Source organism: Xanthomarina maritima (assembly GCF_008084905.1).
Lineage (GTDB): Bacteria > Bacteroidota > Bacteroidia > Flavobacteriales > Flavobacteriaceae > Xanthomarina > Xanthomarina maritima.
The window spans coordinates 243,583-301,253 of record NZ_VSFC01000012.1 but is presented as its reverse complement, the minus strand read 5'-3'; the positions used below and the strand labels follow the sequence as shown (position 1 = coordinate 301,253).

50 protein-coding genes (2 of these 50 only partly in view) are annotated in these 57,671 nt (G+C 29.9%); 22 read left to right on the top strand and 28 right to left on the bottom strand.

What is annotated here, in order from left to right:
• Positions 1 to 361 carry the 5' end (the start) of a class II fumarate hydratase gene (gene fumC, locus FVF61_RS02885; RefSeq protein ID WP_148453053.1) on the bottom strand. 1,037 nt of this gene lie to the left of the window's left edge, so the window shows 361 of its 1,398 coding nt (coding positions 1-361); the start codon lies at positions 359 to 361; its stop codon lies off the left edge, out of view.
• 246 nt (positions 362 to 607) lie between these two features.
• Between fumC and FVF61_RS14235 the strand changes: the two genes are divergently transcribed.
• A complete protein-coding gene (locus tag FVF61_RS14235) occupies positions 608 to 784 on the top strand; it encodes a hypothetical protein (RefSeq protein ID WP_199757253.1) in 177 nt (58 codons plus the stop codon).
• Positions 785 to 855: 71 nt separating this feature from the next.
• Here the strand turns inward: FVF61_RS14235 and FVF61_RS02880 are convergent, their stop codons facing one another.
• From FVF61_RS02880 to prfB, 3 genes are all read right to left on the bottom strand, one after another.
• On the bottom strand, positions 856 to 3,309 hold the full coding sequence (locus FVF61_RS02880) for a TonB-dependent receptor domain-containing protein (protein ID WP_148453051.1): 2,454 nt from the start codon (positions 3,307 to 3,309) through the stop codon (positions 856 to 858).
• A gap of 117 nt (positions 3,310 to 3,426) precedes the next feature.
• Positions 3,427 to 3,768, bottom strand: a complete 342-nt coding sequence (arsC, locus tag FVF61_RS02875) for an arsenate reductase (glutaredoxin) (protein ID WP_148453049.1) — start codon at positions 3,766 to 3,768, stop codon at positions 3,427 to 3,429.
• A 3-nt stretch (positions 3,769 to 3,771) separates the two neighbouring features.
• Positions 3,772 to 4,879 (bottom strand): peptide chain release factor 2 gene (gene prfB / locus FVF61_RS02870; protein ID WP_148453047.1). Its coding sequence is split into 2 segments (ribosomal slippage): positions 3,772 to 4,815 and positions 4,817 to 4,879, totalling 1,107 coding nucleotides; the frame shifts between segments, so codons are not numbered across the junction.
• A gap of 94 nt (positions 4,880 to 4,973) precedes the next feature.
• Between prfB and FVF61_RS02865 the strand changes: the two genes are divergently transcribed.
• Positions 4,974 to 5,999: a threonine aldolase family protein gene (locus FVF61_RS02865; RefSeq protein WP_148453045.1), complete on the top strand. Its 1,026-nt coding sequence runs from the start codon at positions 4,974 to 4,976 to the stop codon at positions 5,997 to 5,999.
• Positions 6,000 to 6,014: 15 nt separating this feature from the next.
• Here the strand turns inward: FVF61_RS02865 and FVF61_RS02860 are convergent, their stop codons facing one another.
• Entirely contained in the window at positions 6,015 to 6,338 is a 324-nt protein-coding gene (locus FVF61_RS02860; protein WP_148453043.1) for a YbaB/EbfC family nucleoid-associated protein, read from the bottom strand.
• An 87-nt stretch (positions 6,339 to 6,425) separates the two neighbouring features.
• Here FVF61_RS02860 and FVF61_RS02855 point away from each other — a divergent pair, with 87 nt between their 5' ends.
• From FVF61_RS02855 to FVF61_RS02845, 3 genes are all read left to right on the top strand, one after another.
• On the top strand, positions 6,426 to 8,486 hold the full coding sequence (locus FVF61_RS02855; RefSeq protein WP_148453041.1) for a S9 family peptidase: 2,061 nt from the start codon (positions 6,426 to 6,428) through the stop codon (positions 8,484 to 8,486).
• Positions 8,487 to 8,560: 74 nt separating this feature from the next.
• Positions 8,561 to 9,601 (top strand): PLP-dependent cysteine synthase family protein, encoded by a 1,041-nt coding sequence (locus FVF61_RS02850; protein ID WP_148453039.1) that lies wholly within the window; start codon positions 8,561 to 8,563, stop codon positions 9,599 to 9,601.
• Between the two features lie 127 nt (positions 9,602 to 9,728).
• Complete coding sequence (locus FVF61_RS02845) at positions 9,729 to 10,988, top strand: aminotransferase class I/II-fold pyridoxal phosphate-dependent enzyme (RefSeq protein WP_148453037.1); 1,260 nt, start codon at positions 9,729 to 9,731, stop codon at positions 10,986 to 10,988.
• A 57-nt stretch (positions 10,989 to 11,045) separates the two neighbouring features.
• On the opposite strand, the gene FVF61_RS02840 is transcribed toward FVF61_RS02845, so the two are convergent.
• Both FVF61_RS02840 and FVF61_RS02835 read right to left on the bottom strand, forming a co-directional pair.
• Positions 11,046 to 12,167, bottom strand: coding sequence for a GTP cyclohydrolase (locus FVF61_RS02840; RefSeq protein ID WP_148453035.1), 1,122 nt, complete (start codon positions 12,165 to 12,167; stop codon positions 11,046 to 11,048).
• An 18-nt stretch (positions 12,168 to 12,185) separates the two neighbouring features.
• Positions 12,186 to 13,172: a transporter gene (locus FVF61_RS02835; protein ID WP_148453033.1), complete on the bottom strand. Its 987-nt coding sequence runs from the start codon at positions 13,170 to 13,172 to the stop codon at positions 12,186 to 12,188.
• Positions 13,173 to 13,332: 160 nt separating this feature from the next.
• On the opposite strand from FVF61_RS02835, the gene FVF61_RS02830 reads away from it, so the two are divergent.
• Genes FVF61_RS02830 through FVF61_RS02815 form a run of 4 tightly spaced genes read left to right on the top strand, consistent with a single transcriptional unit; the run spans position 13,333 to position 18,870 of the window.
• Positions 13,333 to 13,644 (top strand): DUF4834 family protein, encoded by a 312-nt coding sequence (locus FVF61_RS02830; protein WP_394348917.1) that lies wholly within the window; start codon positions 13,333 to 13,335, stop codon positions 13,642 to 13,644.
• A gap of 29 nt (positions 13,645 to 13,673) precedes the next feature.
• Positions 13,674 to 16,103, top strand: coding sequence for a YfhO family protein (locus FVF61_RS02825; protein WP_148453031.1), 2,430 nt, complete (start codon positions 13,674 to 13,676; stop codon positions 16,101 to 16,103).
• A 26-nt stretch (positions 16,104 to 16,129) separates the two neighbouring features.
• A complete protein-coding gene (locus FVF61_RS02820) occupies positions 16,130 to 17,419 on the top strand; it encodes a glycosyltransferase family 4 protein (protein WP_148453030.1) in 1,290 nt (429 codons plus the stop codon).
• Positions 17,410 to 18,870 carry a lipopolysaccharide biosynthesis protein gene (locus FVF61_RS02815; RefSeq protein WP_148453028.1) on the top strand — a complete coding sequence of 487 codons (1,461 nt, stop codon included), beginning with the start codon at positions 17,410 to 17,412 and terminating at the stop codon, positions 18,868 to 18,870. Before FVF61_RS02820 ends, FVF61_RS02815 begins: the two co-directional genes overlap by 10 nt.
• Positions 18,871 to 18,954: 84 nt before the next feature.
• Here FVF61_RS02815 and FVF61_RS02810 read toward each other — a convergent pair whose 3' ends face one another.
• Positions 18,955 to 19,992: a hypothetical protein gene (locus tag FVF61_RS02810; protein ID WP_148453026.1), complete on the bottom strand. Its 1,038-nt coding sequence runs from the start codon at positions 19,990 to 19,992 to the stop codon at positions 18,955 to 18,957.
• Between the two features lie 218 nt (positions 19,993 to 20,210).
• On the opposite strand from FVF61_RS02810, the gene FVF61_RS02805 reads away from it, so the two are divergent.
• Genes FVF61_RS02805 through FVF61_RS02795 form a run of 3 tightly spaced genes read left to right on the top strand, consistent with a single transcriptional unit; the run spans position 20,211 to position 23,052 of the window.
• On the top strand, positions 20,211 to 21,296 hold the full coding sequence (locus tag FVF61_RS02805; protein ID WP_158635172.1) for a metallophosphoesterase: 1,086 nt from the start codon (positions 20,211 to 20,213) through the stop codon (positions 21,294 to 21,296).
• Between the two features lies 1 nt (position 21,297).
• Positions 21,298 to 21,930, top strand: a complete 633-nt coding sequence (gene def, locus FVF61_RS02800) for a peptide deformylase (protein ID WP_148453022.1) — start codon at positions 21,298 to 21,300, stop codon at positions 21,928 to 21,930.
• A gap of 54 nt (positions 21,931 to 21,984) precedes the next feature.
• A complete protein-coding gene (locus FVF61_RS02795; protein ID WP_148453020.1) occupies positions 21,985 to 23,052 on the top strand; it encodes a DUF3667 domain-containing protein in 1,068 nt (355 codons plus the stop codon).
• A gap of 13 nt (positions 23,053 to 23,065) precedes the next feature.
• On the opposite strand, the gene uvrA is transcribed toward FVF61_RS02795, so the two are convergent.
• Positions 23,066 to 25,849 (bottom strand): excinuclease ABC subunit UvrA, encoded by a 2,784-nt coding sequence (gene uvrA, locus FVF61_RS02790; protein WP_148453018.1) that lies wholly within the window; start codon positions 25,847 to 25,849, stop codon positions 23,066 to 23,068.
• A gap of 238 nt (positions 25,850 to 26,087) precedes the next feature.
• Here uvrA and FVF61_RS02785 point away from each other — a divergent pair, with 238 nt between their 5' ends.
• Positions 26,088 to 26,672, top strand: a complete 585-nt coding sequence (locus tag FVF61_RS02785) for an RNA polymerase sigma factor (RefSeq protein WP_148453016.1) — start codon at positions 26,088 to 26,090, stop codon at positions 26,670 to 26,672.
• A 228-nt stretch (positions 26,673 to 26,900) separates the two neighbouring features.
• On the opposite strand, the gene FVF61_RS02780 is transcribed toward FVF61_RS02785, so the two are convergent.
• Positions 26,901 to 27,560, bottom strand: coding sequence for an endonuclease III domain-containing protein (locus FVF61_RS02780; protein WP_148453015.1), 660 nt, complete (start codon positions 27,558 to 27,560; stop codon positions 26,901 to 26,903).
• Positions 27,561 to 27,601: 41 nt separating this feature from the next.
• Here FVF61_RS02780 and bcp point away from each other — a divergent pair, with 41 nt between their 5' ends.
• On the top strand, positions 27,602 to 28,054 hold the full coding sequence (bcp, locus tag FVF61_RS02775; protein WP_148453013.1) for a thioredoxin-dependent thiol peroxidase: 453 nt from the start codon (positions 27,602 to 27,604) through the stop codon (positions 28,052 to 28,054).
• 33 nt (positions 28,055 to 28,087) lie between these two features.
• Here bcp and FVF61_RS02770 read toward each other — a convergent pair whose 3' ends face one another.
• Positions 28,088 to 29,539 carry a TonB-dependent receptor gene (locus tag FVF61_RS02770; RefSeq protein ID WP_148453011.1) on the bottom strand — a complete coding sequence of 484 codons (1,452 nt, stop codon included), beginning with the start codon at positions 29,537 to 29,539 and terminating at the stop codon, positions 28,088 to 28,090.
• 91 nt (positions 29,540 to 29,630) lie between these two features.
• On the opposite strand from FVF61_RS02770, the gene FVF61_RS02765 reads away from it, so the two are divergent.
• Positions 29,631 to 30,392: an MBL fold metallo-hydrolase gene (locus tag FVF61_RS02765; RefSeq protein WP_148453009.1), complete on the top strand. Its 762-nt coding sequence runs from the start codon at positions 29,631 to 29,633 to the stop codon at positions 30,390 to 30,392.
• Positions 30,392 to 30,895 (top strand): hydrolase, encoded by a 504-nt coding sequence (locus FVF61_RS02760; RefSeq protein WP_233586661.1) that lies wholly within the window; start codon positions 30,392 to 30,394, stop codon positions 30,893 to 30,895. The genes FVF61_RS02765 and FVF61_RS02760 overlap by 1 nt, the downstream gene beginning before the upstream one ends.
• Before the next feature lie 2 nt (positions 30,896 to 30,897).
• Here the strand turns inward: FVF61_RS02760 and FVF61_RS02755 are convergent, their stop codons facing one another.
• From FVF61_RS02755 to FVF61_RS02735, 5 genes are all read right to left on the bottom strand, one after another.
• Entirely contained in the window at positions 30,898 to 31,539 is a 642-nt protein-coding gene (locus FVF61_RS02755) for an alpha/beta hydrolase (protein WP_148453007.1), read from the bottom strand.
• Between the two features lie 11 nt (positions 31,540 to 31,550).
• Positions 31,551 to 31,880 carry a DUF4870 domain-containing protein gene (locus FVF61_RS02750; protein WP_148453005.1) on the bottom strand — a complete coding sequence of 110 codons (330 nt, stop codon included), beginning with the start codon at positions 31,878 to 31,880 and terminating at the stop codon, positions 31,551 to 31,553.
• Positions 31,877 to 33,130, bottom strand: a complete 1,254-nt coding sequence (locus tag FVF61_RS02745; RefSeq protein ID WP_148453003.1) for a dihydroorotase — start codon at positions 33,128 to 33,130, stop codon at positions 31,877 to 31,879. The genes FVF61_RS02750 and FVF61_RS02745 overlap by 4 nt, the downstream gene beginning before the upstream one ends.
• Positions 33,127 to 35,049 carry a BatA domain-containing protein gene (locus FVF61_RS02740; RefSeq protein WP_148453001.1) on the bottom strand — a complete coding sequence of 641 codons (1,923 nt, stop codon included), beginning with the start codon at positions 35,047 to 35,049 and terminating at the stop codon, positions 33,127 to 33,129. The genes FVF61_RS02745 and FVF61_RS02740 overlap by 4 nt, the downstream gene beginning before the upstream one ends.
• Positions 35,050 to 35,119: 70 nt before the next feature.
• Positions 35,120 to 36,127 (bottom strand): glycosyltransferase family 2 protein, encoded by a 1,008-nt coding sequence (locus tag FVF61_RS02735; protein WP_148452999.1) that lies wholly within the window; start codon positions 36,125 to 36,127, stop codon positions 35,120 to 35,122.
• Between the two features lie 102 nt (positions 36,128 to 36,229).
• Between FVF61_RS02735 and FVF61_RS02730 the strand changes: the two genes are divergently transcribed.
• Positions 36,230 to 38,119, top strand: coding sequence for a M61 family metallopeptidase (locus tag FVF61_RS02730; protein WP_148452997.1), 1,890 nt, complete (start codon positions 36,230 to 36,232; stop codon positions 38,117 to 38,119).
• A 74-nt stretch (positions 38,120 to 38,193) separates the two neighbouring features.
• Here FVF61_RS02730 and FVF61_RS02725 read toward each other — a convergent pair whose 3' ends face one another.
• Both FVF61_RS02725 and FVF61_RS02720 read right to left on the bottom strand, forming a co-directional pair.
• On the bottom strand, positions 38,194 to 39,672 hold the full coding sequence (locus tag FVF61_RS02725; RefSeq protein WP_148452995.1) for a S10 family peptidase: 1,479 nt from the start codon (positions 39,670 to 39,672) through the stop codon (positions 38,194 to 38,196).
• A 59-nt stretch (positions 39,673 to 39,731) separates the two neighbouring features.
• Positions 39,732 to 40,496 carry a TIGR02757 family protein gene (locus tag FVF61_RS02720; RefSeq protein ID WP_148452993.1) on the bottom strand — a complete coding sequence of 255 codons (765 nt, stop codon included), beginning with the start codon at positions 40,494 to 40,496 and terminating at the stop codon, positions 39,732 to 39,734.
• A gap of 111 nt (positions 40,497 to 40,607) precedes the next feature.
• On the opposite strand from FVF61_RS02720, the gene FVF61_RS02715 reads away from it, so the two are divergent.
• Positions 40,608 to 43,634 (top strand): aminotransferase class III-fold pyridoxal phosphate-dependent enzyme, encoded by a 3,027-nt coding sequence (locus tag FVF61_RS02715; protein ID WP_148452991.1) that lies wholly within the window; start codon positions 40,608 to 40,610, stop codon positions 43,632 to 43,634.
• Here FVF61_RS02715 and FVF61_RS02710 read toward each other — a convergent pair.
• From FVF61_RS02710 to FVF61_RS02700, 3 genes are read right to left on the bottom strand one after another with little or no spacing between them, the layout of a single operon-like run.
• Complete coding sequence (locus FVF61_RS02710; RefSeq protein WP_148452989.1) at positions 43,631 to 45,298, bottom strand: LIC_10190 family membrane protein; 1,668 nt, start codon at positions 45,296 to 45,298, stop codon at positions 43,631 to 43,633. The two genes, FVF61_RS02715 and FVF61_RS02710, sit on opposite strands and share 4 nt — an antisense overlap.
• Before the next feature lie 44 nt (positions 45,299 to 45,342).
• Positions 45,343 to 46,005, bottom strand: coding sequence for an ABC transporter ATP-binding protein (locus FVF61_RS02705; RefSeq protein WP_148452987.1), 663 nt, complete (start codon positions 46,003 to 46,005; stop codon positions 45,343 to 45,345).
• 53 nt (positions 46,006 to 46,058) lie between these two features.
• The gene (locus tag FVF61_RS02700) at positions 46,059 to 48,491 is read right to left on the bottom strand and encodes a DUF5916 domain-containing protein (RefSeq protein ID WP_148452985.1); all 2,433 of its coding nucleotides are present in this window, start codon (positions 48,489 to 48,491) and stop codon (positions 46,059 to 46,061) included.
• A 247-nt stretch (positions 48,492 to 48,738) separates the two neighbouring features.
• Between FVF61_RS02700 and FVF61_RS02695 the strand changes: the two genes are divergently transcribed.
• Positions 48,739 to 49,053, top strand: coding sequence for a hypothetical protein (locus FVF61_RS02695; protein WP_148452983.1), 315 nt, complete (start codon positions 48,739 to 48,741; stop codon positions 49,051 to 49,053).
• 20 nt (positions 49,054 to 49,073) lie between these two features.
• Here FVF61_RS02695 and FVF61_RS02690 read toward each other — a convergent pair whose 3' ends face one another.
• From FVF61_RS02690 to FVF61_RS02660, 7 genes are all read right to left on the bottom strand, one after another.
• Positions 49,074 to 51,284: a TonB-dependent receptor gene (locus FVF61_RS02690; RefSeq protein ID WP_148452981.1), complete on the bottom strand. Its 2,211-nt coding sequence runs from the start codon at positions 51,282 to 51,284 to the stop codon at positions 49,074 to 49,076.
• A gap of 55 nt (positions 51,285 to 51,339) precedes the next feature.
• The gene (locus FVF61_RS02685; RefSeq protein WP_148452979.1) at positions 51,340 to 51,651 is read right to left on the bottom strand and encodes a hypothetical protein; all 312 of its coding nucleotides are present in this window, start codon (positions 51,649 to 51,651) and stop codon (positions 51,340 to 51,342) included.
• 20 nt (positions 51,652 to 51,671) lie between these two features.
• On the bottom strand, positions 51,672 to 52,166 hold the full coding sequence (locus tag FVF61_RS02680) for a DUF6787 family protein (protein ID WP_148452977.1): 495 nt from the start codon (positions 52,164 to 52,166) through the stop codon (positions 51,672 to 51,674).
• Between the two features lie 28 nt (positions 52,167 to 52,194).
• Entirely contained in the window at positions 52,195 to 52,632 is a 438-nt protein-coding gene (locus FVF61_RS02675; RefSeq protein ID WP_148452975.1) for a DUF6146 family protein, read from the bottom strand.
• Positions 52,633 to 52,869: 237 nt separating this feature from the next.
• Positions 52,870 to 53,832, bottom strand: a complete 963-nt coding sequence (locus FVF61_RS02670; protein WP_148452964.1) for a D-2-hydroxyacid dehydrogenase — start codon at positions 53,830 to 53,832, stop codon at positions 52,870 to 52,872.
• Between the two features lie 111 nt (positions 53,833 to 53,943).
• The gene (gene serC / locus FVF61_RS02665) at positions 53,944 to 55,008 is read right to left on the bottom strand and encodes a 3-phosphoserine/phosphohydroxythreonine transaminase (RefSeq protein WP_148452962.1); all 1,065 of its coding nucleotides are present in this window, start codon (positions 55,006 to 55,008) and stop codon (positions 53,944 to 53,946) included.
• A gap of 69 nt (positions 55,009 to 55,077) precedes the next feature.
• Entirely contained in the window at positions 55,078 to 56,139 is a 1,062-nt protein-coding gene (locus FVF61_RS02660) for an acyl-CoA reductase (protein WP_199757252.1), read from the bottom strand.
• Positions 56,140 to 56,206: 67 nt separating this feature from the next.
• On the opposite strand from FVF61_RS02660, the gene FVF61_RS02655 reads away from it, so the two are divergent.
• From FVF61_RS02655 to ychF, 3 genes are all read left to right on the top strand, one after another.
• Positions 56,207 to 56,560 carry a 4Fe-4S dicluster domain-containing protein gene (locus FVF61_RS02655; protein WP_148452959.1) on the top strand — a complete coding sequence of 118 codons (354 nt, stop codon included), beginning with the start codon at positions 56,207 to 56,209 and terminating at the stop codon, positions 56,558 to 56,560.
• 218 nt (positions 56,561 to 56,778) lie between these two features.
• Entirely contained in the window at positions 56,779 to 57,045 is a 267-nt protein-coding gene (locus FVF61_RS02650) for a hypothetical protein (RefSeq protein WP_148452957.1), read from the top strand.
• Between the two features lie 167 nt (positions 57,046 to 57,212).
• Positions 57,213 to 57,671, top strand: the 5' end (the start) of a protein-coding gene (gene ychF / locus FVF61_RS02645) for a redox-regulated ATPase YchF (RefSeq protein ID WP_148452955.1). It continues 636 nt past the right edge of the window; only the first 459 of its 1,095 coding nucleotides appear in the window; it begins with the start codon at positions 57,213 to 57,215; the stop codon falls past the right edge of the window.

Sequence of the window (57,671 nt, the reverse complement as noted above, 5' to 3'; positions counted from 1 at the left end):
TTTTTCCTGCAATTTGATGAGCTCTATTGGCAATTACTTCATTCACATTCATGTTACTTTGAGTACCAGAGCCAGTTTGCCAGATGACTAATGGAAACTGGTCATCATGTTTTCCATCTAATATTTCATCGCAAACTTGAGCAATTAAATCACGTTTATCTGTTGATAAGACACCTAGTTCATTATTTGTGTATGCAGCTGCTTTTTTTAAATAAGCAAAACCGTAAACAATTTCTAAGGGCATGGAAGCAGGTGCTCCAATTTTGAAATTATTTCTTGAACGTTCTGTTTGTGCTCCCCAAAGTTTATCTGCAGGCACTTGAACTTTGCCCATAGTATCTTTTTCTATTCTGTATTTCATGAGAATTTAAATGTAATTTTACTGTTACAAATTTAATGTTTTATAAGTTATTGTAAGAAGAATCTCGTTTAAGTTTATATGTTTTTTTTAACATTTTTAAAGATTTTATAAAACTTAAATAAGAAACTAGAATTAGTTTCTAAAAAGTATAAACATAGCTCTGTTAATAAATCTTAAATTTAATATTGTTTAAAAAAACCTTTTCACTTATATTTGCCATAGATTTAAAATTAAGAAAATTACATTATGTTCGAATTTGACCAATATTTAGGATTTTTAGCATTTTTAACCATATTAACAATTGGTTTTTGGTTAATGATATTTTTATTGACTTTTGTTATTCCTTATTGGATTGGTGGAGCTTTTATTGAGCGTATGAAAGAAATTAAAGAAGAGAGAAAAGCAAAACGTGCTTCAAACTAATCACGTTTAAATAGTTATAAATAAAAAGGAAGCCTATGGCTTCCTTTTTTTATGAGTTATGTTTTTATGAATTAACCTTCAAAATCCATATCGTCTCCACCATAACCATTACGTTGTTGACGTTTCTTTTGTTGATTGAATCTATAAGTAAAAGATAAGTTAATGCTACGTTCTCTCCATTGAAATTCAGATGAACCAGTAAATGTTGGAGTAGTTGTATATGTTTTACGTTTTCTACTATTTAGTAAATCACTTACGTTTAGTGCTATAGAAGCATTTTCATTGAAAACATCTTTACTAAAAGCCATATTTGCAGAAAAAATACCTTCTCTTTTGTTTTGAGCATCTTCTGAAGGGCCAAAATAATTTAAACTTGTTTGCCATTCTATTTGACCTGGTAAAGTGTATTTATTATTTAATCTTGCAAACCAGCTTGTGTTATCATTATCTAGAGAAAGACCATTAGGTGCTGTTCCAGTTGTAGATTGTTTGAAAATATTAAAATTTGCATTTATATTCCATTTACGAGATTGATTGTATGTAACAGTAAATTCAAAACCATATCTATCTTCTTCTGCTAGGTTTATAGGTGTTCTTTCTATAATAGTAAATTCTTGACCATTTACTATAACTGGTATTCCTGTATCAAAACTTATAAAACTAAATACATCTGTAGCATGTTGGTAATATGCTGAAGTATTTAAAGATACTTTACCGAATTTTTTATAATAACCAAGGTCAAATACTCCTGAATAACTCGGAGCTAATTCTGGATTCCCTCTAAATATACTAGTTATACTAGATCTTGATGGGAAAGGATTAATGAAATAAGAACGTGGTCTTTGAATACGTCTACTATATCCTAATGTAATATTTTCTTTTTCACTTAATTCATAACTTAAATTTACAGTAGGAAATAATCCTGTATAATCATTTTTACTATAATCTCCACTTGTAGGTTGATCTACTGTAATACTAGTACTTTCTAAACGTAGACCTAATAAATATGAAAACTTACTTCCAATTTTACTGCCAAATTGTGTGTATGCTGCATTTACATATTCTCTATAATTTAAAAAATTAGATAATGAGTCATTAACAACAAATTGACCAGTGTTTTCATCTAGAAACTCGATAGTATAATCTGTATCTTGATCATTAAAATTACCTCGATAACCTACTTCAAATTGACTTTTTTCTCCAATAGGTAGCACATAATCTGCTTGTAATAAGATACGACTTTGGTCTTCTAAAGTAGCAACTTTCTCAGTATTTATTCCTTCAAGTAAGACTTTTGAATATTCATCTTCTGTATTATCTTCATATTGAAAGTCCATGGTTAGTTTTTCACCACTTGTATTAAAATCTTTTGTGAAATTTACTGAATATTGGATTACTTTATCGGATTCCTCTTCAGGGTCAAAACGATTATTTTGAGATACAAAATCTTGGTTTTCGTCTAGCTGAATTAAAGTGTTGGTTGTATTACTTTCATTATCTCCATTTCTATAGGAAATGGAGCCTGTTAATGAAGCCGAATCTGTAATATACCATTCCAGACCAAAATTTGTACTGATACCTTTTCTAAGTCTGTCATAATCGTTTGTTTCATCTAAATAGGTGTCAGGGTTATCTATTATCAAGTTGCCATTATCATCAAATTCTTGATTAAAATATCTTGTAAATGATGATGAATTTCCAGGCACTTCTCTATAATTGTAACTTGTAGTATTAAAAATATTTAAATCTCCAGTTCTAAAGTTTATGTTTCCAGAAATTCCAGCAGATTTGGGGTAGCCAATACTTCCAGTTACTGCACCATTTAAACCTTGCAATTTACTTCTTCTAAGAATGATATTAATAATACCAGCAGTTCCTTCTGCATCATATCTTGCTGATGGTGATGTAATAACTTCAACTCTTTCAATTGATTCTGCAGGTAATTGTCTTAATGCATCAGTAGAATTGATACCTACTAATCCTGAAGGTTTACCGTTTATTAATATTCTAACATTTTCATTTCCCCTTAATGCTACATTACCTTCAACATCTACAGAAACTGAAGGAACATTGTCTAAAACATCACTAACAGTACCACCACGAACGGTTAAGTCTTTACCAACATTGTATATTTTTTTATCAAGCTTGATTTCAACAGTCGTTTTTTCAGCAATAATTTCAATTTCGTCTAATGCTTGCGTATCTGCTTCTAAATAAAAGTTACCAATATTTTTACTAGCTGTTAGAGTTTGATCTGGAATGATTTGTTTTTTAAATGAAATAAACTCTACAGAAACATCATAAGTACCACTTGGAACTGGAATGCTAAAATTACCAGTCATGTCTGTAATTCCACCTGTTACTATTCTATTTTCAACTTTACTGAAAAAAGCAACAGTTGCATATTCTAATGGTTGTCCAGTAGTTTTATCTATAACTTTACCAGTAATAGTGACATCTTTTTGCGCTTGAATTGTAACAATAGTAATAATTGTAAAAAGAAAGGATAATAAAATTTTGTTCATGATTGTATTTTTGCAATGTATGACTGCAAAAATAGAATTTGGTTTAGTGGTGTTTGGTTAAAAGTTTGTTAAATAAAAAAAGCTTAAAAAACCTAGGTATTTGAAGCTTTAAAGACTTTATATTATTTCTGAAATTTTTTCAGGAGGTCTGCCAATAACTGCTTTTTTTCCATTAGTTACTATAGGCCTTTCAATTAACTTTGGAAATTTTACCATAGCCTCTATAAGTTGCTCTTCGGTTAAATCCTTTCCTTTAAAATTTTCTTTCCAGACAGCTTCGTTTTTTCTTATTAAACTTTCGGCATTTATGTTTAAGAGATTTAAAAGTTGTTTTAACTCTTCTTTGGAAGGTGTATTTTCTAAATAAGATACAATTTCAAAGTTTTTTCCAGATTCTTTAATTATTTCTAATCCATTTCTAGATTTACTACATCTAGGATTGTGATAAATTTTAATCATAGTTTATAAGGTTTTTTCTTCTGTTTTTTGTCCCATCATCATTAAATAAGCTTTTAAGAAAGGTTCAATATATCCATCCATAACTGCATCTACATTTCCGGTTTCGTGTCCAGATCGAACATCTTTAACTAGTTTATAAGGATGCATCACATAATTTCTAATCTGACTTCCCCATTCAATCTTCATTTTCTCAGCTTCAATATCTTCTCGTTGTGCTAATTGTTTACTCAATTCAATTTCATATAATTGAGATTTTAACATTTGTAAAGCACGTGCTCTGTTGTCATGTTGCGAACGTGTCTCTGAACACGAAATTTGAATGCCAGTTGGTTTATGGGTTAACTGAACTTTTGTTTCTACTTTATTGACATTTTGTCCACCTGCTCCACTAGAACGAGCTGTTGTAATTTCTATGTCTGTAGGATTAATGTCAATTTCTATGGTATCATCAACCAATGGATATACATACACTGAAGCAAAACTAGTATGACGTTTGGCATTGCTATCAAAAGGAGAAATACGTACCAATCTATGTACGCCATTTTCACCTTTCAGCCAACCAAAGGCATAATCGCCTTCAATTTCTAAAGTCACTGTTTTTATACCAGCTACATCACCTTCTTGGTAATTAAGTTCTTTAACTTTAAAACCACTTTTTTCTGCAAACATCAAGTACATGCGCATAAGCATGTTTGCCCAATCGCAACTTTCGGTTCCACCTGCACCAGCAGTAATTTGTAACACAGCACTTAAACTGTCTCCTTCTTCAGAAAGCATGTTTTTAAACTCTAAATCTTCTATTAATTCGGTAGCTTTATCAAAACTGTTTTCTAAATCTTCCTGTGTGGATTCGCCTTCTTTAAAAAATTCGTAAATAATTTCTAGTTCTTCTACAAGTGATTTTGCTTTTTGGAAATCTTCAACCCATTTCTTTTTGGTTCGAAGGGATTTCATGACAATTTCTGCTGCAGTAGAATCGTCCCAAAACGTAGGAGAAAAGGTTTGTTCTTCTTCGTTTTGAATTTCAATGAGTTTGGCATCTATGTCAAAGATATTGTCTAAGCGCACTTAGACGTTTATTAAGATCTTTAATTTGATCTGAAGTAATCATAATTCAATTATTTTTCACAAAAGTAAAATTTATAATTGGCAGATAAAATTTAACTTGATTTAATTTTATAGTTTTATACTTTAAAATAATTTTAATGATAATAGATTTAAGAAGCGATACAGTTACTAAGCCTACAAAAGGTATGTTGGAAGCTATGATTCAAGCTAAAGTTGGTGACGATGTATATAAAGAAGACCCAACAGTTAATGTACTTGAAGAACGACTTGCCAAGATGTTTGGTAAACCAAAAGCCTTGTTTTTTCCTACAGGAACCATGGCTAACCAAACAGCCATAAAACTGCATACAAATCCAGGAGATCAGGTAATTTGTGATAAAGATGCTCATATTTATAATTATGAAGGTGGTGGAGCTTCTTTTAATAGTGGTGTTTCCTGCAAGCTTCTTCAAGGACATAGAGGCATGTTTACGGCAGAACAGGTTGTTGAAGCCATAAATCCACCAGACTTTTACCACAGTCCTTTAACTGCATTGGTTGAAGTTGAAAATACGGCAAACAGAGGAGGAGGTTCTTGTTGGGATTTTGAGGAGATGAAAAAGATAAAATCGGTTTGTAATACTCATAATTTAGGCTATCATTTAGATGGAGCAAGAATTTGGAATGCTTTAGTTGCAAAAAAGGAAACTGCAAAAGACTATGGTAATTTATTCGATACGATTTCTGTGTGTTTGAGTAAAGGTTTGGGTTGTCCAATAGGATCTGTGCTAATTGGAGATGAAACTATCATGCAACATGCTATTAGAATCAGGAAAATTCTTGGTGGTGGCATGAGACAGGTTGGATATTTAGCTGCTGCTGGAATATATGCTTTAGATAATCATGTTGAGAGATTGGCTGAAGATCATAAAAAAGCAAAAGAAATAGGTCAGGTTTTAAATGAATTACCTTTTATTAAAAAAGTTGAGCCAGTTGAGACTAACATTATTATTTTCGAATTGCAGAATAAAACAGATGAACCTAAATTCTTAAATAAACTACAAGAAAAAAATATTCGTTTAAGTGGGATGGGACAAGGAAAATTAAGAATAGTAACACATTTGGATTATACAGATTTGATGCATGATTCTTTTTTAAGTGTATTGAAAGCTATAAAATTATAGTTACATTACATTATTTTATTTAAACAAATCCATTCCTGGAATATTTGGCATGCCATCTTTTGCCACAGCAGCCAATTCAGCTTCATTTATTTGAGTAGCACGTTCAATAGCTTTGTTAAGTGTTAAAATTAGGTAGTCTTCTAATTCTTCTTTGTCTTGTAAAAGACTTTCATCAACAGAAATAGATTTAATGGTTCGATTAGCAGTTAGGGTTATTTTTAATTTATTATCACTGCTATTTTCGTCAATTAAAACAGTATCCAATCGTTTTTTAGTTTCTTCAACTTTTTTTTGGGTTTCTTTAAGTTTTCCCATCATTCCCATAAGATCTCCGAACATAATTTTTATATTTTTCAATTACAGTACAAAGCTATTTAATTTTCATATTTTTGACGTTAATAATTCAGTTAAAAAAATTTTTCTCTTTTGAAAAACAAAATTTTCCCTCCTAAGGCAAAAAAAGTACAAAAAGAACTTGTTGCACATAACGATGTACGTATTGATAATTACTATTGGTTAAATAATAGAGAAGATCAGGAAGTTTTAGATTATTTGAATGCCGAAAATAACTATACCAAACAAATGATGAAACATACAGAAGGGTTTCAGAAAGAATTGTTTGAAGAAATGAAAGCTAGAATAAAAGAAGACGATCAATCTGTTCCTTATAAATTAAATGGTTATTGGTATATAACACGTTTCGAAAAAGGTAAAGATTATCCTATTTATGCAAGAAAAAAAGACACTATAGAAGCTTCCGAAGAATTACTTTTTGATTGTAATGTTATGGCAAAAGAGCATTCCTATTTTAATTTAGGAAGTATTTCAATAAGTCCAGATAATAAACTTGCTGCATTTTCTACAGATACTGTTAGTAGAAGACAATATATAATTCAGATTAAGAATTTAGTTACAGGTGAAATATATCCTGAAGAAATACTAAACACTACTGGAAGTGTCACTTGGGCAAACGATAATGAAACTATTTTTTATTCTCGTAAAGATGAATTAACGCTTCGATCGCATAAAATTTTCAAACATAAACTACATGATAAAGTAGAAAAAGATACTGAAGTTTTTCATGAAACAGACGAAACATTTAATACGTTTGTTTATAAAACAAAGTCAAGAAAGTATATAGTAATAGGCTCTTCGAGTACATTAACTTCAGAATACCGTATTTTAGATGCAAATACGCCAAATGAAGAATTTAAATTATTCAGCAAAAGAAAAAGAGGAGAAGAGTATGCTATTGCACATTATAGTGATAGTTTTTATATTCTTACAAATAAAGAGGATGCATATAATTTTAAACTTCAAAAATCAAGTGAAACAAAAACAGAAAGTAGATATTGGCAAGATTTATTGCCACACAGAAAAGATGTTTTGTTAGAAGATATTGAAATATTTAAAGATTATTTAGTTGTAAGTGAAAGAGAACAAGGTTTGAATAAACTCCGAATTATGAGTTGGGATGGTAAAGAAGATTATTATTTACCATTTAATAGTGAAACTTACACAGCTTATACAGGAAATAATCCTGATTTTAATAGTGATTCTTTGCGTTATTCTTTTAATTCATTAACTACTCCAAGTTCTGTTATCGATTATAATTTTAAGACTAAAGCTCATGAAATTAAAAAAGAACAGGAAGTTTTAGATAAAAATTTTAATAAAGAGAACTATGCTTCAGAAAGAATATGGGTTGGAGCTCGTGATGGTGTTAAAGTGCCAGTTTCTCTAGTTTATAGAAAAGATTTAAAGAAAGATTCAGGAAACCCGTTATTACTTTACGCTTATGGCTCTTATGGATCTACTATCGATCCTTATTTTTCAAGTGTCAGATTAAGTTTATTAGATAGAGGTTTTATTTATGCAATTGCACATATTAGAGGAGGAGAATATTTAGGACGAGATTGGTACGAAAACGGAAAGCTATTATCAAAAATGAATACGTATTTCGATTTTATAGATTGTTCTAAACATTTAATTGAAAAAAAATATACCTCAGAAAAACATTTGTATGCCTATGGAGGTTCAGCTGGAGGACTTTTAATGGGAGTTGTTATTAATCTTAATCCAGAATTATATCATGGTATTTTAGCGGTAGTTCCATTTGTAGATGTTGTAACTACCATGCTTGATGACACCATTCCATTAACAACTGGTGAATATGACGAATGGGGAAATCCAAACGAAAAAGAATATTATGATTATATGAAATCTTATTCACCATATGATAACGTATCTAAACAAAACTACCCAAATATTCTAGTAACTACAGGATTGCACGATTCTCAAGTACAATACTGGGAACCAGCAAAATGGGTGGCAAAACTACGAGAATATAAAACAGATAATAATATTTTATTGCTTCATACAGACATGGATTCTGGTCATGGAGGTGCTTCCGGAAGATTTGAAAGTTTAAAAGAAGTTGCTTTAGAATATGCTTTTATATTGGATTTAGAAGGAATTACCTATTAATAAAATAATTTATGTATTTTTGCAAGGTTTTAAGAAACTATAAATTATATTGTAGTAGCTTTTAAATAACATGTATGGAAAATAATAAAAAAGTTTTTAATAATGTTTTAGAGTTAGTAGGTAACACACCTCTAATTAAGCTTAATAAAATAACTTCTTCTTTTAAAGGTAACTACTTTGCAAAAGTAGAGGCCTTTAATCCAGGACATTCTTCTAAAGATCGAATTGCTTTATATATTATTGAGCAAGCAGAAAAAAAAGGTATTTTAAAACCTGGCGACACTATTGTTGAAACGACTTCTGGTAACACTGGTTTCAGTATTGCAATGGTTAGTATCATTAAAGGTTACAAATGTATTCTTGCTGTAAGTTCTAAATCATCAGCAGATAAAATAGACATGCTTAAAACCATGGGAGCACAGGTTTATGTTTGCCCAGCACATGTTTCTGCAGACGATCCAAGATCTTATTATGAAGTAGCAAAAAGACTTCATGAAGAAACGGAAGGTTCTGTATATATCAATCAATATTTTAACGAATTGAATATTGATGCACATTACCATTCTACAGGTCCAGAAATTTGGAATCAAACGGATGGAAAAATTACTCATTTAGTAGCATGTAGTGGTACAGGTGGAACTATTTCTGGTATTGGTAAATACTTAAAAGAACAAAATCCAGACATTAAAGTCATAGGTGTTGATGCTTATGGTTCTGTGATTAAGAAATATCATGAAACTCGAGAGTTTGATGAAAAAGAAATTTATCCATATAGAATTGAAGGCTTAGGTAAAAATCTAATTCCTACAGCAACAAATTTTGAAGTTATAGATGAATTTGTAAAAGTTACAGATGAAGAAAGTGCTCATACTGCTAGAGAAATAGCTAATAAAGAAGGACTTTTTGTTGGTTATACTTCTGGAGCTGCTATGCAAGCCTTAAAGCAATTAAATGAAGAAGAAACTTTTACTAAAGATTCTAACGTAGTTGTCGTATTTCCTGATCATGGTTCTCGTTATATGAGTAAAATTTATAGCGACAAATGGATGAATGATCAAGGTTTCTTCGACAGTATTTATGAAGAAGCTTCAGAAAGTATTCAAATTATAAAATAAATTCATCACAATTAATTAGGTAATTTCTTTCAATTTCCTAATTTTTTAATAATAGTGCATAAAAAGATTATGTTGTAAACATATAAATATCTAATTTTGCACGAATCAACTACGATTAATAGCTTATATGAAAGACTTATTCGATAAAATTTATAGAGATAAAGGACCACTTGGGAAATGGGCTTCTCAAGCTGAAGGTTATTTTGTGTTTCCTAAATTAGAAGGTGAAATATCTAACAGAATGAAATTCCAAGGGAAAGATGTCATAACTTGGAGTATTAATGATTATTTAGGTTTAGCAAATCACCCAGAAGTTAGAAAAGTTGATGCTCAAGCTGGAGCAGATTACGGTTCTGCATATCCAATGGGAGCACGTATGATGTCTGGTCACACAGATTTACATGAAAAACTTCAAAACGAATTAGCAGCATTTGTTAACAAAGAAGCTGCCTATTTACTTAACTTTGGGTACCAAGGTATGGTTTCTACCATAGATGCCTTAGTAGCAAAAGATGATATTATTGTATATGATGTAGATGCACATGCTTGTATTATTGATGGTGTTCGTCTACACATGGGTAAACGTTTTACTTACAAGCACAACGACATTGATAGCTTAGAAAAGAATCTAGAAAGAGCTACTAAAATGGCAGAACAAACTGGAGGAGGTATTTTAGTTATTTCTGAAGGTGTTTTTGGTATGAGAGGTGAACAAGGTCGATTAAAAGAAATTGTGAAACTTAAAGAAAAATTTAATTTCCGATTTTTTGTTGATGATGCTCATGGTTTTGGAACTCTTGGTGAAACAGGAGCAGGAGCAGGAGAGGAACAAGGCGTTCAAGATGGTATAGATGTATATTTTGCAACGTTTGCAAAATCTTTAGCAAGTACAGGAGCATTTATTGCTGCTGATAAAGAAATTATAGATTACTTAAAGTATAACTTACGTTCACAGATGTTTGCAAAATCTTTGCAAATGCAATTGGTTGTTGGTGCTTTAAAGCGTTTAGACATGTTAAAAACCATGCCAGAGTTAAAAAACAAACTTTGGGAAAATACCAACGCTTTACAATCTGGATTAAAAGCTAGAGGTTTTGATATTGGAACCACACAAAGTTGTGTTACACCAGTTTATCTTGAAGGAAGTATTCCAGAAGCTATGGCTTTAGTAAGAGACTTAAGAGAAAATTATGGTATTTTCTGTTCTATAGTGGTATATCCTGTTATTCCAAAAGGATTAATTTTATTGCGTTTAATACCTACAGCTACACATACTTTAGAAGATGTTACCGAAACTCTGGATGCTTTTGATGCTATTAGAGAAAGATTGGTTAATGGAACTTATAAAAGATTATCAGCTGCTGTAACTGCAGCAATGGATAAATAAAAAAAGTATATATGAAATTTTTAAAAAAAACCGATTGAAAATATTCAATCGGCTTTTTTAGTTTAATTCTTTTCTAAATGTTTTTCTTCGTTTTATGGTTTCACAATCAAAATCTTTCCAGATTTGTTGTGAAGCTAAATTATTAGCTAATTCAGGTAGTCGAATACAAGTTTCGATGTCTTGTTTTTTAAACGTTTCATAAAACTCATTAAAAATAATAGCAGTAACACCTTTGTTCTGATATTGTGGTTCTACACCAATTAAATAGAATAAAACTGTTTTGCTATTTTTCTTAGCTTTAAGCAATTTTAAAAAACCAAAAGGGAATAATTTACCTTTTACTTCTTGTAATGCTTCTGAAAATGATGGTAAAACTATAGCAAATGCCACCATCTTGTCATTTTCATCAAATACAAATTTAATGTATTCTGGATTAATAAAATTGATAAATTTTTGTTTAAAATAATCTCTTTGGGCATCAGAAACAGGTACAAAAGTTGATAATTTTGAATACGATTTATTGAACAAATCGAACATACTATCTATATGTGGAATAATTTCTTTTGTTTTCGTGAATTTACTTGCTCTTAACTTAAAACGCTTAGTTATTATTGCATTAACTCTTGTAAATCGTTCTAATGGAATTGTTTTAAATAAAAATTTATTTTCTACATATTCTTTTTCTGGTAAAAATCCTAATTCTTCAAAATGAGTAATATAATAAGGATAGTTGTACCAAGTTGCCATGGTACCAATGTGATCGAAACCAAAGGTTAAAGCCCCATTTTTATCTAAATTTGAAAACCCAACAGGGCCTTCAACAAATTCTAAGTCATGTTTTTTGCCTATTTCAGTAATTTTATCTAGTAAAGTTTTAGAAACTTCAATGTCATCAATAGTGTCAAAAAAACCAAAACGCATTTTCTTGACATGTTGTTTATTAATTTCCGTCCAATTTATTATGGCTGCTACTCGTCCAACAATAGTTTCATCTTTATAAGCTAAGAAAAAATGCGCATCTGCATGAAGAAACGCTGGATTTTTATCTTTGCTAAGTGTAGCCATCTCATCTGAAATAATAGGAGGTACCCAATATTTTGAGTTTTTATATAATTGAAATGGAAATGTTACAAACGTTTTTAATTCTTTCTTATTTGTTACTTCTTTAAGTGTAATCATAGGTTAAAAAACATCAATTTAATTATCAGAATCAAAGTCTACGTCTTCTTTTTTACGTTTGTTTTTTTTCTCTCCTCTAGCTTTATTCTCTTGTCTTTCAAGTTCTTCTTCTGCAGAAGTACCATCCTTTTCTTCTTTGTCTTTATGGAAATCTAATCGATAAGATGCTCCTAAAGTAACAGCAAAAACAGATGGAGTATCTTTTGTATTGAATGTGAAAGCAGTGTCTAATTGTAAATTCTTGCTCCATAAATAAGCACCACCAAAACGAATTAAATTATCAGCATAAAAGTCGCTACTTATATTTTGAGATTCAGCAAAAACTGCCCATTGATCTGTAATAGATTTTGTTAGTGTTAATATAAAAGTAAAGTCAGATTGATCTGTTCCAATTCGATCTTTTATAAAATTCATTACAAAAACCCAACCACCAGAAAAGTTGTTTTGTGTTGCAATAGCTATTTTCGGACTAATTCCTTCAACACCAGAAGCTGTAAATGGGTTATCTGTTGTATCGTAGTTTGCTCCAGCATATACTGCTACTGCTGGAATTAAATATTTCCATTTAAAACTGTGGTTAGCTTTCCAGCTATATAAATTTGGTTTTTCTTCTTCAGCATTTTTAAAAGGATCGTAAACTAAATATTTAGCTCCAAGGGTTAATGTTTTGAAATTACTAAAAGAATCTTCATTTGGAACGGTATTCGTATAAGTTCTATTAGTTGATTGAAACGTAGTTTGTAAATTAAGCTCTAATTGAGGCCACAATAAACCATATCTTACAGTAAAATCAATCCCATAACTTTTATCTTCTCTATCCAATAAATTATGATTTTCGTTTAACATGTATGGACCACCTTCAAATTGAATAACATTTGTTCCAACAGAAAAAGCACTTTGTGAAACTCCAGGCCTATTAGAGTTAATTACTTCGGTGTATTGTGAATATCCTTGATATGAAAAGGTTAAAGCAATTAATAATACATAAGTTTTTAATGATTTCATATGTAAAATGTTTTTTTTGATTTGAAGCACATTTATCCAAAAGTCTTAATAAATAAATACTATATTAAAAAAATGAATCGTACTCTTTGATTGCTATTTTGTTCGAATCAAATATATTGATTTTATATTTTTTTTAAGTATTTATTACAGATTTTAAAAAATGAGATTTGTATTTTTGTTTAAAATTACATTTATGCTACAGTATGCATCTATAACAGGAGTTTTAAGAGTTATTTTAATCATTCTATTAATATATTATGGCATAAAAATACTTTCTAGAATTTTTGCTCCATATTTAATGAAATATGTTGCTAAAAAAGCTGAAGAACGTTTTGGAAGCCAATTTGGGCAATATCAAAGTCCTAAACAAGAACAAACTAAAGAAGGTGAAGTGACAATTGATAAGGCTCCAAAAACAAGATCTTCAAATAAAAAGGTTGGTGAATATGTAGATTACGAAGAAATTGATTAATTTTCGCTTTCAAAGTTTAATACAATTTCATGTTATTTTCAATTAAAAAATTCCTTCCTCATATCCTAGTTTTAGTAGGATTTATAATTATATCATTAGCTTATTTTAGTCCCGTTTTAAAAGGTAAAGCCATTTATCAAAGTGATATTGTTCACTATATTGGTATGTCTAAGCAGCAAACAGACTTTAAACAAGAAACTGGAGAAGAAACCTATTGGACAAATAGTGCTTTTGGAGGGATGCCTACTTATCAACTAGGTGCGCATTATCCAAATAACTATATTAAAAAATTAGATTTAACCTTAAGGTTCTTACCTAGACCAGCCGATTATCTTTTTTTATATTTTTTAGGATTTTACATTTTATTACTTGTTTTAAAAGTAGATTTTAAATTAGCAGCTCTAGGAGCGCTTGCCTTTGGGTTTTCAACCTATCTCATTATTATTCTTGGAGTAGGACACAATGCTAAAGCACATGCAATTGCTTATATGCCATTGGTTTTAAGTGGAATCTTAATAGCTTTTCAAAAGCGATATATTTTTGGGTTTTTGCTTACAACAATTGCAATGGCATTAGAATTAGTGGCTAACCACTTTCAAATGACCTATTATTTATTCTTTTTAGTTCTTGTTTTAGGTTTTGCATATTTATATGATGCTTATAAAAAGAAGGAATTAAGACATTATTTTAAAGCAGTTGGAGTTTTAATTTTAGCTGTTATATTGGCTATCGGACTTAATGCTACCAATATACTAGCAACTCAAGAATATGCAAAAGAAAGTAATCGTGGACCAAGTGAGTTAACTGTTAACCCAGATGGTTCTCTTAAAGAAATATCTTCCGGATTAGATAGAGATTATATAACAGAATATAGTTATGGCATTCTAGAAACATTTAATTTATATATACCAAGATTTCTAGGAGGAGGAAGTCATGAAGATGTTGGTAAAAAATCAGAATCGTATCAATTCTTTTTAAAACAAGGTGTTCCTCCTTTAGAAGCAAAAGAATATGCTAAACAAACACCTACATATTGGGGAGAACAGACTATTGTAGAAGCACCAGCTTATGTTGGAGCCGTTGTTATATTCTTATTTGTTTTTGCTTTATTCCTTGTAAAGGGTCGTTTAAAATGGTGGCTAGTTGGTGGCTCTTTGATGTCTTTAATCTTATCTTATGGAGACAGTCAACCTTTTAAATTTATCACAGACTTTTTTATAGATTATGTACCATTATATAATAAGTTTAGAGCAGTTAGCTCAATTCAAGTTATATTAGAATTGTGTATTCCTGTTTTAGCAGTTTTTGGTCTTGTAAGGTTGTTCAACAATTTTATAAAAGACGAAGAAAAGTTTAAAGCTTTAAAATATACAGTTTGTATTACTGCTGGTTTGGCAGTTGTTTTTCTATTATTTAAATCTTCATTGTTTAATTTTATTGGTGGTAATGATGGTTTTTATCGTCAGAATTATGGTCAACAATTTATGGATGCTCTTATTTCAGACAGGAAAACTTTTTTCACTGAAGATACCTTAAGAACACTTGTGTTAGTATTACTTTCTTCAGGAATTATTTATATGTTTATTAAAAAGAAACTTTCTGAAACAAAAGTTATAATAGCATTTACAGTTTTAATCCTGTTCGATTTAATTGGTGTGGATAGAAGATATGTTAATAATGATGATTTTGTTCCTTCAATTAAAATGAATAAGCCATATCAGGCAACAGAAGTTGATAAAGCTATAATGGAAGATCCTGAATATTTTAGAGTATTCGATTTATTTTCCAGAACTCCTGCAAAAGCCTCTTATTTTCATAATTCTTTAAGTGGATATCATGCAGCTAAGTTGAAAAGATTTGATGAATTATATGATTTTCATATATCTAAAAACAACATCAATGTGTTGAACATGTTAAACACAAAATATATTATAGCAGATGATGAAGAAGGAAATCCTTATCCTTATCAAAACACAGAAGCTAATGGAAATGCATGGTATATTGAAGATATAAAGTATGTAAATTCTTCAAACGAAGAAATACTTGCTTTAGATAGCTTAGATACAAAGCGAATTGCTGTTATGATATCTAATAACAAGTATGCTTCTTATTTAAAAGAAGACATTATGATTGATTCTTCTGCAACCATAACTGTTGAAACATATCAGCCAAATTATATAAAATATAAGTCTTCAAATGCAGTTGATGGTTTTGTTGTGTTTTCAGAAATTTATTATGAAAGTGGCTGGAATGCTTACATAGATGGACAATTAACTCCTCATACCAGAGTAAATTATGTTTTACGAGGTATGAATATTCCAGCTGGGCAACATGTTGTAGAATTTAAATTTGAACCCCAAGTAATTAAAACAGGTAGTACGATTGTATTAGCAAGTTCATTTTTATTTATCTTGTTACTTTTAGGAGGATTATTCTATAATTTTAAGAAAAAAGAATAGTAAATACTATCTCTTTTATATAAATAATGTCTAAAACTAAGGTTCTTATCATCACTTATTATTGGCCACCAGCTGGAGGTCCAGGTGTGCAGCGTTGGTTAAAATTTGTAAAATATCTGCCTGAGTTCGATATTGAACCAATTGTTTATATTCCTTCAAACCCAAATTATCCAATTGTAGACGAAAGTTTAATTCAAGATATTTCAGAAGATCTTACCATTTTAAAACAACCAATTAAAGAGCCTTATAAATTTGCAGGTTTTTTATCTAAAAAGAAATCGAAAACTATAAGTAAAGGTATTATTTCTGAAAAAAAGAAACAGACTATTGTAGAAAAATTGATGCTATTTGTAAGAGGCAATTTTTTTATTCCAGATGCCAGAAAAAAATGGATCAAACCATCGGTTCAATATTTGGATACATATATACAGGATTACGATATTAAGACTGTTATTACTACTGGACCACCTCATAGTTTACATTTAATAGGTTTAGCTTTACAAAAAAGTACTAGTGTTAAGTGGATTTCAGATTTTAGAGATCCTTGGACAACCATAGGATATCATAAACAATTAAAATTAACTTTATTAGCTAAGAATAAACACAAAGTATTAGAAAAGAAAGTATTGCAAGCTTCAGATATAATTATTGTTACAAGTGAAGTAACTAAAAATGAGTTTTCTAAAATTACAAATAAGCCAATTGAAGTTATAACAAATGGTTACGATGTTTCCTCAGATAAGATCCCTGAGTTAGATAGAAAATTTACATTGGCTCATATTGGATCTTTACTTTCAAGAAGAAATCCAGAAATTCTATGGCAAGTTTTAAAAGAATTGGTTGATGAGAATGAAAATTTTGCTCAAGATTTAGAGCTTCATTTTGTTGGATCTATAAGTGAAGATGTTCTAAAATCGATTAAATCTTATGGCTTAAGTAATTATACATATAATCATAGTTATGTAACACATAATGAAGCGATTAAATTTCAAAAAAAATCTCAAATATTATTGTTGATCGAAATAGATTCAGAAGAAACTAAATGTATTATTCCTGGAAAATTATTTGAATATATGGTTTCAAATAGGCCTATTATTGCAATTGGCCCAAAAGATTCAGATGTAGAATCTCTTATAAAAGAAACCAATACAGGAAACTATTTAAATTACCACAATCATGATGCTTTGAAAAATGTTATTTTAAATCATTATAAATCTTTTGTAAATGGTGATTTAAAATCAAATGCCATTGGATTACAAAAATATAGTAGGAAAGCACTAACCGAAAAATTATCTAAATTACTACAATGGGAGTAGTTGTTAATCAGTCCATAAAAAATACGGTTGTAACGTATATAGGTTTTGGTGTTGGAGCAATTAACGTCTTGTTTTTATATACTTCTTTTTTAAGTGATGAGTATTTTGGATTGGTAAGTTATTTACTTTCTACAGCAAACATCATGATGCCTTTAATGGCGTTTGGTGTGCATAACACCATCGTTAAATTTTACTCGTCATTTAAAACAAAACAGTCTCAAAATAGCTTTTTAACCTTAATGTTATTCTTGCCTTTATTGGTGATTATTCCTTTTGGATTAATAGGTCATTTCGCATTTAATTTTATTAGCACTTGGTTGGCTGGAGATAATATTATTATTGTCGACTATGTGTGGTTGATTTATATAGCAGCTATAACATTCGCATATTTCGAGATTTTCTATGCTTGGTCTAAAGTACAAATGCAAACAGTATTTGGAAACTTTATGAAAGAAGTGTTTCATAGACTAGCTACTACAATTTTGTTACTTATGTTAAACGCTGGGCACCTAACAGTTAATCAGTTTATATATAGTGTAGTTGGAGTTTACCTGATACGAATGATACTTATGAAACTCTATGCATTTAGCCTTCGTTTTCCAAAATTTAAATTTGATAGAATTCCAAATCTTGTCGGAATTTTAAAATATACTACGTTAATAATAATTGCAGGGTCTGTAGCAAATATCATTTTGGAAATTGATAAGTTTATGATTAATAGATATGTAGCTATTGAGAATGTGGCTTATTATGGAGTAGCAATATATATTGCTACAGTTATTGGTGTTCCATATCGTTCTATGTTTCAAATAGTAAATCCGTTGACAGCTAAGCTTTTAAATGAAAAAAATAAAACAGATTTAAAAATACTCTATCAAAAAAGCTCATTAACACTTTTTATAGTAAGTGGGTTCATTTTTCTTTTAATTATTTTAAATATTAATGAGCTTTATAAATTAATAAATGAAAGTTATATCGACGGATTAGTTGTAGTATTTGTTATTAGTTTAACCAAACTATTTGATAGTGTTCTTGGTAATAATAATGCCATTCTCTTTAATAGTGATTATTACAGAATGGTATTAATTTTAGGTGTTTTACTTGCTGTTTTAACTATTGTATTAAATATTATTTTTATTCCATTGTATGGTATAAATGGAGCTGCTTTTGCCACGTTTATAGCTATAACTTTATACAATTTTGCAAAAATAGGATTTGTATATATTAAATTTAAAATACTGCCATTTACAATTAATACAATAAAAGTAGTATTGTTAATATTAATATGTATAGGTGTGTTTTATTTCTGGGATTTTTCGTTTCATCCAGTTATTAATATTGCTTTAAAATCTATGCTTATAACGGTAAGTTTTGGTTTAGTTATTTATACTTTTCATCTATCAGAAGATATATCTAATTTGCTGAATAAAATTTTGTCTAGAAAAAAATAGAACCTTATAAAATGAGAAAATCCCACGATGTTGCTTTGAGGCAAACTACTCGTAGGACTTTCCAACTAACCAACCAAAATTTAATTATCTTTTGCTTCTAGTGTTTGAAGCTATTTCTTTGTTTCCTTTATTATATTTACGATATTCATTACTATTTGGTTTTTTAATATCATTATTTTTAACATTAGACCTAGTAGTTTTAACATTATTAGATTGCTTTCTAGTTTGAAAAGCTATCTGATTATTAGTTCTAGTCGAATTTTTATTAGAAACATTACGTGATTTAGAATCATTTGATACCTTTCTTGACTTAGATTCTAATTGATTATTAGATCTAGTAGATTTTACTTGAGAACGATCTCTGGTTTGAGACACATTATTTGATCTACTAGGTTGTTTATTCTCAATATTTCGTCTAGGAGAATTATTTGTATAACTAGGTCTTGTTGCTAATTCACTTTGTCTAGTAATGGTGTTTCCTCGTCTACTTGCAACAGCAGTTGTTCGTCTGTAATTATTAGCATAAGGTTTTGAGTATGCATATCTTTTAGGAGCATAATTCTGTCTGTAAGGAGTATGATAAACCACACAATGATTATAAGCTGGAATTCTATAATAAGCATGCCAAGGTCTGTAAACATAATATCTGTTATAAGCATTTATATATCCTGTGTAATGAGAATATTTATAAAACCTATTATAATGAATAAAAAGGCCTCCAACTTGAGTTACATAACCAAAACTGTTATAGTTTATAAAAACATTTCCAATTTTTGAAACTCGTCCATAATAATCATAATAGATTGGTACACGTTCTATTTGAATTACTGCTCCAAATTCATCATATTGTAAATATGGATTATAGTCATAACCTGAATTAAAGCTAATACTTATTCCTGGAACATACACATTAACATTAGATATGTATGAAGGCATGTAAAAATCAAATTGTCCATCTGGGAAAATTGAAAACTCAATGCCATTTTCAACAAATATGAAAGAATTACCATAACCACTCCATGTTGTTGTATTATCAAATTGTTTTGGTTGGTTGGTAGTTGACGCACTAACAGTTAATCCACCCAGGACTAGAGCTGTAATAAAAAACATAAATTTTTTCATAATTGTTGTATTTAATTGAACTTGCTATATTTAAAACAAACAGCATGCCAAAAATTATCTTATTAATTTGATAGATTTATAAATAACTGAATATAAAATAGTTAACTGTTATATAAAATGAAATGAATAGTCTGTTAATAAATTTAAACGTCATCAAAAAAATAATTCTTAAATTAGTTGGAATAATTTTTGATTTAGTATTCTCACAATCAATTATCATGTTTAGAAAATTAAATATCATTTTCCTTATCCTGTTTTTTATATCTTTTAATTCGTACTCACAAGTATTAAATGAGAATGATTCTATAGATAATAGAATTAAGGCAGATAGTATTAAAATAAATGATGGTCCTTATGTGTTTATTAAAAAAGACGTGTTAATTGAAAAAAGCATTATTGATGGAGAAGTTATTACTAAAGAATTGCCTATTGATGCTTATAAAACAGAATTCCATCCTGAAGAAGCAATATTTGAAGATGTTGACAACATAGTGGTATTAAGCGATATACATGGCCAATTTGATTTAGCCATTGAGATTCTGAAAAACAATAAGGTTATTGATAGCAACTTAAATTGGACTTTAGGAAGTGGACATCTAGTGATAGTTGGTGATATTTTCGATCGTGGACCAAAAGTAACAGAAACGCTTTGGTTTGTTTATCATTTAGAACAACAAGCTTTAAAGAGCGGAGGCAAAGTTCACTTTACTTTAGGGAATCATGAATACATGATTCTGCGTAAAGATTTAAGATATTTAAACAGTAAATATAGAGTGACTTCATATTTATTAAAAACCAATTATACAGATTTATTTAATAATCAAACGGTTTTAGGACGTTGGTTAAGATCGAAACCAACTGTTTTAAAAATTAATAAAGACACCTATGTACATGGAGGTTTATCAAAAGCGTTTCTTGATTTGGGTTATAATATAGATAGCGTCAATAAATTAATGAGAGAGTCTATAGATGTACCTAAAGACCAATTAAAAGAAACTCCATTTTACATTAATTACTATGGGTCTTCAGGACCAATTTGGTATAGAGGTTATTTTAACGATAACTTGCCTGAAAGTGAAATTAAAGAAATATTAAAAGAAATAAATTCAAAACATATTATTGTTGGTCATTGTTCTAACGAAGAGGTTGTTCAGCTTTATAATGAAAAAATATTTGGAGTTGATTCAAGTATTAAAAATGGTGTTTATGGTGAGGTATTGTTAATAAATGGCAAAAAATATATTCGAGGTACTATGGAAGGTAAAGAGGAGTCTTTTAAAAAAGAAACTGTTAGTTCAGATTAAAATGAAGTTTCTATTTAACTCATTGTTATTTTTAAGTGTTAATTTTTTAGTGCTTGCTTGTTCTAGTACTAGACATAAAAATAATATCAGTTTTACTCAATCAGAAATTAATTTAATCATGCTAGGAGATAGTACCATTCCAATGCGTGTTTTTAAAATAAATAACAAATCAGATTCCTTGTTATTAAGAACAATAAGTTCTAATGTTAAAGCAAATCCAAACGACCCGATACTTCAACATTTTGTAAATAGATTATATAGAACTGTAAGAGATAGTATGTCCTTAGGTATTGGTATTGCTGCTCCTCAGGTAGGTGTTTTAAAAAATATTATTTGGGTTCAAAGGTTTGATAAAGAAGAATTTCCTTTTGAAGTGTATTTAAATCCTAAAATCACTCAATATTCAACACAAAAACAAACCTATACAGAAGGTTGTTTGTCTATTCCTAATCGATCGGAAACATTAAACAATAGATCTTATGAAATTGTAATAGAATATGACACGATGGAAAATACACATAAAACAGAATCAATTGAAGGGTTTACTTCTGTTATTTTTCAGCATGAAATAGATCATCTTTATGGTATTTTATATTTAGATCATTTGGAGAAAGATGTAATAGATTCGGAATAGTATTTATTCATATAAATTCTTTTTTATACATTTATAAAAACCAATAATATAGTAATGTCAACTAACCAAACTACTTGTAAAAATTGCGAAACTCCTTTTGAAAGCGAATATGATTTTTGCCCACATTGTGGACAAAAGTCTAAAGACGAATTGACTATTGGTGTTTTATTCTATAATACCATTAGTAATTACTTTTCTTTTGATGCGCGTTTTTTTAAGAGTTTTATTCCTTTATTGACTAAACCTGGTTATTTAGCAAGTAAATTTATTGAAGGTAAGCGTTTATTATATCTTCATCCGGCTCAAATGTATTTGTTTATTTCAGTCATCTTTTTCTTTTTATTTACCATTCTTGTAAGGCCTCAAACAGAGAAGTTCGACAAACAATTTAAGAAAACCCTTGATAAACCATTGATTAATGATTCAATTATTAAGAAATCAAATATGGATACTCTTGATGTTGAAAATCTACTAAAACCACTTAAGGACAATCAAAAAGTAATTGGAATGAACGATGCTGAGTTAAAAGCTCTCGATTCTGTTATTAAAAATGATGTTAATAAATCTTCAAATAATATAAATTTTGATTTTGATCAAAAAAAAGTAGACTCTTTAATAAAAATAGAAGCTACAGATCAAGAAATTTATGAGGCTATGGGTTTAGAAAAAGACGATAGTAAATTTACTCGTCGTTTATATGCACAAATGTTGAAGTTTTACAAAAAAAGGGATGGTGGAAGTTTGCTAAAGGCTTTTTATGATAGTATTCCATTAGCCATGTTTATTTTGTTACCAATTTTTGCTTTATTATTAAAGATATTTTATTGGAAACGAGGCACGTTTGCTCACCATTTAGTATTTGCTTTTTATTTTTTCTCTTATCTATTTATGCTATTTAGCATTATTATAGCAATTAATTTTATTTGGGACATTCCAGATTGGATAGATTGGTTGATTATTTGGTCTTCGTTTTTCTATTTATACTTAGCTCTTAAAAGATTTTACCAACAAGGTTGGTTTGTTAGTTTTATTAAATGTAGTGTGGTTTCTTTTACTTTTTTGCTAATGGTTTTACCTTTTGCAGCTATAATTGTAGGCTTTGCAACATTTATGTTTTATTAGTATCTAGAAAACATTAAAGTTTTTGCTTTAAGTATTTTCCGGTAATTGAATCTTTGTTTGCTATAATTTCTTCGGGAGTACCAGAAGCTACTAATTGCCCACCATTTTCTCCACCTTCTGGGCCTAAATCAATTATATAATCAGCACATTTTATTAACTCCAGATTATGTTCTACAACTAAAATGGAATGACCTTTTTCGATCAATGCATTAAAAGATTTTAAAAGTTTTTGAATGTCATGAAAGTGTAGTCCGGTTGTTGGTTCATCAAAAATGAATAAAGCATGATCACTTTTACTTCCTTTTCCTAAAAAGGATGCTAATTTTATTCGTTGAGCTTCACCACCAGAAAGCGTAGAAGAGCTTTGTCCTAGAGATACATAACCTAAACCTACATCTTGTAAAGGTTGAAGCTTACTTTGAATTTTTGTTTGATTATGCATTTCAAAAAAGGCAATGGCATCATCAATGGTTAAATTTAAAATGTCATCTATAGATTTTTCTTTATAAACAACTTCTAATACTTCCTTTTTAAAACGTTTGCCATTACAAGTTTCGCAAGTTAAATGCACATCTGCCATAAATTGCATTTCAATAGTAACTTCACCTTCACCTTTACAGGTTTCACAACGTCCACCATCAACATTAAATGAGAAATGTTTAGCTTGATAATTTCTGATCTTACTTAATTTCTGATTGGCAAATAATGCACGAATATCATCGTAAGCCTTAATATATGTCACAGGATTAGAACGAGACGAACGTCCAATTGGATTTTGATCTACAAACTCAATTTGTTTGATATTACTGAAATTACCAGTCATTTCTGAAAATTGTCCAGGTTTATCACCAAAATCTGTTAGTTTCTTTTGAAGAGCTGGATATAATATTTTCTTTACCAAAGTACTTTTTCCACTACCAGAAACACCAGTAATAACAGTTAATATACCAAGAGGTATGGTGACGTCTATATTTTTTAAATTGTTTTCTCTGGCTCCAAGAATATCCACATGATATTTGGACGTTCTTCGCTTTTGAGGAGCTTCTATTTCTATTGTACCGTTTAAATATTGAGCAGTTAAAGATGTAGAAGTTAAAATATCTTTAAACGTTCCAGTTGCAACAACTTCACCACCAAAAGTACCAGCTTCTGGACCTATGTCAATAATTTCATCTGCTTCTTTCATGATGTCTTCATCATGTTCTACAACAATGACTGTATTTCCTAAATCACGAAGAGATTTTAATACACCAATCAAACTTTCGGTATCTTTAGGATGCAGACCAATACTAGGTTCGTCCAGTATATACATGGAGCCAACCAAGCTGCTTCCAAGTGAAGTTGCTAAATTGATTCGCTGACTTTCACCACCAGAAAGCGTATTCGATTTTCGATTTAATGTTAAGTAGTTTAAGCCTACATTTTCTAGAAATAACAAACGGTTATTTATTTCTTTAAGTAAACGTTCAGCAATTTTTGAATCGTAATCGTTTAACTCTAACTCTTTGAAGAAATTTGTGAGTTTATTTAAAGGTTTGTCAACTAAATCGGTTATGGTTGCTCCTCCTATTTTTATAAAATCAGCTTCTTGTCTTAAGCGTTTTCCTTTACACGATTTACATTTTGTTTTTCCTCTGTAACGAGAAAGTATCACACGATTTTGAATTTTATAAGCTTTTGATTCTAGTTCAGCAAAAAAAGTATTCAAACCTTCAAAATAGTCATTCCCATCCCAAATAAGTTGTTTTTGCTCATCACTTAATTGAAAATAAGGTTTATGAATTGGGAAATCGAATTTATGCGAATTGTTAACTAATTGATCGCGATACCAACTCATGCTTTCTCCACGCCAAGCAAAAATAGCATTTTCAAAGACTGATAAGGCAGTGTTTGGAATAACTAAATCCTCATCAATACCAATAATATCTCCATAACCTTCACATTTTGGACAGGCTCCATATGGATTATTAAAACTAAACAGATGGACATTAGGTTCCAGAAAATCGATGCCATCAAGTTCAAATTTATTACTAAAAAATTGTTGCTTATTATCTTTTAAAAGTTCAATATAACATTCGCCTTTTCCTTCAAAAAAAGCTGTTTGTATGGCATCAGCTAAACGATTATAAAAGTCTTCTTCATTTTTTGTGATGATTCTATCTACAACTAAAAAAACAGTTTTATTTTTAGAAATATCTGTAGCTTCTTCAATTCTTAAAACATTATTATCTACTTTAACTCTAGCATAACCTTGTTGTTGCAAGACTTTTAGTTTATCGTTCATGGAACGATCTTTTTCTAAATGAATAGGAGATAGGAGTAGTAATTTTTCACCTTCATTAAACGTTTTAATGTATTTTAAAACATCTGCTACTGTATCTTTTTTAACTTCATCACCAGATACTGGAGAATATGTTTTTCCAATTCGAGCAAATAATAGTTTTAGATAATCGTAAATTTCTGTAGAAGTACCAACAGTTGAGCGAGGATTGGTTGAATTAACTTTTTGTTCAATTGCAATAGCTGGAGCAATGCCTTTAATATATTCAACTTTTGGTTTATTAAGTCTGCCTAGGAACTGTCTTGCATAACTAGATAAACTCTCAACATATCTACGTTGACCTTCAGCATAAAGTGTATCGAAAGCTAAACTAGATTTCCCAGAACCAGATAATCCTGTTATAACAACTAATTTGTATCTTGGAATTACAACATCTATTTGTTTTAAATTGTGCAAACTAGCACCTTTTATTATAATATTTTCTTTCGGATTTACTTTAGAAATGTTAGTTATCATAAGTTGTTACAGCAATAATTTTGCAAAGATACTATAAGTATATCAGCCTAAAAAATAGATTGTTATTGAATATTTTTTTGAAATATTTTAATATTTTTTTGTTATTAATAAGAGAATGTTGTTATATTTGAAACTTATAATTCTAAAAATCACTAATATAGCCTATTGCACAAAATTACTTTTTAAAATTTTTTAAACCCCAAGCATAAAGGAATCTTTATGTTAAAAAGTAATGATTATGCAAAACGAACTTATCACAGACGCTGCTTTAGTTAGAAACTATATTAATGGTGATGAATCTGCTTTAGAAATTCTTATCACTAGACATAAACAACGCATTTACAGTTTTATTTATTCGAAAGTATTTGATAAAGATATTGCTGAAGATATTTTTCAAGATACATTTATTAAAGTTATTAGAACTCTTAAAAAGGGAAAATATAATGAAGAAGGTAAATTTTTACCTTGGGTGATGCGTATTTCTCATAATCTTGTAATAGATCATTTTAGAAAAAATAGTCGCATGCCTAAATTTAGTAATGCTGGAGATTTTAATATCTTTTCTGTTTTGAGTGACAACTCGTTAGATGCAGAAAGAAGTATTATTAAAGATCAGGTGGAATCTGATATAAGGAAAGTAATTGAAGAGTTACCAGACGACCAAAAAGAAGTATTAATGATGCGTATGTATAACGACATGAGTTTTAAAGAAATCTCAGATAAAACAGGTGTAAGTATCAATACAGCACTAGGAAGAATGAGGTATGCTTTAATTAATATGAGAAAAATTATTGATAAACATAATATTATTTTAACCAATTAAACAATAAAATATAATTTGTTACGTTAGTAAGGTAAATAACCCATAATTAATATTTAATGGCAAAACTTTACTCTCAAAAAAATCCCCAAAAGCAAATTAAATTGAACCCGAAAGAGGAAACTATTAAATTTCTTCTTGATTATTCTAAGGCTTTAAGTGTTATAAATTGTAATAAGATGAAGTTTGAAGCACTTCTCAACTAAACTTTGAAAAAGTCCTAATTAGTCGTTAGGACTTTTTTGTTTTATAATAATTACTCAAAACAGATTTTCTACCAATTGTTTTAGTGATAATGTCTTTTTCTAAATCCCAACCTCTAGCAGGTGAATATTCACGTCCATACCAAATAATTTGAAGGTGTAAATCATTCCAAAGTTTTTCAGGAAATAATCTTTTCGCGTCTTTTTCAGTTTGAACTACATTCTTGCCATTTGTAAATCCCCAACGATACATCAATCTATGTATATGCGTATCGACAGGAAAAGCTGGAATACCAAACGCTTGAGATAAAACAACAGCTGCTGTTTTATGTCCAACTGCTGGTAATTCTTCTAAATCTTCATAAGTTTTTGGAACTTGGCCATTATGCTTTTCAATAAGTATTTTAGATAGACCGAAAATGCCTTTACTTTTCATTGGAGATAAACCAACAGGTTTTATAATCTCTCTAATTTCTTCAATAGAAAGCTTTACCATATCATACGGATTATCTGCTTTTGCAAATAATAGAGGTGTTATTTGATTAACACGAACATCTGTACTTTGTGCAGACATTAAAACAGCAATAAGTAAGGTATAAGAATCCTTATGGTCTAAAGGAATAGGAATTGTTGGATATAACTTGTTTAGTGTATTTATAACAAAGTCTACCTTTTCTTGTTTAGTCATAAGTTGTATTTTTACAAAAATTGAATTAAAACAAATATACTATGACAAATTTAAAAGCAGGAGATAAAGCACCAGAATTTACAGCCAAAGACCAAGATGGTAATAGCATTTCTTTAAATGAATATTTAGGAAAAAAACTAGTTTTATTCTTTTATCCTAAAGCTAGTACACCAGGTTGTACTGTAGAAGCTTGTAATTTAAGTGATAATTATTCAAGGTTTCAAAAATCTGGTTATGAAATTCTTGGAGTAAGTGCAGATAGTGAAAAAAGACAGACTAATTTTAGAAACAAATATAAATTACCTTACCCTTTATTAGCAGACGAAGATAAAAAAGTGATTGAAGCTTACGGAGTTTGGGGACCTAAGAAATTTATGGGAAGAGAATATAATGGCATTCACAGAACAACATTTGTTATAGACGAAAAAGGTATAATTGAGGATGTTATTTTAAAAGTAAAAACGAAAGAACATTCAGACCAAATATTGAAATAAAAAAAAGCGACCAATTGGTCGCTTTTTTTTATTTTATTCATCTCTAAAGACTTCTTCAGTTTCGCAACCAAATAAGCTTTTTTCTTTGATTAATTTAGAAACACCTTCAGGTAACATAGATTCCCAGCCTTCTTCTCCATCTGCAATCATTTTTAATACGGTTCTAGAGAATACCGTTAGAATACTTGTATCATAATCAGCAATATCTATTACTTTTCCATTGTATTTAAAGAATTTATATAATTCTTTCATTCTTGGATGCACTTTTAAATTTTCGCTATTTGTAATAGATCCATCCTCATTTTGCATTGGATATAAATACACACGTAAATCTTTAAAGAATAGTTTACCGAATGCTTCTAAAATACCACCACTTAAATGACGGTAATATTTCTCATCGAAAATATCAACTAAATTATTAACTCCCATGGCAAGTCCCATACGACTTTTAGTATATTGAGAGAAATATTCTACTAACTTATAATATTCTTGGAAGTTTGAAATTAATACGGTTTGACCTAAAGAGCAAAGTAATCTTGCTCTGTCCATAAAGTCTTGCTCATCTATTTCTCCTTCAGCACGTAAATTTGACAATGTAATTTCAAAAACCACTTGAGTTTTTTCTATATCGACCTTATTCTCTTTAATAAACATGTCGTAAGATTTTTGAAACATGTCCATATTTACTTTAGTTACAGGTCTAAAACTTCCTCTAAGTGCTAAAATATTTTTCTTATATAAAACTCTTGCAGGTAATACATTATTACCATCTGGAGCAAACATTACGGCATCTGTCATGCCATTTTTTACTAATTGTAAACTCATTAAACGGTTATCAACATCTTCAAAAACAGGACCTGCAAAGTTAATAGTATCAATTTCTAATTGGTCTTTGTCTAAGTGGTCGTATAAATAACGAAGCAATTTTTTTGGCTCATTATACTTATAAAAAGCACCATACATTAAATTGGTTCCTAGAACTCCTAATGTTTCTTGTTGTAACCTAGCATCGTTTTCTTTAAATCGAAGATGTAAGATAATTTCATTATAAGGTTCGTCTGCTTCAATTTGATATCTAATACCAACCCATCCATGACCTTTGTATTTTTTAGCAAAATCAATAGTTGTTACAGTATTTGCAAATGAAAAGAACAATTTATTTGGATGTTTATCTCTAGTTAATCTTTTTTCTATAAGACTAATTTCGTGATCTAACATTTTACGTAATCGAGCTTCTGTTACATATCGGCCGTCATCTTCAATCCCATAAATAGCATCACTAAAATCTTTATCATAAGCAGACATTGCCTTTGCAATAGTACCAGAAGCACCACCAGCTCTAAAAAACTGTCTTACAGTTTCTTGTCCTGCTCCAATTTCAGCAAATGTTCCGTAAATATTTTCGTTTAAATTTATGCGAAGTGCCTTAGTTTTTAATGAAGGTATCTCTTCAAACTCCTTATCGCCTTTTAAGCTGATTTCCATTGTAAATTTGGATTATATCTTAGATACAAAGGTATTAAATTACCATGTTAAACAAAAAAATAACCCTATTTTTGTTTTAAAATTAATCCAATTGAAAATTACATTTTTAGGAACAGGAACATCTCAAGGTATACCAGTTATTGGTAGTACGCATCCGGTTTGTCTAAGTAATAATAGTAAAGATAAAAGATTAAGAGTTTCTGTTTTAATTGAATGGGATGATTATAAATACGTGATTGATTGTGGTCCTGATTTTAGACAACAGATGTTAAGAGCAAACTGCACAAAACTTGATGGTATTCTTTTTACACATGAACATGCAGATCATACGGCAGGTTTAGACGACATAAGACCATATTTTTTTAGACAAGGAGACATACCTATTTATGCGCATAGGAGAGTAATAAATGAGCTTAAGAGGAGGTTTGATTATATTTTTGAAATTGAAAATAAGTATCCAGGAGCTCCAGGAGTTTCAATTAATGAAATACAAAATAAGCCTTTTAAGCTTTCAAATTTAGAAGTGATTTCTATTGATGGCTTGCACTATAACCTTCAAGTTTTTGGCTTTAGGTTTAACAAATTCGCCTATTTAACAGATATGAAAACTATTAATGATAAAGAACTTGAAAAGCTTAAAGATTTAGATGTTTTAGTTGTTAACGCACTTAGAGAGACGCCTCATGTTTCGCATTTTAATTTAGAAGAAGCTTTAGAATTTATAAAAAAGGTAAATCCTAAAAAAGCGTATTTAACACATATTAGCCATTTATTAGGCTTTCACGACGAAGTACAACAAAAATTGCCAAAAAACGTTTTCTTGGCTTACGATAACTTACAAATTACTTTATAATGAAGAATAGAATATTTATGTATCTTTTTATTTTCACGATTTTACTTGTTGTTTTCCAATATGTTAATTCGAAAAATATTATTGAATCTTATGATGATAAATATGAAAGAAGCCAAGAAAAACACCTTGTTTATGAGGATACTATTTCAAATTTAAGAGATCAAGTCTTAAGCTTATCTGAATTTAAACTAGATCAAACTGAAGCAGCTTTAACCTATTTTGAAGATAGAGGATTTGACGTATCTGATTTAATTCCATTTATAAAAGATGAAATTTATGAATTAAACCTAATAGGAGGAGAAGAGCATCCATTAATTCCTTATGCCTCAATGACTGGTGGGAAAATGCTAATTAATTCTATTAGACTATTAAATCATAAATGGATAATTGCAAATTTTTCAGATGGTAGATATTGGGGAGAATTGTTTATGACTTATGAAGTTACAGAAGACGAAGAATTAAAGTTTAAAGTTATCGAATCGTTTTTATACCCAACACAATAAAATTAAATTTTATCAATTAACCAGGTTCTGAATTCATAGAAATTTTGAGGTGCAACACCATGTCCAACAGGAAATTCAGAATACTTATGCTCTATGTTTAATGCTTCTAAAAACTTAGGTGCTTTTCTAGCCCATTCAACTGGTAAAACTTGATCTACACTACCATGTGAGCAGTAAAAACTTACATTTGAATAATCTTTTTCAGATATATTATCAGGAATAATATTATGATTGATATAACCACTTAAGGCTATAACACGATTTACTTTTTCAGGATAAGTAAGCGCTACTGCATAACATAAAATAGTACCTTGACTAAAGCCTAATAATGTAACATTATCTTTATTAACTGGATATTTATTACATGCTTCATCTATAAAATTAGCAATTAAATCTCTTGAAGATTTCGCTTGCTCATCATCACTCCATTTATTTTGTTCAGCATCAAAATTAATAGCATACCAAGCATTTCCATAAGGATGCATTGGGTAAGGTGCTTTTAGTGAAATTATAAAAAGTTCTTCAGGTAATTCTGATGCAAATGAAAATAAATCATTTTCATCACTTCCGTAACCATGGCACATGATTAATAAAGGCGCATTTTCTTTTAAAGTAGAAGGTCTTGTAATGTATGATAAACTCAAATTATTATTTTTTAATTAATGTTTTTGAACCATTCTTGAAATTTTTCACCAATAACAGGAATTGGTCTAGCTTCCCCTTTAGCAGCATAAAAAAGCCCGAAAAGCCAGCATACAAAAGTAATGATCCAAAAACTTGTGCCTAACCAGCTGTTTACATAAGCTTCTACTATATTGGAAAAAATAAGCATGATAATTAAACCTAACATTTGTCTGACATGGAAAAATGTAAAAGGATTCTTTTTTTCAAGATTCATAATTATAGCTATAATTAATCCAACAAAAGTTAAATAACTAACTATGGCAAGTGTTTTTCCTTCTTGAATGGTTTGTTCTGTCATCAATTTAATATCATTTTATTATTTGCAATAATTCCATAAACATGCCCTTTTATAGTTTTATTTAAAAAAATGCTGTTTTTTGAAGTTGATTTAATGTTCTTTAACTCAAAAGTATGATTCCCATTAGGGTTAAAAAGACTTAAATCAGCTTTACTACCAATAGAAATTGGTCTTATGTCAACTCCAAATCTGTCTTTGCCTTTAGTTAAAATATCAATTGTTTTTTTCGTACTAAAAATCGTATTTAAAGCACCATAAGCTGATTCTAGACCTAAAGTTCCAAACTTAGCAAAATCAAATTCTATTTTTTTATGCTCAATATCTATTGGGTTATGGTCGCTAGTTACCATGTCTATCGTACCATCTTTTAGGCCTTCAATTAAAGCATTTTTATCTTTTTGAGTTCTTAATGGAGGCAGTACTTTAAAGTTAGTATTAAAGCTTGTTAAATCTTCATCTGTAAAAATTAGATTATGAATAGCCACACAACAAGTAACATTTAGTTTTTTCTTTTTTGCTTCTCGAATTAATTCTACAGATATTGCAGTAGAAATAGTAGGAATATGAAGTTTACCTTCGGTATATTCTAAAAGAAATAAATCTCTAGCAATCTGAAGTTCTTCAGCCATATTTGGCATACCTTTTAAACCTAAAGATGTACTTGTAATTTCTTCATTCATGACTCCGTTTCCAGAAATTTTGTTTTCTTGAGGAAATGATAAAACTAAACCGTCAAAATTACTAGCATATTGTAAAGCAATTTTTAAGAGATTCGGATTTTCTATAGGTTTTTGATAATCGCCAAAAGCTACAGCTCCAGCATTTTTCATATCAAATAGCTCTGCTAAGTCTACACCTTTGCTTTCTTTAGTTAAAGCTCCAATAGGATAGAGGTTAACAGCATGTTTTTCTGCTTTAGATTTAATAAAAGTTACATCTGCATTGCAATCTATAACAGGATTCGTATTAGGGTTTAATGCAACAGATGTAAAACCTGAAATTGCTGCAGTTTTTAATCCATTTTCAATAGTTTCTCTTTCTTCAAAACCAGGTTCACCAAAACTAACACTACTATCAAACCAACCTTGAGAGACATGTAGATTATTTAAATCTATTTCTTTTACCTTATTGGAATTTTTAATGCGTTTTGAAATTTGTGAAATCACTCCATTTTCAATTAAAATATCAACTGTTTGATTATGAAAATCGCTTTTAGAGTCAATAATAGTGGCTGATTTTAAGAGTACGTTCATTTAAAATATTTTAAGATGAGCATTTCAATGGCTAAAAAGACTAATGCAAAAATAACAAACCATTTCCATAGCTCGTTAATTTTTGAGTCACTTTTTAAAGTATCCAATAATTTTGAAACAGAATCTGATAGATTTATATTATTTATAGAAGATAAATCTTGATATTGTAACTTACTTTCATCTCGATTGTAGTTATAGCTTACATTTTCAATAAAATCTTTTTTGTTATTTACATTATAAGTTCCAGCTATTTGTGGAGTTTCAGTTGTAATTATAGACACCTTATTATTAAAATACTGTTGTTGTGGAATAATGTTTTCTTCGTTTAATGATAAGGTAAGAATATCATCCTGCTGTAAAGTTACAGGAATATCAAAAGAATTTTCTTCTCCTATTGTGTAATATAAATTAGACGTTTTTAAACTTTGTTTTCCAATATTATAAAGTGTTGGAACAATTAATGGTGAATTTTTAAAATTTGAATTGTCAGAATTTAAAGCTGATGCAAAAACATACACTTTATTTGATTTAGCTAAAAATGTACTACCGTCTTCAAATTGTAAAGGCGAAGTAGCTTTGTTTGAATTAATTTGATAAAAACTAGATACTTTTGGATATTGAAAATTTGAAACTCTTTTATTAAAAACATCGTTATACAGTGGATGAGAATAATTAATATTAGTAACTTTCTTTTCAGATTTATTTATAGAATTAATTTGAATATTAAAAGGCAACAATAAATCGTTATAAGTTTGAATGAAACTTTCTGTTGAAGGGATAATTAACACATTTCCTCCATTATTTGTAAAAGATCTTAATCCTGTTATTAAAGAGTTTGGAATGTTTTCAATCTCGTTTAAAATTATTAAGTTTTGATTCTCTAGACTACTATAATTTAACTCGCTTAAGCTCGTTGAGTTAAAATGAAATTCTCCTTCTTGATAAATTCGCTTCAAAAAGTCATCATTTGTTTCAGAAATAGAAAGCACATTTGCTTTAGTTGGCTTGTTTATATTAAAAAATAAAGTGTTATCAAATTGTAAGTTGGTATCATCTATAACTATTTCTCCAACAATTTTTTGGTCTCTATTTAGGGTAAAATTTGCTAAAGCATTATCTTCAATAGATATAGTTGTTTTAGTAATCAGATTACCTTCACTAAACAAGGAGATAGGAACATTTTTAATGGCATTACCTTGGTTTATTATTCTAGCAGATAATTCAATGTTTGTGGCTGTTTGGTTAGAAATATACAAACTATCTATCTGCAAATTATTAGTAGACACAGGCTTTAATTGAATCGTATTTATATTAATTAAAGAATCTAAATTTGGATTAAATATAGATTGTTTTATTTGAAAATCTGAAATAAGAATTAATTCATTTAAAGCTCCAGATGTATTTCTCATTAAATTTTTACATTTCAATAAAACTGCATCATAAGATAATTGATTTGAAGCATATTTTAATTGCAATAATTCGTTTTTAATAGCTTCAATGGTTGTATTACCATAAGTGGTATTATTTGTAAAAAGTGTAATGTTCTCAGTTTCATCAATATTTTCAATTAAATCTTGAATAGCTCTTTTAAAAAGCTCACCATGTTCACCTTTAGCTTGCATGCTAAATGAATTATCTAAATAGATAATAGTTTGTTTCTTAGTACCAAAAGAGTTGGTTTTAGAAGTATAGGGTTGAGCAAAGGCTATAATTAAAGCAGCTAACAGCAACATTCTTGTACATAAAATAAGCCATTTTTTTAATTGTGAACTTTTTCGAGTTTGTGAGGTTACTTTTTTTAAAAATGCCACATTTGTAAATGTCTGCTTTTTAAATTTTCTAAGCTGAAATAAATGAATAATAATAGGGATTAACAGTGCAAATAATGCGTAAAGAATTTCGGGATGTTTAAACTGCATTCCTGTTAGTTTATTTACAAAAATAGTGTTTACAATGACATAGGAAACCTTTTAACAACAAATTAATTATTTAACAGAAGAAAAAATAATCATTCATAGCTTGTTTATTAGTTTTTCCAAAAAAAGTTCTAATTGTTTTTTGTGATTGTTTGTTTGCAACGGTTATAATACTTTTGGCATGCTCAATTTCATTTAAATATTGAGGTTGAAATAATTCTTTTCCATATATATGTTTTCCTATTTTTTTCGGATTGTTGCAAATCCACGAAAATTCAACTTGCTTTTCTATTAATAATTTGGCAATTGTTTTTCCTTTAAAACCAGCTCCCCAAAGTACAAGGGGTCTAGAAGAATCATATTCTAATTCTAGAAAATATTTCAATTTTATATCTAGAAAATAGTTTTGTTCATAATGCTTATGAGTTCTGGATGTTCTGGTAGAATAATCTCTCCAGTAATGCAATAATTGATTGCATGGAATTACTTTTATTTGATGTTTATAAAAACGGAAAGTTAAATCGTAATCTTCAGGATAATCATTCGGATTAAAAGCATCACAAGCTATTAAATCGGCTTTATGGATCATCCAACATGGTGATGGAATAACACATTCTTTATAGATTTCAGTATAATTATTTCCTTTTATAGTTAAATTGTTTAACCATTTTTCGTAACTTTTATAACCATCATTAATACCATCTTCACTAAAATAACTCACCAACCCAGTAGCTAGATGATGTTTGCCATGGTGAAATAAATTATTTAATAAAATTTCTAGTTTATTTGGAGGCATAATATCATCGCTATCCATTCTTGTAATATAAGTTCCATTGCTTTTATCTAGTCCTAATCGTAAAGCATCAATAATGCCTTCACCATTATTCTTAACGAGTTTAATTCTTTTATCTTTCTTAGAATAGGTTTTTACCAATATAGAACTTTCATCAGTTGAATGGTCATCTACAATAAGTAATTCCCAGTTTGTATAGGTTTGTTTTAATATAGATTCTAAACATTCTGGAAGATACTTAGCTGTATTTTTAAAAGGAATTAAAATACTTATTAATGGTTTTTGCATAAAGCGAAGATAACAATAACTCTTTTTAACAAAAAGTTAAGGTTTAAATCTGTAACACATTGTATTTTTGAACGTCAAAACATGTATACAAAATAATTTATAATGAAAAAACTAATAGCCATTTTTGGAATCAGTATGATTCTTGTTGCTTGTGGTTCTTCCACAAAAACCTCTGCAGATCTTGCAGTAAATAATCCAATTGAATCTTCATTAGATTTAACCAAAGTAACCAACGACCAAGTTCCAGTTATTATAAATCCAGGAAGGTTTACTGTTGAAACTGTAACTTACAGATTACCTAAAGTTGTACAAGGAACCTATTCTGTAAGCGATTTTGGAAAATATGTAGACGATTTAAAAGCTTACGATTATAACGGAAGTGAATTATCAGTAAATAAAGTAGATACGAATACTTGGACAATTGGTGGAGCTACTAATTTAGATTATATTACCTATTTTGTTAATGATACGTTTGATGTTGAAGTGTCAGGTGGAATTGGAGGAGAAACACCCTTTTCACCAGCAGGAACGAATATTGAAACAGATAATTATGTATTAAACTTACATGGTTTTATTGGTTATTTCGATTCTTTAAAAAATAATCAATATAAGTTAGATGTAACTGCTCCTGCAGATTTTGTTCGTACATCTGCATTACAAAATGTAGCTGAGAAGGCTAGTGAAGATGGTTCTTCAGTAACAACTTCATACTTTGCTCCAAGATATTTTGATATAACAGACAACCCAATGATGTATGGGAATCTTGATGTTGAAGAATTTGAGGTTGGAGGTATTAAGGTAGTATTAAGTGTTTATTCTCCAAATCAAACACATACAGCTAAGCAAATTGGTGAAACAATGAGAACTATGATGCAAGCTCAAAAAGCATATTTAGGAGATATAAATAGCACACCTAGATACGATATCTATTTATATTTATCTAAAGGAGATGCAGAATCTCCAAAAGGATTTGGTGCTTTAGAACATCATACATCTACTGTCGTGGTTATGCCAGAAGCCATTCCAGATGCTACACTAGCAGAAAGTATGGTTGATGTAGTATCTCATGAGTTCTTTCATATTGTTACCCCTTTAAGTGTACATTCTGAGGATGTGCATTATTTTGATTATGCTAATCCTACATTCTCTAAACATTTATGGATGTACGAAGGTGTTACTGAATATTTTGCTACATTATTTCAAGTAGATCAAGGTTTAGTTACAGATGAAGAGTTTTATACCAAAATAATGGGTAAAATTCAATCTGCTTCTGGTATGAACGACACGATGAGCTTTACAATTATGAGTGAAAACGTGTTAAAGGAACCATATGCAAGTCAATATTATAATGTATATCAAAAAGGTGCATTAATTGGTATGTGCATTGATATTTTAATGCGTGAAGAAAGTAATGGAACTAGAGGTATTCTTTCATTAATGAAGGAATTATCAATGAAATATGGTAAAAACAAACCATTTGAAGACGATAATTTAATTGCAGAAATAACTGAAATGACTTATCCATCAGTTGGTGATTTCTTAAATACTCATGTTGTTGGAGATTTACCAATAAATTACAACAAATTTTTTGCGAAAGTTGGTCTTGAAATGGGTGAAAGCAGAGTGGAAACTAACTATGTGCAAAATGATGGTGCGTTAATTTTTGGAGCAAATCAGGAAAAAGGAACTATTTTCTTTAATGGGTTAGTTGCTCAAAATAGTTTTTGGCATGACAATGGCGCAATGCCAAATGATGTTATTAAATCTGTAGATGGAGAAGAAGTTACTTTAATGACAGCTAATAATGTTTTTCAAAAAGTATTTATGTGGCAACCAGGAAAAAATATAACTGTTGTTTTGGATAGAAATGGAGAAGAATACGTAATAAATACAACAGTTGAAAAATCTTATACCATAGGCAAAACCTTAGTTGCTAATCCAAACGCTACAGAAGCTCAAATAGCTGTTCGTAATGCTTGGTTAAAAGGATAGAAAAAATAAGATTGTAGATTGTTGATTTAAGAAATAAAAAAGCCTGATGATTTTTTCATCAGGCTTTTTTTTGTTTAGTACTTAGCAGCTCCTTTAGCAGCTGAATCTTTTATAAACTGCCTGATGTCGTCTGTGGAAGTTTTTAAATCTTCATCTCTTAAATACATCATGTGGCCACTTCTATAAGCTTTAAAATAAATTCGATCTTTCATTTTACCACTTGGATCCATTTGTCCAACGGTGTATTTTGCTGCAAAATAAGTAGTAGCTCCATCGTAATACCCAGATTGCACCAAGACTTTTAAATAAGGGTTTTGAGCCATTGCTTGACGTAAACCATCTCTAGTGTAATCGTTTTGTCTGTCCCATGGATGAACATCTCCAAACATATTATATTTAATATCTGTTTTAAAGTTAAGCTCTTCTCTTAAATAATAATTTATTGCAGGCGTAAAAGAGTGTAGCCATGATGTTAATTCTGAATTATAATCAGGGGAATTTCCAGCTGTCATTTTATCAATTCCTAAATAACGTGAGTCTAATCTACCAATGGTATAACCTTCATCACGTAATAATTCTTTCCAGAAAAAGCTAGTTGGCACATTTAAATTGTGGTCTAAAATAGCTTTTTTGTCTAAGCCAGAATACAAGCTCATTTTTTCTGCTACTTGTTCTCTTTCTTCAGAAGAAATAAACCCTCCTTTTGCTAAAGCTGGCATTAAATTATTTATAGTATAAGTTTCTACTTCAGGTAAGATTTCTAATAAATCTTTTTGTTGTAAAGAAGCAGGCAATGCTTTTTGATGCCAAGCTGCTGCTGTAAAATACGGTAAATTTAAAGCTGAGTAAATAGGCTGATCGGTAGAATATATTTTATAATCGGCTGGAGATACTAAAATCACACCATTTAAATACATCCATTGATTGTTTTGTAATTCGTTAGATAAGCCCATAACTCTTGGTCCTCCATAACTTTCTCCAATTAAATATTTTGGCGATTCCCAACGGTTATTTCTAGTTACAAAAGTATTCATCCATTCGGCTAAATAGGAAATGTCAGCATTTATCCCGAAGAATGTTTTTCTATCAGGAAGTTTTCCATCTTTATCTTCAATCATTCTGGAATAACCTGTATTTACAGGATCAATAAAAACAATATCTGCAACATCTAAAATAGAGTTTGGATTGTCTTTAACGCCATAAGGTTGAACTGGATAACCTTCATCATCAATATTCAAAACTATAGGTCCAGTATAAGCAATGTGCATCCAAACAGATGCAGAACCTGGTCCACCATTAAACGAAAAGATAATAGGTCGTTTTTCCTTGTCGCTATTACTCTTTTTATAATAGGTGTAAAATAGCGTAGCAATAGGTTCTCCTTTGCTGTTCCAAACTGGTTGTGTTCCTGCTGTTGCTTGATAAGAAAGACTTTGTCCTTTTATTACAACATTATGATTGGTAACAACCATCGTGTCCAAAGGGATTTTTTTTACTTGCGAAAAAAGCAAACTTGTAGAAATTGTGGCTAATAATAAAAAGATATTCTTCATAGGTTATCATTTAAGTTTTAAAGATAAAATGTTTTATTGGAAGCTGTTTTCAAAATATGTTAAAATCCTTCAAAAACTCCTAAACCAAACAAAGCAAAATCATATTTTACAGGATCTTCAGAATCCAGTTTTCTTAAGCTATTATCTAATTCTTGTAATGCTTTAGCATCGTTTTGTTTGCGTTTTAGTAAACCCAATTTTCTGGCTACATTCCCAGAGTGTACATCTAATGGACATGATAATTGGGAAGGAGATATGTTTTTCCAAATCCCAAAATCAACTCCAGTGTTATCATTCCTTACAAACCATCTAAGCATCATATTAAGCCTTTTTGCTGCTGAATTTTTTAACGGATCACTCACGTGTTTCTGTGTTCTTGGTAAATGTTCTATTTCAAAAAACACTTTTTTAAAATGATGTATAGAATTCTGTAGCGAACCATCTTTTAATCCATCTACAAACACAGATTCTAAACCTTGATGGTTGTTGCAAATATGTTGTAAAGCCTTTATAAACGTAATAAAATCTGTTCCATTAAATGTTCTATGCACAAAAGGCAATAAGGCTTCTAAGTCTTTTTCCTGATGATTTTTTACAAAATCGTATGGCGAATGTTCTAATAACTGCATCATTCTATTGGCATTATTAATAATGCTTTTTCTATTTCCCCAAGCTATTGTTGCAGTTAAAAAACCTGAAATTTCAATATCTTCCTTTTTGTTAAATAGATGTGGAATTTGAATGGGATCTGTTTCAATAAAATCAGGATGATTGTATTGCTTCACTTTGGAATCAAGAAATTCTTTTAATTCTGTTTTGTTCAATGGTAACCTTATTTTTTCTTTAAAAATATAAAAAATAGAAAGAATCACTTTCTAATTATTTATTTAAAATAAAGTAACTTCGTTTTTACTTATTTTATATTCAAAATAGATATGTCTGTTGCTTATTCAAACCTTAAAATACACTCACAACAAGCTAAAGAAATAGCTAAAAATCTCTATAATATTGAAGGAAATGTTAAAGTCTTACCTGGAGAATTAGACTTTAATTTTCTAGTTGAAACAAATTCCGAAAGCTACATTCTTAAAATTAGTAGGCCAGATGAAGATTTAAGTTATTTAGAATTTCAACAGGAGATGCTTTTGCTTGTTTTAAAAAGGGAACCGAATTCACCTAAAGTATTTTCAGATATTCATGGCAATAGCATTAGTTCTATAAAGGACGATCATGGAAATACTCGGTTTGTAAGGCTGTTATCTTGGATTGATGGCAGATTGTGGTCTTCAGTAAATCCTATTAAAAATGATTTGCTATTTAGTTTAGGAAATGAAGCTGGGAAAATTACGAAAGCTTTAACAGGTTTCGAGCATTCAAAAGCAGAAAGACAAATTGATTGGGATATTGCTCATGCCGAATGGACATTTAAGTATTTAGGGTTGTTTTCTGAAGAACAAAAAACCATTGTTTCTTACTTTCAAAAGCAATTTGAAGCGTTTCAAAAGGAATATAATAACCTTCGAAAATCAGTTGTTCATAATGACGCCAACGATAATAACATTCTTGTGTCATCAGATCTAATTAATCCAGAAGTCATTGCTATTATTGATTATGGAGATGCTATTTATACACAAACCATAAACGATTTAGCAGTAGCTATAGCTTATGCCATTATGGGGAATCCGGATTTGTTATCAGCAACTTTGCCTATAGTTTCAGGCTATCATAATCAATATACTTTACTAGAAGAAGAACTTAAATATCTCTATAATTTAGTAGCCATACGTTTGATAATTAGTGTCACAAAATCTGCCTTGAATAAACAAAAAGAACCAGATAATACGTATTTGCTTATTAGCGAAAAACCTGCTTGGGATGTTTTAAAAAGATGGAAAGATGTTGATGAAAATTTAGCATATTATAGTTTCCGGTCTGCTTGTGGATTTACAGCCCATCCAAATGAAAATGAATTTAAATTGTGGACACAAAAACAAGATGTCTCTTTAAATGACTTTTTTCCAACGCTTGATTTTAATCATATTCACACAATCGATATGAGTATTGGTAGTACTTGGCTTGGTAGTGAAAGAGAATATAATGATTTAGAACTTACTACTTTTAAAATTAATAGACTTCAAGCTGAAAAACCGAAAGCTTTATTTGCAGGAGGTTATGTAGAAATTAGGCCTTTTTATAGTACCAAAGCCTATCAAAAAGAAGGGAATTCTGGACCAGAATACAGAACCACACATTTAGGAGTTGATTTTTGGGTAAAAGAAAACACGCCTATTCATGCACCTTTTGATGGACAAGTGTTTAGTATTTATAACAATGGAAACAATAAAGATTATGGACCAACTTTAATTTTAAAACATGAGACAGATTCTGGCATTCCGTTTTATACCTTGTATGGACATTTGACTGAAAGCAGTCTAGATGTTGTTGTAAAAGGTCAGAAAATAAACAAAAACGATCTGATTGCTTATGTTGGTGATGATTTTGAAAATGGCGATTGGTCGCCACATTTGCATTTCCAAGTCATGTTAAATATGTTAGACAACAAACACGATTTTCCAGGTGTTGCTTTCCCAAATAATATCACTGTTTGGAAGAGTATTTGTCCAAACCCAAATCTATTGTTCAAATTTGAAGGATTAAATGAACATATTAAAAAAGACAATACAAACCTGATTGATTTCAGAAAAAACCATTTAGGCAAAAGTTTAAGTTTATCTTATAAAACCCCTTTAAAAATGGAAAGAGGTTCTGGTGTCTATTTAATTGATGATACAGGACGAAAATACTTAGACACAGTAAATAACGTGGCTCATGTTGGTCATGAACATCCTAAAGTCGTAAAAGCTGGACAAGACCAAATGGCTGTTTTAAACACCAATTCTCGTTATCTACATGATACTATTAAAGATTTTGCAAAAGAGTTACTAAATACCTTTCCAAAAGAATTATCTGTAGTCCATGTTGTGAATTCTGGAAGTGAAGCCAACGAATTAGCTCTGCGTATGACAAAAGCATATACCAAAGCTCAAGATATGATTGCTGTAGAAATCGGTTATCATGGAAACACCAATGCGTGTATTGATATTAGTTCTTATAAATTTGATGGCAAAGGTGGTCAAGGAGCTCCAGAACACACGCATATAGTTCCACTACCTGATAGGTTTAGAGGTTTGTATCAAGGAGATAATACAGCTGAAGATTATGTTAAGCATGTAGATGAACAAATAAATAACATTCATAAAAAAGACAGGAAAGTAGCTGGTTTTATTTGTGAAAGCATCATTAGTTGTGGTGGACAAATAGAACTACCAAAAAACTATTTAAAGCTAGCTTATCAAGCTGTTCGGAAAGCTGGTGGGCTTTGTATTGCAGACGAAGTTCAAACAGGTTGTGGTAGAGTAGGACATACATTTTGGGGATTTCAGCTACATGATGTCATTCCAGATATCGTAACCATTGGAAAACCTATTGGAAATGGTCATCCCTTAGCTGCTGTGGTTTGTACCCAAGAAGTTGCTAATGCGTTTGCAAATGGCATGGAATATTTTAATACGTTTGGAGGAAACCCAGTTTCTTGTGCTATTGGAAAAGAAGTGTTACAGGTTATTAAAGATGAAAATCTTCAAGAAAATGCTTTAAAAGTTGGTACTTATTTAAAGAATGAATTAATAAACCTTCAAAAAGAATTTCCAATAATAGGTGATGTTAGAGGACAAGGCTTGTTTTTAGGTTTTGAGTTGACTGACGAAGTTAAGCATCCCTTAGCTGAAAAAGCGTCGTATTTAGCGAACAGAATGAAAGATTTTGGTGTTTTAATGAGTACAGATGGGAAAGACCTTAATGCTTTAAAAATAAAGCCTCCATTGGTTTTTTTGGTTGAGAACGCAGATGAATTGTTATCTAGATTAAAGCAAATTTTTAAAGAGGATTTTATGAAGTATTAATCTAATTTCTTGAAATAAAAACCATCTTCTAGATTTTCTGTTCGTTGTTGAGGAATTACTTTAAAGTGGGTTTTAAAATAGTTCAATTGTTGCTCGTTTAAAGCTGGTAACTTCGTGTTTCCAGTTCCCCAGAAAAAATAAATATTAGTTGGTGTATTAAACTTGGTATTTCCTAATTCTAGAACTTTGTACTCCGTTTTATACTGACTGTTTTCATGTGGTTCAATGACATAGTTAGTTGAAAAGGTACTCGTTTGAATATTCGGAATAGTAAAAAACAAAGGAACTATAATAACAATTGTACTTAGAACTAAAATACCTTTAGTTATTTTTTCAGACTTTATTATTTCAGAAAGAAGAAATAGAGATAAAATAATTACAAATGGTATATAAAACCTGAATTGTGGAGAAGTAGCAAACAAAATAAACAGTTGTAACAAAGCTGCTCCATAAATAAACAAAATGGCTTTATTGGTCTTGAATTTCTTTATAAAAAATAAAAAGAGAACTAGTATTAAAAGAATAGCTTTATTAAAAATACCATCCATTCCAGATTGAAAAATCCATCCTTTAATTAAACTTAAATAGCTGCTACTACTGTAAACTTCAGGAGTAACTGCATAGCCATAGGCTTTTGCGTAATTGTAAAAATAGGCTTCGATATTTGTAGGCAAACTCCAAGGCATTTTTAAAGGTTCAATTCCAGTTAATGGATACATAGGATTTCCAGTAATCAATACGTTTTTAATAACAATTAAACTTAAGGTTATAATGCTAACAACCCAAACTATGAACGTGTATTGCTTGACATGCTTATAATGTTTTATATAAATTAAAACTGGAAATAATACAAAAACGATAGTCGTAGCTTTAATTAGAATTAAAAACGATGTGAGCATGACTAAAGACACTAAGCCATTTTTGCTACAGGCATGATAATTCATTAGCAAACCATAAAAAATGAATAAAGAAATAACATACACTGCTAAATCTGGGGAAGGAGAACTAACAAATTGAAATAAAAACACATTAAAAATAGGGAAGAGCCCAATTACTAAATTCAATGGATTGTTATTGATTTTGAAAAAGTCATTCAGTTTTATTAAAGCGTAATAATTTACAAGTAAGAGACATAGACCGTTTAAGTCGTTAAAATTGTCGTATAAAAAATTAAAACTAAAAACGCTTTGTAAAATATGCCATCCACTTGTCTGACCTAAAAATAAATGTATATTAATGAGTCCTTTAACAAAGCCAAACTCGTTTAACCAAGCAATGGTTTGAATGTAATAAGATTCGTTATCTAAAATAAATGGAGGAGAAGCAGATTGTGCTAAAACAAGAATACAGATAACAACTAATAATAGTTTAAAAAATTTAGATAATTTGTTAAAATCTTGTTTAAATAATGATATGTAATTAATTATTAATGAATAGTTTACAAAAAGTAAAATAAAACCAATTAATAAGATAAAAATATGAAACTGCCAGCTAATTGCTGAGAATATAGCCCAAAAGCCTGCTACTAAAGTAATACCAAAAAATCCATGAAATAGCACTAAAATAGGATTGACATCCTGAAGTTTTAGTAAACGATTAACACTAACTCCAGCCACTAAGGTAATTGCTAAAATATAAATCCAAGATAGAAGAATGAATAGCATGCAGTTTTATGGGTTGGTTTGGCTAATGTTTAGATTTCCAACCTCTAATATATGATTTTTCCGTCAACCATGGTCAGTTTCCTATCTGCCATATCTGCTAATTCCTGATTATGAGTCACAATCACAAAGGTTTGGCCAAACTCATCACGAAGTTTAAAAAACAATTGATGTAGGTTTTCAGCCGATTCGCTATCTAAATTTCCTGAAGGTTCATCGGCAAAAATAAGCTCAGGATTATTAATTAAAGCTCTGGCTACTGCCACACGTTGTTGTTCGCCACCAGAAAGCTCATTTGGTTTGTGATGGTATCTATCTTTCAATCCTAAAAAATCTAAAAGCTCTTTGGCACGTTTTTCTGCCTCTTGCTTTTTAGTTTTTTTAATATATGCAGGAATACATACATTCTCTAAGGCTGTGAATTCAGGTAATAATTGATGAAACTGAAAAATAAAACCAATATGCTCATTCCTAAACTTGGCTAAAGATTTATCGTTTAAGGAACTGATGTTTGTGTTATTGATTACAAATTCATAGGATTCTTTCAATTCCGGCTTGTCCAACGTTCCTAAGATTTGTAGTAAGGTTGTTTTTCCTGCTCCTGATGCTCCCACAACAGAAACTATTTCTCCTTTTTTTATATCTAAATCAACACCTTTTAAAACGTGTAAATCACCAAAGTATTTATGGATGTTATTTGCTTGAATCATATAAAACGTTATGCTGTGGTGAATTTACTACAATAAGAAGTCCTATACAATAATCAGCTATTATTCTTATTAAAAATGTTTTTAACATGATTATAATCAATAAAATAGACTAATCTTAAAGAGAAGTTATGATCGATTGGTTGTTCAAATAGATTATTTACACTATCAAAATATGTATCTCTAGAAGCATTCGATAAATCGAATAAACTATTTCTATATAAGGCAGTTATGGTACTTCCAGGAGCAAATTGCCAGGAGTATCCAAAATCTAAATTCCAAGTATTATAATTTGTATTTGGATTATCAATATCATCTGTACTATAGCCATCTTCTGTACTCAACCTTCCATTGTCTTCTAGTGTATACAATTGTTTATCATAATCAACAACACTCCAATAATTTCTAAACGTTAAAGATAAGGCATGTAACACATTAAAATTATAGTTTGTAGTTAAGCTATTTATTAAAGTAGTTCTATCTCGTTGGCCAAAAACTATATCGTTTCCTATATTCTGAATATAACCTCTATTACCATTCGAGTTGTTAAAATCTACTTTATAAATTAAAGTAAACCTATCATTAAAACGTACTCTTGGGCTTAAACTAAAATCAAAATTAAACATATCTCTATCATCTTCAAACAGAGTTCCAAAACCCATATTTACATCGTAAGCAAAGGTATTATTGTAATTGGAAGACACCCAAGCACTAGAGCTTAACCAATTTTCATAAATAAAATATCTACCTTCTGTTCTGGCTTCAAAATAATCGTATTGTTTACCTATTTCATAATTAAATCTAGCACCATAACTCAATATGTTTTTGTTTTGAAATGTAACACGACCACCAGTATTTTTACCAGTATATTTACTAGGGTTATACAGCATGTTGTAATTAAACCAAAAATTATAATCGAAATTTATAAAGTTTCCTATGGGTTCAAATATTCTATAAGAAAAATCTATATTAAAATTACTGTAATTATTCCTGAAATTTATTCCTAGGTCATTAATATCATAATCTTCATCTGCTAATTGATGTCTAAAACTGTATTGATAGTTTCCACTAATTTTTCCAATTTCAAATTCTGTATTAAAACCATTTTCATTGCCTTCTTCTAAATTTAAAAAGCTATGTTTGATAGCAGCATCAATTCCAATAGTGTTTTTCTTGTTGGCATAATCTAATAAAGCTGCAGTAATATTTGCATCTCTAAAATGTCCATCTCTAGTTACATTGGTATTTATTAAAGTAACAGATGAATTCCCGTTAAACTGTTGGTCTATTACAAATATATTATAGTTTGCTAAGGGTTCAACAACCTGTTTGCTTGATAGATTGGTTATTGTATCTTTTATAGTTGCAAATGTTTTTTCTGTAATGGCATTAAATACTCCTATGCCAAGACCTTTTTCAGTTCTCCCAGATATTTTAAAGGCATTAATAGTTTTAACTATATCAGGATAGTCTATAACAACTTCTTCTTGATCTAAATTAGGTTCTCCAATTGGTGCATTTCCAACACGTCTGGAATAAAACAGATTCCCTTTGGTAAATAAATCGACACCTTCTGTAAAAAACTGTCTTTGCTCAGAAAACTCTTGTTCAAATGGTCCAAGGTTAAGTACCACATCATCAAAACCAACTTGACTAAAGTCTGGAATTAAGGTAGCGTCTAATGTGAAATTTTCAGTAATCCCATATTTTAAGTCTAATCCTATATTATATTCATCTGTAATATCATCATCTCCTTTTTTGCGAATGATTGTAGAAGCATATGGATAAAGCATTAATCTAACAGGTGGTTGAATGTTTTTTAAACCTAATAATTCTCCATGATATAGACTTGTTCTACCAACTGAAGGGTCTATTGGGTTCCAACTATATTGAGACCTATCTGTTCTAAACTGTCTATGAAACTGTAAACCCCAAACAGGTTCTTTTTTGTTTGAGAAACGCAATGCAGAATAAGGTATTCTCATTTCAACAACCCAACCGTCTTCTACTATTTTTACAGCACTTTCCCAAACAGCATTCCAACCAAAATCTTGACCAATATTGGGTGAAGAAATAGCGTCTGCCTGATTGTTTGTTGGGAATACAAAGAATTCGGTATCGTTTTGGGAATCGTTATTAGGATTAATTACAACCTCAAAAAAGTCATTAATTCCAAAGTTATCACGACTTTGAAACTGTTTCATTATTTCATTTGGATTGTCATATAAGTAAGCTCCAAAATATATGGCATCGTCATCATAAGTTACACGTACAATTGTTCTTTGGTAGTCTTTTTCCAAAATACCAACATCTGGCTTAAATTGAGTAAAGTTTTCAGCCAATTCAGCATCTTCCCAAGCAACATCATTTAACATACCATCTATTTTGGGTGCTATTGCAGCTCTATTAATGGTAATAGATTTTTTTTCTTGACTTAAACTTACAGACGTAAATAAGCATAGTGAAAGAAGAAATACAATATGTTTCATTTTTAATTGGTAGATTGATGTAATAATAAAAGCATAAATGAAACATAGTTACATTTAAAAAAAGCAAATCTAAATTTGAAAATAATTATAATATGCTAACTAAACGTTAAAAGCCCTTATGAGAGTGTTAATTTTTATGATATAGATATGAAGTTTAATGTGACATTGATTCATAGTTGTTGAAAATATTATGTATTAATTTGTGGAATACTATTTGCTATTAGTATAGTAGTTAAAAATTTATAATATGAATTTAGACAAGAGTACTAAAACTAAAAAACTAATATTAGGAATTATATTCGATTTATTAGGCTATGTATCTTACATATTCCCTCCATTCGATTTTGTTTGGGCGCCATTATCTGCTTATTTAATGACAAAATTATATGCTGGTAAATCTGGTAAGTTTGCTGCTGTAGGTACTTTTATTGAAGAAGCATTACCTATGGTAGATTTTATACCTTCTTTTACACTTATGTGGATATATACCTTTGTGTTTACTAGCAAAAAATTAAAACCAGTAGTAGAAATAGAAGAAAAAAAGCCTTCTGAAATAGATTAAATCAGAAGGCTAATGAAGTCTTATAGTTGATAAGTAACACCAACACTTATATTTCTTCCCATATTATAAATACCATCTTGTTTTAGTCTAGAAAGATGATTTATATAATTTTTATTAGTTAAATTAGTTCCTGAGATAGACAAGATTAAATCGTTATTAAAGACACTTACAGTTCCACCAATTCCTGCACTTAATAAATTATAAGATGGTGTAGATGTCTCAAAATAACTTACATGGCCTTGCTTAAATGTAGATCTAAGGGTAATAAAACCAAAACCAGAATTTAACCACTTATTTTCATATTCTACACGAACAGTATTTAATAATGAATTTGCAGGAATTAAGGGTAAATAGTCTCCATTATCTTGCTTCCCTGTAACCGTTTCAAAACTACTTTCAAAATGAAGCCAATCTAGAGGATGAGGATGTAAATGAAAGCCTATTTCACCTCCATACAACCTTGCATTATCTTGTAGGTAATTATACACTGGTGCAGTATCAATAATTTGTCCATTTGGAGCTAGATAAATATAATCGAATACATAGTTATAGAAGCCATTAATAAAAAACTCAAAATGATCGCTATTATGTTCAAGAGCTAAATCTAATTGTATGTTTTGTTCGTTAACTAAATCAGGATTACCTATTTCATATCTATTAGTTCCATGATGAACACCATCAGATGCTAATTCAGAAAGGTTTGGTGCTCTAAACCCTGTAGAAACATTAAACCTTGTAGTAATATATTTAAAAACGTCTGCTTTAATTCCTGCTGCACCATTAAAACTATTGTAGTTTTTTGAGAATTCATTTTCAATTGAAATATGTCGATAATCATATCTAAAACCTAATTGAACATCAATAGATTCAAAATGTATATGAGACGTTCCTAACACTCCAAAATCATTAGTAACAGCATTTGGTATTAATATCTCTTCACCATAATTTCCATTAACCTGATTCATACCTTGAACCCCAAATATGGTTTCAAACTTCCCGTAAACAGGTAAATGATATTTCATATCATAATTAAAGGTTTTTAATTTCATATTTAATGCAGCTTCTTCATGCTCCTCATGTTCTTCGTGTTCTTCATAATCATCATGGTCATGTTCGTCTTCAAATTCTTTTCTGTTATTATAAGTATAACCTAAATTTATTTCCAAACTAGATTTATCAAAAAACATAGTAGATTTAGAACTAAAAATATGATTTGTAATATCTTGATAAGGTAATAAAGGATTCTTATCTGTAGATTGGTCTGTAACCTCCTCAGGAATGCCTAATTTTGAATGATTCACATTATAACGAAATTCCGTTTTAAATTGAGTGGATTGATATCCTAAACCTGCTTTAAAATCTTGCTCTTTAAATCGTGTGTTGGTGACTCTATAATTAGGAGTCTCGTAATCTGAATGACCAGTAATTGATCCTCGAAATAGATACTTAAACTTGTCTCCAGAGGCTTTATATCCAGCATTGGTACTGTAACCTAATGTATTTGAATAGTAGTTACCAGTAACATCTGCTGCACTTTCATTAATTGGAGCAAACTTTTCAGGATTTAAGTAAAGAACACCACCAAGTGCATCACTTCCATAAAGTAAGGAGGCAGGTCCTTTAATAACTTCAATACTTTCTATGCCAGCATCATTAAGTCCTAAGCCATGTTCTGCTCCAAATTGTTGGTTTTCAAGTCTAACGCCTTGCGCATAGACAAGAACACGATTAGAGCTTAAACCACGTATTACAGGTTTTCCAATACTTAGTCCAGTAGTGATGCTTTCTACTCCTGCAATATTATCAATACCATCAGATAATGTTATTGCACCAATAGCCTTTAAATCTGAAACTTTCTCATATTCTACTTTCATAACATTTTCACGTTGTAGCTTATGAAATGGAGTTGATAGTATTACAGCATCCATTTCTATGGCAGAAGGATTTAATGCTATTTCTAAAGGTTTGGATATTGGAATTTGTATGGTTTTAGAATGAGATTCAAACCCAATAAACGAAAAAACAATTTTATAATTTCCAGAAGGTAAATTTTGTAAGACAAAATGTCCAGATTCGTCTGTAGTAGTTCCTTTCTCTAATTGTGGTAAATAGATGTTTGCAAATGCAATGGGATTGTTTGTGTTATTTTCTAAAAGAGTTCCTTCTATTGTGTTTTGTGCTTGTATAGCAGTAAGACTTACAAATAATAGTAAGTTTATTAATGTTTTCATTTTTAATGTATAATAGTTAATGTTTAGCTAAATATCTTTAGCTTGTATGTAAAGATTAACTATTAAATGGAGGCCCTCTAAGAGTAAAATGAAGGGGTTGAAATGTGTTTAAAAACAGATACTGACTGAAGATATGATTGTAGTTATCATCAATATCAAAAAGATTATAAGACTGAACAGTAAATGTATACTGATTGTTTAATTTAAACTTATGAAACGTACAGTCAATATCTAAGGTATGTAAATGGGTTTTAGATTCTCCTTTGCAAACTTCGTGTTTATGATGACTGAAAATATGTGTAAACTTAACAACAGAAGGTGTTAGTAAAGCCAACACTAAAATAAGTGTAGACAATTTAAATACCATATGTTGTTTGATTTTATGCACTAATCTAAAAAGCGTTTTAACCCAAATCTCTTCAGCATTTTCTTTTCAAATTCCCAAAAGAATTTAAACTGTCCAAACAGCCAGCCAATAAAAACTAAAAGGATCTGATAAAAAATAAGCCCAATAATAATATATAAAACCCAATAGACCACAATATTTAAGTTTTCTTTAGTAATTCCTAATAGTTTTATAATGGGTCTTCCAATAAATAAAGACGATGAACCTGTAATTGCAAAAACAATAAAAATGCGAATCATTTCCCATTTATAATCTACGATCCATTTATTCTCTAATTTTTTAAATAATAATAGTGTAAACTTTAAAAATACATAAAATAGAGTAGCAGTAACAGCAATTGTAATATACAAGTTATAGCCTCCTAATATGACATTTGCCAATTTAAAGGAGCTATAGATTAGCCCCAAGATACCCATAATTGGAAAAATAAGCTGCCAGTTTTTTTGAATTTCCCAGTTCGTTTTAAATTGTTTCATTGCTACTTTTTAGTCGTGCAAAGATATTCTAAATTCTAGGAGTATAACTAGTTAATTTTTGTTTATAGGTTAACTGAAAGAAGATGAAATAGTTATAGAGTTTATAATTTACTTCATAACCATAGTCTGTATTCGGATTGTAATATATTTGTGTATCATACAATCCAGATTGATATCTTAATGGTTGCAATACACGTTCATTCCAAGCATCTACATATTGTTTGTTTCTGGTCTCTAAAAAATCCTGTTCATAGTAGCCTCTAGCTCTAGCTCTAGTCTCTAACCATAAATTATAACCTGGTTCAATAATTATTAACTCGTATTCTAAATCATCATTAGAAATAGAAACTGTATCATTCTCAATCAAGCTAATTTGATCTTTCTGTGTGCTTATTTCTTTAGGTTGACTGGTTTTACAACTGTAGAATAACCCACAAAGTATAAGGGTGTAAAGAATTGATTTCATGGCTTTTTGTTTTATTTTAAAGATACAAAAATCATGCATTATTTTACTTAATTTAAGCCTCTTTAACATAAAAAAGTCAAACATAGAGTTTGACTTTTTTATTATTTTTTATGGAAATATTTATTTTTTCCAAATAGGCTTCTATCTAAGCCTAAAAGACAACCAATCTTTTTATTGTTACTCAATACCAATTCAATAGCATCGTTTATATTGTAGCCAATGCCAATGGTTTGCAGTTTATACGTTCTCTGTTTTTAACAAACTAATTATTTGCGAAGCTAACTCGGTACCAATTCTATCTTGTGCCTCATTTGTAGCTGCACCAATATGCGGTGTTAAAGACACTTTGCTATTCATTAATACTTGAACGGCTGGTGTTGGTTCTTCTTCAAAGGTATCTAAACCTGCAAAGGCTATTTTACCACTTTCTAAAGCTTTTATAAGTGCTACTTCGTCTATAACACCTCCACGAGCTGCATTAATGATTCCTGCGCCATCTTTCATCATATCTAGTTGCTTTTTACCTATAACATAATCTGCTTGTGCAGGAACGTGTAAAGTAATAAAATCGGCATGTTTAAGAATGTCCTTCATTGGCTCTGTTTCTATTTCAACATTGATAAACTGTCCGTTGTAAAACTCGACTTTAATATTGGCCTTACCTACAAACTTATCGCTAGCAATAACTTTCATACCAATACCTAAGGCTATTTTGGCAACTTCCTTTCCAATGCGTCCAAAGCCTATAATACCAAGTGTTTTTCCTCTTAATTCAACACCTTTAGCATAATTCTTTTTTAAAGATTTAAATTGAGAATCACCATCTAAAGGCATGTTTCTATTAGAATCATGTAAAAAACGTACACATCCAAATAAGTGAGCAAATACAAGCTCTGCAACAGATTGAGAAGAAGCAGCAGGTGTATTAATAACATGAATACCTTTACTTCTGGCATATTCCACATCAATATTATCCATACCAACTCCACCACGACCAATAATCTTTAAAGAGGTACAGCCATCAATAATATCTTTACGTACTTCTGAGGCACTTCTAACCAATAACACGTCTATTTGGTGCTTATTTATGTATTTTACTAATTGTTCTTGTGCTACGGTAGTTGTTAAAACTTCAAATCCACCTTGTTCTAAGGCTTCAATTCCACTTTTCGAAATACCATCGTTTGCTAATACTTTCATTGAAAAATAAGTTTTATTCCCACGAAGGTGAGACTCTATTTTAAATTAAATTGTTTTCTTTTCTTTGTTCTAGTAAGTATTTGTATACAGCTAATGTTTACTGAACACTTTTTAAGCTTTTGTTTCTAATTCACTCATAACTTCTACTAATGCTTTTACACTGTCTAAAGGTAAGGCATTATACATAGAAGCTCTATAACCACCAACACTTCTGTGACCGTTTAAACCATTAATTCCAGCCTCTTTAAGCATGGTTTCAAAGGTTTCTTTTAAATTATCATTTGCTAGTGTAAACGTAGCATTCATGTTTGAACGATCTTCTTTTACAGAAAAACCTTTAAATAAAGGGTTTAAGTCTATTTCAGAATACATAACCCTAGCTTTCATCTCGTTTATCTCTTCAATGGCTTTAATTCCACCAAGATTTTTTAACCACTCTAAGGTTAACATAGATACATACACTGCAAAAACAGGAGGTGTATTAAACATACTTCCTTTTTCTATATGTACTTTATAATCCATCATAGAAGGTATTTTTCTAGATACTTTTCCTAAAATATCTTCTTTAATAACCACTAAAGTAGTTCCTGCTGGACCCATATTTTTTTGAGCTCCTGCATATATTAAATCGAACTTCGAAAAGTCTAATACACGAGAAAAAATATCGCTACTCATATCGCAAACCATAGGAATATCGCAAGTTGGAAACGATTTCATTTGTGTTCCAAAAATGGTATTGTTAGAAGTGCAATGAAAATAATCGTAATCTGATGGAATATCGTATCCTTTTGGAATGTAGTTATAATTAGCTGCTTTAGATGAAGCTACTTCGTATACATCATCAAAGATTCTAGCTTCTTTAATGGCTTTATCACTCCAGGTACCAGTATTTAAATAGCCAGCTCTTTTTTCTAATAAATTAAGAGCTACCATTAAAAACTGGGTACTTGCACCACCTTGTAAAAACAATGCTTTAAATCCTTTTCCTTCAAGACCTAAAAGCTCTAAGGCTAAAGTTCTTGCTTTTTCCATAACATCTACAAAAGGTTTACTTCTATGGGATATTTCTAATAACGACAATCCATCGTTATTAAAATCCATAACAGCTTCAGATGCTTTTAAAAGAACTTCTTGTGGCAAAATACATGGACCTGCACTAAAATTATGTTTTTTCATAATATATTTTTTAACATTAGCAAAGGTGCTAATTTCTTATAAATTATAGGTTGAATCTGTTTTTATTTATCAACTTATTTTCAACAAAAATGCCAAGGTGTCAACACCATCAGCAAAATCGTTTAAATTTGGGTTTTGTGTTTCTCCAAAGGCAATTTCATTCTCTATCAAACCATCTGCCACCACACATTGTATCTGTTCGGCATCGGTATTAAGTTTCTTTTTTAAGGTATCTAAAGTTTCATAGTGTTCATAAAACACGGTTGCAATAGGAGAGGTGTAGCTGGAATCTTCTTTAATCATTAAAAACCCATTTTCCAGCATGTCAAATTCGCTCATTAAATACACAGCCTTATTATAGTCGTAATTATTGGCATATTTGGCTCCGTTTATTATGGGATTCCAAGCATACATGGCATTAAAAAAGCTATCAAAATTATAATCTTTAGGCACAAACAATTTGGATACGTTTCTACAACCCAAGCCATAGTATCTAAAAATATCGTTGGAAAGCTGAGTTAATTGCTGATCGGTTTCTTTACCAGTTAATACAGCTATAGAGTTTCTGTTTTTTCTAATAATAGAAGGTTTGCCTTTAAAATAGTATTCAAAATATCTGGCAGTATTGTCGCTACCAGTAGCAATAACTGCATCAAAATCTACTAGTTTGTCTTCTGTAAAAGTTATTTTTCCATTAAAACTAGGTTCAACATGTTCTAGATATTTAGCTAGAAAAGGAAGTAAATGTTTATCGTTACTAGATTGTTTTACCAACACATCATGTCCAGAAAGTAATACACAAAAGAAATCATGAAATCCAACTAAAGGTATGTTTCCTGCCATGATAATGGCTATTTTTTTGGAATCAATACTCTTAAAGTTATAGTTGCTTAAAAATACTTCAATATTGCTATTATTCAGTGCTTTAGACCAGTTGTTAAAAGCAAATAAAATATTTTCATTAGTAAACCAGCCATTGTGTTCTTTAGCTAATTTTATTTGATGTTTAAAGGCATCAAAAAACAAGTCATTATGCTCTATGTTTTCTCTTTTTATGATACCTGTTATAGAAAACTGACTTAAAAAATCACCTAGTTTTACAAAGGCTTGGATTCTTTTTTCTAAATTCATTATTAGGTTTGGTTATGAATTGTTTTGGCTTTATTTTTGCAGCTGCAAATTTAAGATAAAAATCGCTATGGCAATAATTATAACAGACGAATGTATAAACTGTGGAGCTTGTGAGCCTGAATGTCCAAATACTGCTATTTATGAAGGTGCTGATGATTGGCGTTATAAAGATGGAACTGGTTTAACAGGACGTGTTGTATTACCAAATGGTAAGGAAGTAGATGCAGATGAAGCTCAAGAGCCAATTAGTGACGAAATTTATTATATAGTTCCAGATAAATGTACCGAATGTAAAGGATTTCATGAAGAACCTCAATGTGCTGCTGTTTGCCCAGTGGACTGCTGTGTTCCAGACGACGACCATGTAGAAACAGAAGAAGTATTATTAGGTAAACAACGCTTTATGCATCCAGAAGACTAGACTCTAATAGACCTTATATTATTATAAAATCCTAAGCTATAGCTTGGGATTTTTTGTATATAAATTAAAAAATACAATTTCATAAAGTTGGTTATAATTTGTGTAACATTTTATCGAAATAGAATACGTAACTATTAATTAAACATTAAACTGAATAAAATGAAAAATAAACTACTTTTAATAATGGCTGTTATTTTTGTTTTTCTTGTAAAACTAATTTGAATAATAGATTTAAAGGAAAATGGGTAAATACAGAAAATAATAAGAAAACTATCGTGATTTCTAGAATTGGAGAAAAATATACTGAAAATATAAATGATACTGAAAAATATCCTGCAGTTAAATATAATGGAGTTTTAAAAATAATAATCGAAAGTGATACTGTTTTTAGTAAGATTGATGACAAAAAAAATCTAATAATAGAAAATGAAACATTCAAAAAATTGAACGTAAGATATACCAATCCTGGAGCTGGAGTATACTGATAAATAACTATATTTTTAATTAGATAAACTAAACGTTTAAATTTCAATTTACACATATAACAAATTTTCAATTCACTATTCAAACTATTCAAGTAATTGGTTACCTTTGCAGCTGCAAAAAAAGAATGAGATTCCTGCCTTTGTAGGAATGACAAAATATATTTTCAATGAAAGCAGGCATCGTAGGATTACCAAACGTAGGGAAATCGACCCTTTTTAATTGTTTATCTAATGCTAAAGCGCAAAGTGCCAACTTTCCGTTTTGTACTATAGAACCTAATATAGGTGTTGTAAACGTACCAGATCCAAGACTTCAAAAGTTAGAGTCTTTAGTAAATCCTGAACGTGTATTGCCTGCAACTGTTGAAATAGTGGATATTGCAGGTTTGGTTAAAGGAGCAAGTAAGGGAGAAGGTTTAGGTAATCAATTCTTAGCGAATATTCGTGAAACAGATGCGATTCTTCATGTTTTGCGTTGTTTTGATAACGATAATATTGTACATGTCGATGGGAATATAAATCCAATTCGTGATAAAGAAACTATCGATATGGAATTGCAGTTAAAAGACTTGGAAACAGTCGATAAAAAACTAGATAAAGTTAAGCGTGCTGCAAAAACAGGAAAT

Coding starts and splice junctions, on each gene's coding strand:
- FVF61_RS02700 (WP_148452985.1), bottom strand. CDS start 48,491: ATGAAACATATTGTATTTCTTCTTTCACTATGCTTATTTACGTCTGTA.
- FVF61_RS02795 (WP_148453020.1), top strand. CDS start 21,985: ATGTCAACTAACCAAACTACTTGTAAAAATTGCGAAACTCCTTTTGAA.
- FVF61_RS02705 (WP_148452987.1), bottom strand. CDS start 46,005: ATGATTCAAGCAAATAACATCCATAAATACTTTGGTGATTTACACGTT.
- FVF61_RS02880 (WP_148453051.1), bottom strand. CDS start 3,309: ATGAACAAAATTTTATTATCCTTTCTTTTTACAATTATTACTATTGTT.
- FVF61_RS02730 (WP_148452997.1), top strand. CDS start 36,230: ATGAAAAAACTAATAGCCATTTTTGGAATCAGTATGATTCTTGTTGCT.
- FVF61_RS02760 (WP_233586661.1), top strand. CDS start 30,392: ATGAAGAATAGAATATTTATGTATCTTTTTATTTTCACGATTTTACTT.
- FVF61_RS14235 (WP_199757253.1), top strand. CDS start 608: ATGTTCGAATTTGACCAATATTTAGGATTTTTAGCATTTTTAACCATA.
- FVF61_RS02825 (WP_148453031.1), top strand. CDS start 13,674: ATGTTATTTTCAATTAAAAAATTCCTTCCTCATATCCTAGTTTTAGTA.
- FVF61_RS02655 (WP_148452959.1), top strand. CDS start 56,207: ATGGCAATAATTATAACAGACGAATGTATAAACTGTGGAGCTTGTGAG.
- FVF61_RS02735 (WP_148452999.1), bottom strand. CDS start 36,127: ATGCAAAAACCATTAATAAGTATTTTAATTCCTTTTAAAAATACAGCT.
- FVF61_RS02845 (WP_148453037.1), top strand. CDS start 9,729: ATGAAAGACTTATTCGATAAAATTTATAGAGATAAAGGACCACTTGGG.
- FVF61_RS02780 (WP_148453015.1), bottom strand. CDS start 27,560: ATGACTAAACAAGAAAAGGTAGACTTTGTTATAAATACACTAAACAAG.
- FVF61_RS02675 (WP_148452975.1), bottom strand. CDS start 52,632: ATGAAATCAATTCTTTACACCCTTATACTTTGTGGGTTATTCTACAGT.
- bcp (WP_148453013.1), top strand. CDS start 27,602: ATGACAAATTTAAAAGCAGGAGATAAAGCACCAGAATTTACAGCCAAA.
- FVF61_RS02860 (WP_148453043.1), bottom strand. CDS start 6,338: ATGTTCGGAGATCTTATGGGAATGATGGGAAAACTTAAAGAAACCCAA.
- FVF61_RS02835 (WP_148453033.1), bottom strand. CDS start 13,172: ATGAAATCATTAAAAACTTATGTATTATTAATTGCTTTAACCTTTTCA.
- FVF61_RS02710 (WP_148452989.1), bottom strand. CDS start 45,298: ATGCTATTCATTCTTCTATCTTGGATTTATATTTTAGCAATTACCTTA.
- FVF61_RS02680 (WP_148452977.1), bottom strand. CDS start 52,166: ATGAAACAATTTAAAACGAACTGGGAAATTCAAAAAAACTGGCAGCTT.
- serC (WP_148452962.1), bottom strand. CDS start 55,008: ATGAAAAAACATAATTTTAGTGCAGGTCCATGTATTTTGCCACAAGAA.
- FVF61_RS02770 (WP_148453011.1), bottom strand. CDS start 29,539: ATGGAAATCAGCTTAAAAGGCGATAAGGAGTTTGAAGAGATACCTTCA.
- FVF61_RS02740 (WP_148453001.1), bottom strand. CDS start 35,049: ATGCAGTTTAAACATCCCGAAATTCTTTACGCATTATTTGCACTGTTA.
- arsC (WP_148453049.1), bottom strand. CDS start 3,768: ATGATTAAAATTTATCACAATCCTAGATGTAGTAAATCTAGAAATGGA.
- FVF61_RS02840 (WP_148453035.1), bottom strand. CDS start 12,167: ATGATTACACTTAAAGAAGTAACAAATAAGAAAGAATTAAAAACGTTT.
- FVF61_RS02660 (WP_199757252.1), bottom strand. CDS start 56,139: ATGAATTTAGAAAAAAGAATCCAAGCCTTTGTAAAACTAGGTGATTTT.
- FVF61_RS02670 (WP_148452964.1), bottom strand. CDS start 53,832: ATGAAAGTATTAGCAAACGATGGTATTTCGAAAAGTGGAATTGAAGCC.
- FVF61_RS02810 (WP_148453026.1), bottom strand. CDS start 19,992: ATGAAAAAATTTATGTTTTTTATTACAGCTCTAGTCCTGGGTGGATTA.
- FVF61_RS02830 (WP_394348917.1), top strand. CDS start 13,333: ATGAGATTTGTATTTTTGTTTAAAATTACATTTATGCTACAGTATGCA.
- FVF61_RS02850 (WP_148453039.1), top strand. CDS start 8,561: ATGGAAAATAATAAAAAAGTTTTTAATAATGTTTTAGAGTTAGTAGGT.
- FVF61_RS02695 (WP_148452983.1), top strand. CDS start 48,739: ATGAATTTAGACAAGAGTACTAAAACTAAAAAACTAATATTAGGAATT.
- def (WP_148453022.1), top strand. CDS start 21,298: ATGAAGTTTCTATTTAACTCATTGTTATTTTTAAGTGTTAATTTTTTA.
- FVF61_RS02685 (WP_148452979.1), bottom strand. CDS start 51,651: ATGGTATTTAAATTGTCTACACTTATTTTAGTGTTGGCTTTACTAACA.
- FVF61_RS02820 (WP_148453030.1), top strand. CDS start 16,130: ATGTCTAAAACTAAGGTTCTTATCATCACTTATTATTGGCCACCAGCT.
- FVF61_RS02785 (WP_148453016.1), top strand. CDS start 26,088: ATGCAAAACGAACTTATCACAGACGCTGCTTTAGTTAGAAACTATATT.
- FVF61_RS02865 (WP_148453045.1), top strand. CDS start 4,974: ATGATAATAGATTTAAGAAGCGATACAGTTACTAAGCCTACAAAAGGT.
- FVF61_RS02745 (WP_148453003.1), bottom strand. CDS start 33,130: ATGAACGTACTCTTAAAATCAGCCACTATTATTGACTCTAAAAGCGAT.
- FVF61_RS02805 (WP_158635172.1), top strand. CDS start 20,211: ATGTTTAGAAAATTAAATATCATTTTCCTTATCCTGTTTTTTATATCT.
- FVF61_RS02715 (WP_148452991.1), top strand. CDS start 40,608: ATGTCTGTTGCTTATTCAAACCTTAAAATACACTCACAACAAGCTAAA.
- FVF61_RS02725 (WP_148452995.1), bottom strand. CDS start 39,672: ATGAAGAATATCTTTTTATTATTAGCCACAATTTCTACAAGTTTGCTT.
- uvrA (WP_148453018.1), bottom strand. CDS start 25,849: ATGATAACTAACATTTCTAAAGTAAATCCGAAAGAAAATATTATAATA.
- FVF61_RS02815 (WP_148453028.1), top strand. CDS start 17,410: ATGGGAGTAGTTGTTAATCAGTCCATAAAAAATACGGTTGTAACGTAT.
- FVF61_RS02690 (WP_148452981.1), bottom strand. CDS start 51,284: ATGAAAACATTAATAAACTTACTATTATTTGTAAGTCTTACTGCTATA.